Raw genomic sequence first — 57,671 nt, 5'->3', positions numbered from 1 at the left:
TTCAATTCCACTTGGTACGATTAAAAGGTTTAGGATTACCAGTTGATAGAGTTACTTTAAGATTATTTCAATTCCACTTGGTACGATTAAAAGTATAATATATATTTCCATAACTGATAGGAAATTTTTTATTTCAATTCCACTTGGTACGATTAAAAGGTTAGCTGCTTTCCAAGCCCGTCAATTAGCCAAAATATTTCAATTCCACTTGGTACGATTAAAAGGAACTAGCAAAAGAGAATCCATCGTTTTTGTACTGGAATTTCAATTCCACTTGGTACGATTAAAAGATGAAATAGTTAGTGTTACAAAAACATTAGCTAAAGCATTTCAATTCCACTTGGTACGATTAAAAGAGGAGAATAAACCAGTGTCAGATTTGCCAACACAAGAATTTCAATTCCACTTGGTACGATTAAAAGGGTTATACGATACCAGAAGTACCGATAGTAACTTCATTTCAATTCCACTTGGTACGATTAAAAGAGTCAAAGCACAACGCCCAAACGTTTCAGCAAAAATCCATTTCAATTCCACTTGGTACGATTAAAAGCAAAATACCATATTGAGGTATCAAGGGAATATTTAACATTTCAATTCCACTTGGTACGATTAAAAGATGTTGAAATAGAGACGATAGAAAATGCCGTTCCATCATTTCAATTCCACTTGGTACGATTAAAAGATATGGCACTAAGGCTAGAAATACAGTTCTTGAACCATTTCAATTCCACTTGGTACGATTAAAAGGCTTTTTGGGAAAAAGCAGGAGCAAAAGGTTTTGGCTTATTTCAATTCCACTTGGTACGATTAAAAGAGCATATACATAATTTTGCCAAGCTAAACCATTGTAATTTCAATTCCACTTGGTACGATTAAAAGATAGCAATTCCATACGCCAAACTTGCCATCATGCCGTATTTCAATTCCACTTGGTACGATTAAAAGAATAATAAAGTACAAATATCAATTGATGTAGATACGCATTTCAATTCCACTTGGTACGATTAAAAGCAATAAAGCCCATTTGTCACTCGCTTGGTTTAGACTAATTTCAATTCCACTTGGTACGATTAAAAGTTGATACACAATGTAAAATCATTGGTCTAACATCGCAATTTCAATTCCACTTGGTACGATTAAAAGCGTGCGAGATAAATTAGACCTTAGCCAGTTTTGCAATTTCAATTCCACTTGGTACGATTAAAAGAATATCAAAGATATGCGTGAGGCTTTCAATAAAGTAAATTTCAATTCCACTTGGTACGATTAAAAGTTTGAATAGCCTTAGCAGGGCGTAAGGTTAGTTCGTATATTTCAATTCCACTTGGTACGATTAAAAGTTTGAAAATGCAGAAGGTGAGCTAAATTGGGATTTAATATTTCAATTCCACTTGGTACGATTAAAAGGATATGTTTAACCCTAAAACACATCATTCAATTACTTCATTTCAATTCCACTTGGTACGATTAAAAGGAAAACATTGAATCCTCTTTAAATTCACAAATACTATTTCAATTCCACTTGGTACGATTAAAAGGAATAGGCGTTAAAAAAGACTAAAAACAATGGAAAGATTTCAATTCCACTTGGTACGATTAAAAGATGAAAAACATAGATTTGCTAAAGGAAAAATTAAATGCATTTCAATTCCACTTGGTACGATTAAAAGTGAAACAAAAAATATGTATTATCATGGACTTGCTACTTATTTCAATTCCACTTGGTACGATTAAAAGCTGTTGAATCACCACTAACACCCGTCTTTGAATATTTTATTTCAATTCCACTTGGTACGATTAAAAGAAATCCAAATCAAAATAGGTATCACCACTAAAATCTATTTCAATTCCACTTGGTACGATTAAAAGTAGAATTAGCCTCTGTCAAGAAAAAGATAGAACTTAAATTTCAATTCCACTTGGTACGATTAAAAGATTTGGTCGGTAATACCGCCTAACTTGCCTTTTCCATTTCAATTCCACTTGGTACGATTAAAAGGTTACTGCTAGATTTGATATATGTTTAAAAAGGTAATTTCAATTCCACTTGGTACGATTAAAAGGCTTCAAAAAATAGTATATAGCCATAATGGCTATCATATTTCAATTCCACTTGGTACGATTAAAAGGTAAGCTTTTTATTGAGGTTGACGGCAAATATGTTTATTTCAATTCCACTTGGTACGATTAAAAGTAGCACATAAAAAGAATACGCTAATCCATGAAATTTCTATTTCAATTCCACTTGGTACGATTAAAAGCTATCTCTAAAATTATCCGAGCTTGGTGGCCCTATCCAATTTCAATTCCACTTGGTACGATTAAAAGAAGCTACAGTTGTTAATAACTGCATAGGCTCATCAAATTTCAATTCCACTTGGTACGATTAAAAGAAAGCTACAGTTGTTAATAACTGCATAGGCTCATCAAATTTCAATTCCACTTGGTACGATTAAAAGCAAATTAGAAACGTTACAAAAGGCAAAGATTATGCCTATTTCAATTCCACTTGGTACGATTAAAAGAAATGCTCAACGTTTCTGTTTGTGCCGTATTTGTATTTCAATTCCACTTGGTACGATTAAAAGTTTTCGAATCGTGAATGATAAATTATTTGTAGCAATTGATTTCAATTCCACTTGGTACGATTAAAAGCTATTCCAGGCAGGGATTGATTATGTGAAAACGCTATTTCAATTCCACTTGGTACGATTAAAAGTTCGGTAATGATATTATAGGAAGCATTTTATCTATAAAATTTCAATTCCACTTGGTACGATTAAAAGAGTTAAGATTAGCAAAGAAACAAGCACACGATTCATTATTTCAATTCCACTTGGTACGATTAAAAGAAGGAACTGTAGAATATAAGGAAGGTAATTTTAATCAATTTCAATTCCACTTGGTACGATTAAAAGGCAAACAAGGTGAATTATGGTGTCCAATCATAGAAATATTTCAATTCCACTTGGTACGATTAAAAGCAAAAACGGTTCAGATGATTTCTTTCAATACGTAGAAAATTTCAATTCCACTTGGTACGATTAAAAGTTTTTTAAGATAATTTAATACTACTAGTTCAACTTATTTCAATTCCACTTGGTACGATTAAAAGAAGTTATTGGCAATTATACCGAGCAACAAATACAAACATTTCAATTCCACTTGGTACGATTAAAAGATAACTTCTATGGTTACTATGCCGTCATTTGAAGTACATTTCAATTCCACTTGGTACGATTAAAAGTCCTATACAATATCAAAACTGCTTAATGTAAGCAAATTTCAATTCCACTTGGTACGATTAAAAGGGAAATGGCCTTTTAGTTTTGTCAATACTCAAAATGTATTTCAATTCCACTTGGTACGATTAAAAGAGCTAACGCCCGCACAAAAGAAAAGACAAAAAGAACTATTTCAATTCCACTTGGTACGATTAAAAGCTGTAAGAAAGGCAACAATTTTGGGTAGATAACCCATTTCAATTCCACTTGGTACGATTAAAAGTTCTCGCACGCCAGTTTCGTCGATGTCTGGCAGATATTTCAATTCCACTTGGTACGATTAAAAGAGCAAAAAAACTTGGCAAAACCTCATCTGCTGTCTAATTTCAATTCCACTTGGTACGATTAAAAGAAAGTGTAAATATTAAGCCATTGTTTCAGATAATGTTATTTCAATTCCACTTGGTACGATTAAAAGTATTGAAAGAGTAAAAGAAAATAGAATGGAAACAATATTTCAATTCCACTTGGTACGATTAAAAGTTCCGTCTGATTTTGTTCCTAAATCAACATCATTGCCATTTCAATTCCACTTGGTACGATTAAAAGGACCGCTACATACATATTAATGCCCCATGTAGCTACTATTTCAATTCCACTTGGTACGATTAAAAGGAAAGTCGAAATGGAAGAATCCAGATGGTACGTGGATTTCAATTCCACTTGGTACGATTAAAAGATTGATTACAAGCTTTAAACTATTTTCACCTACGATTTCAATTCCACTTGGTACGATTAAAAGTGTTTGGCTGAGGGCAACAGTTGGCGGTGTGGTCCGATTTCAATTCCACTTGGTACGATTAAAAGTTGAAAGAATTAGGCGGAAAATCATTTCTGCAAGCATTTCAATTCCACTTGGTACGATTAAAAGCCAAAGAAACAAATCTTAATGTGATAAAGAAAATTAGATTTCAATTCCACTTGGTACGATTAAAAGCGCTCCAAGTTATCTTTCCATCACCATTTTTGTCAAATTTCAATTCCACTTGGTACGATTAAAAGTTCACCAGAATGTCAACGATACTTTCCGCTACTGCCATTTCAATTCCACTTGGTACGATTAAAAGCCAGCGCTGTCAAGAATGGGTGTTTTTTCCCAGCCATTTCAATTCCACTTGGTACGATTAAAAGATTTGGCACTTGGTATTTAGAGTTCCGCAACCCTAAATTTCAATTCCACTTGGTACGATTAAAAGTAATTATGATTCCCCAGCCATGCTTACAGCCTACGAAAATTTCAATTCCACTTGGTACGATTAAAAGAAGTAGGGGACTTTCGCCCCCTACTGTTTAGATTAAATTTCAATTCCACTTGGTACGATTAAAAGAAGAAAGATGTTGCCTATATGGCAAGGTGGTTTTTGAATTTCAATTCCACTTGGTACGATTAAAAGTCAAATTCTCAAAAGTAACCTGCTTAAATGATACCATATTTCAATTCCACTTGGTACGATTAAAAGTGGTATCGTTCAAAGACTAGTGAGTCTGACTTTGATTATTTCAATTCCACTTGGTACGATTAAAAGGTACAATCAATTCATCTTTGTTTACTTTCACGACCATTTCAATTCCACTTGGTACGATTAAAAGTATGCTGACATCCGTGCTTTTCTTCGAGTACCTGCATTTCAATTCCACTTGGTACGATTAAAAGTTTAAAACTCGTGCTACTGCTACCCTTCTCTGAAATTTCAATTCCACTTGGTACGATTAAAAGAACATTTCATCACATCAACCATCGGAGGGTCTGCTAATTTCAATTCCACTTGGTACGATTAAAAGTAGTTGTAACTCTTGCATTTAATGCGTCTGTAGCTGTATTTCAATTCCACTTGGTACGATTAAAAGCAATTTAGTAGCTGAATTTCTAAAAGGATTAAACTAAATTTCAATTCCACTTGGTACGATTAAAAGCAATAATTTTTCATAACGCATTAATCAAAGCAACAAAATTTCAATTCCACTTGGTACGATTAAAAGAAAGATTTTTAGGATTTTTCAGTAACAAATTGAAATTTCAATTCCACTTGGTACGATTAAAAGGTGTTTATAAATCTTAATAACAAGCAAATCAAAACATTTCAATTCCACTTGGTACGATTAAAAGATTTGCTGATAGAATGGAGCAAATTGTATTGGGCTAATTTCAATTCCACTTGGTACGATTAAAAGTCAAAAGTTAGGGAACTTTGTCAAATGTTAAACTGATTTCAATTCCACTTGGTACGATTAAAAGTTAATCATTTTGGTACTATAAATACACGTACCTATAAATTTCAATTCCACTTGGTACGATTAAAAGTAAAGGCAGAATATCAAAAAGTAAAAGGGCAACTATTTCAATTCCACTTGGTACGATTAAAAGAAAAAACAGAGCGTAATTGTCGAGCATTTAAAGTTAACATTTCAATTCCACTTGGTACGATTAAAAGATCCTGATTCAAATAAAGCCAAATTCCCAAGTTTGATATTTCAATTCCACTTGGTACGATTAAAAGTTTACTAGAGCAATGCCGGCGTATGTTCAGAAAATTATATTTCAATTCCACTTGGTACGATTAAAAGCAATTAAACAGTAGGGGGCATAGATACTATTATCGTTTATTTCAATTCCACTTGGTACGATTAAAAGAAAAAAATACCTTATCTTTTAGAGTTAGCCTACATATTTCAATTCCACTTGGTACGATTAAAAGTGATTATTCAAAATTCATTAATTCATTCCCTAAACTATTTCAATTCCACTTGGTACGATTAAAAGAAAACCAACAAAGATGGGGGCTTGGATGTACATTTATTTCAATTCCACTTGGTACGATTAAAAGCAAAGGGATATTATTAAAAGACATTGTTCATGAAAAATTTCAATTCCACTTGGTACGATTAAAAGGTTTATTTTATCGTCTTATCCTGAAGGAATCCTACAATTTCAATTCCACTTGGTACGATTAAAAGTATGATGCTATTAAGGTTATACAAACGTATGATGCATTTCAATTCCACTTGGTACGATTAAAAGAGGGAAAAAAGAATCTATTAATCGCCCGCTCCTGAAATTTCAATTCCACTTGGTACGATTAAAAGTTCCTCAGCAACTTGCGGACGCTTACGTTTTACTTTGCATTTCAATTCCACTTGGTACGATTAAAAGAGACATTCGAATCAATTGCCCAGTTTCACCTTCACCATTTCAATTCCACTTGGTACGATTAAAAGCCACCCGTATTTATCCGCTAATTTCATTATGTTGATATTTCAATTCCACTTGGTACGATTAAAAGCCGTTGCAAAAACTGCTTATTTGGCTCAATTTAACACTTTTTTTATTCTAAAAAACACTTAAAAATCGTCAACCTAGAATAATATGATTTTAATGGGCTATCGACGACAGTTGATAATCAACAACTTAGCTTATTTTTAGATATTTTTTCGAGTAGAATATGCTTAAAAATATTAAAAAAATTCTTCTTCGACGACGACGTTATCTACAAAAAGTTGTCAATGTTGCTTAATTCCTTCCCTACTATCTGTTTATCTAGCCATTTTTGGTCTCTACTTTTAAACAGAATTAAACTATCAAATTCTTCATTCATTATTTTTTTTGCTCCTATCACTAGCTCTTTTAGCTTTACTTCGGTAATCTCTCCTTCAAAAACAGAATTTTGAATCCAATTTAAATATTTTCGGCAATGTTTCAACATTTTGCCTACTCGTCTTTCACCAATATCGTAAACTAATATTACATACATAATTTTATAATCTAATTGTTAATTAAAAATATTAATGACATATTAAAAGACTAGTGTCTAATAGATCTATGTAATATTTGTACATAAAACTATTAGACACTAGTCTCCTATTTACCAATTCATTTTAAAAGGTTTATACTCTTCTATCCCTAAAATATGTTTGCTCAATTTATAACATTCTAATTTCACAAGATGTTTATAGCTTACTGACCGCCCAAGGTTTCTGTGTTTAAAAGTCTCTTTTAATTTTTCGTCAAAGGCTGCCATAAATGTCTTTCTGGCAGATTCTTTCATCACACAACGATTCAATTCTTGTCTGAAATCGTTTGACTGTATTTGCTTTTTGTTTAGCAAGCTAAAAATAGTTCTATCCACTAATATGGGCTTAAATATTTCCGCTAAATCTAACGCTAATGAATATCTCCTATAGCCTGGTTCATGCAAAAAACTTATTGTAGGATTTAACTGAGTATGATAAATTTGTCCTAAACAAACGGTATAACACATCATATTTCCAAATGAGATTAAGGTATTTATTTCATTATTAGGTGGCTGTTTAGTTCGATTTCCCATCTGAAAATCGTTGATTATTACATCAAATGCTTCATAATAGGTTTGTCGTACATTTCCTTCTAATCCCATTAATTCATCTATTTGAGTAGTCTGAGGAATCTTTTCAATATATCCTTCAATTGCTTTTACTTGTCTTGCTACGTCCTTTTGTCGATTATTATAATAGTTTAGATTTTTCAACATATTCATAGCTCCACCTAACACAAACTTTTGGGCAAGTATGATTCGCTTTTTGTTGGCTAGGTAATATTTTGTTTGCTCTACCTGCATTTTACCAGCCAATAAATACTCTTTTGGCATAAATGAACCTGTGTAATGTTCATAATAATCAAAGAAATGAACAGCTACTTGATTCTTTCCCAGAAAATTATACATGGCAGAATTGGCATCTAAAGAGCCAAAACAATAAAGATTATCTACTGTTTCAATAGGGATAAATCGGGGCTGACCTTCATTACCGTGTTCGTCGATAGGTTGAAATTTTAACGTATTGTCTTGTCTAGACAACCTTCCAGGGTTAAATAAATAATAGGGCTTTTTCATGATTGTAGATTTACTAACGGTAAGCTATATATTTTAATAGTACATCTTTATTCTTCTCCACTCCAACAAAATTCAAAATAAGAGCAATTTTTACATTTACTTTTTGGTAATGGAGGCGGACACATTTCTTGGTTAATAATCTCATCTACCTTTTCTACCCAACGTTCTACATTTCGCATATCATCTTCCAACAATTCAACTTTTTCAGTTTGCCTTAACTTGGGGTATTCAATCAATCCATAATTAGCAGCTATTCCATTCTTTCGCAATAAATATAAATAAAACTGTACCTGTGCAACATGAGCCATCTCTTTAGCACTAGATTTCTTTATTTCATGGACCACGCCAGTTTTGGCATCATAAAAATCTATCTTAGCATTACAGGTTATGCCATTAATCTCTGTAGAAATAGCTACTTCTTGATTTCGTTCAGCTCTTTGCGGATAACTCTCCTCCCCGATTTGCTTTCCCTCTGCTACAATATCAGAAGTATGCTCCATTGTAATACTATTTGCATGGAGCCAAAGTTCTCTTTGGCAAATTTGAAGGATATTGATAAGGGTGGCATTTACTGTCATTATTATTTATAAGATAAAGTTTTCTGATGCATCAAATTTTGACTCTATCAAGCCTTTTTTATAATCATAGCACGACTGATGATGTTCTAAATAATAATAATCCTCAAATTGTTTTTCTGGATTACTAAAAGTTTGTAATTCTCTTTTTATTTTATCTGTTAAAAAGACAGAGAAAGTGAATTTGCTAATTATACCTGTAATTATTTTACGCCCAATTTCTTTCTTAATAAATTCTACTTCTTTATTTTTTATCATTTGAAAGTAAATATCCCAAACACTTACCCCATCAATTTTTCTATCTATTGGCAATACATTGTTTTGTTTTAGAAAAAACAGTTCATCTTCACTGAATATTCTGTCATGATTATCTTTTTCATCTAAAACTACTATTGGTAAACATAAAGGCACAAAAATGGAGAGATTCTGATTTTCAATTATTTGAAAACCCTTGTGTATATTTTCATAATCAAGTCTTTGAATATATGGATAGTAGGTATTGTTAAAATTTTGCATTTCCTTAAACCCATTTTTTTTGTCTATTTCTCCAAGAACTAAATCATACAACTTATCAAAATTTTTAGTTTTGAGTATTTCCTCATGCTCTTCAGTTGAAATATTATCTCTTGTAACAATATACCTTTGGTCATTTTTATAGATTATACCTGCATTATTAATCTGAAAAAGATATACCTTACAAGGTTCTTTTTTAACATTTCTATTTACGCGACCAGCTAATTGCTCATCACTATCTATTAAGGAAAGATTTTTAAAGCCCAAATCCATGTCAATATCAACCCCAGCCTCTACTACTTGTGTGGTTATTAATAATACTTTTTTAGTCCTATTATTTTCATTTTTCAGGAAGTTAATTATCTCTCTTCGGCGAGGCTCAAGGATAGTTCCTGAAAGTACAAATATGCAGTTCTCATCAAAAAAACGATATTTAATTGCTTCTTCAAATTCCGTTGCTGATTTCTTGAAAATAAATTCAATAATAGTAAAAACACCCCCACTTTCACTTCTTAATGAATATTCTTCTGATTTTTCTAAAACTATATCAGCCAAATCGCTGATTTCTAACTTAATATCACGATAATCAAAACAAAAGTTTACTCTATCTGCAAAATTAGCATTAATAAAACATTGATTAGCATTAGGAAGTAAATCTGTAAAAGTGGGTTTATTTACTAATGGTAGGTTCAGTTTATCTATTCTTGGTAAAGTTGCAGACATTAATACAAATTTCATATTGAATATTTCCGCAAAATTTTGAATAAAATAAAGCATCTTATCCCAATGCTGTGGTGGATACGATTGCAATTCATCAATAATCACTATGCTGTTAGCTAATCTATGGAATAAGTAATTAGTTTCTTTCTCATTTGTTTTTAAAATATCAAAAAAACGAATATGTGTTAATAAACAAATTGGATAATGAACAAACAAATTATTAAGATAATTAAGTTTTTCATCACCATATTTCCCATCTTCAGACTCTTCAGTAGCTACATTTTTTTTTGTCTGGAAACCCGCTTTTGAATGTATAAGACTTACTTCGTTTTCAGTAAGGTCTAATGTTTTTAAAATTGCTTTGTGCGTCTGTGTTATAAGTGTTGTAAATGGGAAGACGTAAAACACTTTATTAATTTCAGGACTACTATTCAACAACTCAGCAATAATCAACATTGAAAGATTTGTTTTTCCTCCGCCTGTTGGAGCTTCGAGATAAAACAATCTGTTTTTAGATTGCTTTCTGATATTTCGAAGTACTTCAATCGCCATATTTTGGCGAATAATATTCAGATTATCCCCTGACCTTTCAATTGGGTTAGTTATTTCAAAATTTGAACATGCTAATTGATGAGCCTTTGCATTATAGTTATGAGTAGTCTTAGCGGCAATTACAATTTTTTTTCTTAATGACTCATTAATAAGTCCCAAATTATCTAATTTTAGCTGGTTCATATATTCAGATGTCGCCAAATAATCTGATGAAGTCAACAATGAGAAATTTAATCTGGTTAAAGCATAAAGAGGAAAAACTTGATGCTTTTCAATTTCAATAGAATCTATAATTTCTGCAAAATTATCAAAATATCCTTTAGATAGATTTGTTTGTCGAATAGAATATAAATCGAGATATTTTTTTAGTTTCTCATACTCTTTGATAAATATACTTCTTTCTAATCTCTTTAAAGGCTCGACAATTTTGGGGTTATGATGAAGATTAATAGAATTCACAAGCAGAAAGGCCATAAATGAAAGAAAAACTTTCTGTTGATCAGACAAATTACACTTAGAGTTAATGGCTTCTAAATGATAGACTAAGTAAATAAATGCTCCCAGTTCTGAATGTCCATAAACAGGCTTTATAATAGTACTAACACTTCTAAATAGATTATTTTTCATTCTCTCTGTTTGGAAGTTTTCATTTACTTTTCCAAAATCATGAAAAATAATAGTATCTACAAAAAGCTGTTTAATATATTCTCTCAGAATTTCTTCATTTCCTAAACTTTCATTTACAACTATACTTTCTATTAATCTATCAATAATAAAATTCAACCCATTTTCATCAACATTTCTATCTAAACATTCAAACACCAACTCAAGATGTTCAGATAATGTCTCTACAGTAATGTTATCATTGGGTGGTGGTAGGTGAGCTAAATAACTCCCCGAGTTTTTAAGGATTTCCTTAACTCGGAGAGCATTTTGAATGAGAGATTTAAGTGTCTTCATCAGAACAATTGTATTACTTTATTGTTATATAAATTTTTAATAGTGTATAAATCTTCAAAAGTAGAATCTTGCTTCAAGGTCCAATCAGTAAATGCAAATTCACCTAGTTCATACTGATAAAGTTTTTCATCAAAACCAATTGGTAATCTTTCAAAATACATATAGGATGATTTATTTATGATTGTTCCAAGTGAAGGCGAATATTTGGGCTTTACCTTTTTGTCATGTAAGGGGTATTCTCTAACAAAAATAGAATTAATTTTAAACTCTGATTTTGCAGAAAATAATGAATAATCATATTCTAGAACAGATTCCATATCCCACCAAGCAGAAAATTCATTTTTACCTAAATATGGTAAATAAACAGATTCTCCATTCAACAAATTTTGTCTCAATTTAGCTTGACATTCATCAGTATCATCCAACATTACATAACAGCGATAAGCGGGATTGACCAAAGTCTGTTCAGTAATAATTAGTGTCCCATCAGCATTGGCATAACCAACTGTATTGGTGTATTTAATAATTGTTTTACTAAAATTTCCTTTTTCGTGAAACCCTTCTAGTGGTTCTATTCCAATGGGTAAGTCTTTAAATGCTCGATAATATTCAGGGAATTCTCCTTTTTTATTATAGCCTTTTAACCCAACAATTGCACCTAAAATCCCTAATAAAGCAGGCTTATGTAAGCAATTAAAAGTAAGAATGATACCATCATTTACATCTGGTTTCTTAAAGCAAGCAAAGTTAGCACGAAGGTCAAATGATAATATGTGCTTTGCCATTTTCTATTGGTTAATATCTGTAATAATTGCTCCTGCTGGTATTCCCACAATTGTTGTTGCTGTTTTATCATAAACCAATTCTATCTTTTCTATATGCTCGGCAATGTGGTTACGCCCTAAAATTTCAGCAATAGCACTCAAATCAATACTTTTATCAGCTTTTATTTTTATCAGCTCAACAAAAGAAGGTAACACTATCATTGAGCCTTCTTTCAATTGAACCCAAAGCATCATTTCATTCTCTGAACCAGACTTTGCGGCAGAATCATAAAAAGTAACACCACGAGATAGTCCAGCCTTTAATTTATCAATATCAGTTGATTGCAAAGCTGTTCCATCTGATATTTTTACATGGTCGGTAATATTATGTGGATTAACTGAAAAACCATGCACATAATGTCCTTCACTCAATTTTGATTGTGATCCAAGTGTCGTCATGGTTGAATCTGCATTTTTCTCTCCTGGATTACGAAAAGGAGACATTATCTGTTCAGAATAAATTTGCCCTAGTTTGTATTGGTCAATACCGTGTGTTATCTGAACTGGTCCGTGAATGGACAAATTTGTTTTTCCTGCATAAGTACCTCCAAATAATCTTACATCGAGACAAGTAAGTAAGTTTTTCAACACAACTTTCCTTAATTGACTTTCAGCATCTTTCCCTTTAATCTCTGTATATTTTCCAAAAATTGACTCATAAGTTTCATCCAGCGTACGAGGTTGCATTTCTGTAGATAATGTCTTAAAATAAAATATATTCTCATTACCGAAGGCTTTTCTTAGATAATTTCTCACTGAATATTTTAACGCTTTATCTGTAGCATAAACAGTTCCATCTGGTAAAGTCCGAGGTTGATGAGTAAAATCAGCATTATAATTTGAATTGATAGATTTGATGACTACGCATCCGAATACCCGATTGTTAAATGTAGTTGACATTGTTTTTTGATTTTAGATTTTAAAATATTAAAGTAATTATTCAACAGATGTAGGCTCTGGCTGATTATCATCTTTGCCTTTACCAAATAACTGGTTTTTTGAAAAATATCCCGATAACATTAAAGGCATTAAATCCTTTAAATTACCATCAGTAGTATATGCCATTATTTGTGCAAATGGATTACTGAATCTTGAAGAAAAACGTTCATGTTTGTAAGTATTAAATATTTTTGAAATATTTTGCTTTAAACGTTCTGAGTCTGTCAATTGTAAAAAAGGTTCTAAGCGAGAATATGATTTATCTTCAGATTTACTTTTTGCTAAAATATAATAAATAACCTGACCTGCTGTAAAAGCAAACTCTTCATCTGTCCGAATACTTGTTACGCCCTCGGCTAATTCGTCTATGCTTTGGCGGAGTTCAATAATTTGATTGGCCATAAATTGTGTATTTTGTTTAAATGGTTGAAAACTATGATACAAACTAAAAAGTATATTTAATTTTTGCCTGATATTTAAATCTTCAGAGTGATGATTATGTTCAAACTTGTCTAATCTAATATCATCTAAAATTCCAGTTAGCATAATGTATTTAAAAATTTTCTGAGTAAAACCTGCTCTATTAGATTTATAAATAAAATCGTACAGCACTTTTCGGTAGGTCATTACTAATAGAAAAGTATTTGCTGTTTTGCAATATTGGGCATCTATATCATCAAAATACTTAAAAAGCATAGAGTCTGTTTTAGTCCTAACAATTAATGCATTATTAAAAATGACCGGTAAAATTGTCCGTTCAAATTCAAAAACATTAGTAATTGAATAAGTATATTTTCCTCCAAAAAGGTCTTCAACTTGCCAACTCTCTCCATTCTCATTTTTGAATTCATACTCAAACTTGCTAACAAAATCGAAGTCTTTAATTTCTCCATTCTGATAAAATAATAGATAATAATTCCCCAATTCTTTCTTAAGTTTTCCCTGTAACTCTTCTATTATTTCACGATAACCTCTCCTATTCCCTCCTTCTAACGCATCTTTTTTGAAAAGAGCAATTGACTCTAGCCTTTCGTCTTCATATACGAAAATAGGCAGAGGATTTGGCAAAGACCTTCGCCCAGCAATAGCTTCAAATTCAAATAAAGCCTTTGCATCTTCCGCTGATATACGACCTGTTATATCGAAGGTCGCAGACTGGTGCATTAAGTATGGCTTCTTTGAATTAAATCCATTGAAAAAATTACTTGTTCCATAAGTGAGTCCATCTTGCCCTTCTGCATTATATTCTTCTGTATTAAATAATTTTCCGCCTAAATATTTATTATTGGGAATTTTGTATTTTTCAATTTCAATATCTAGATAAAAAACAATATACTCAGCATCTTTTAATGAATCAAATTCATTAATTTGGTCGAGAAATGAGTTAAGTTTATCTTCATTATTCAAGGAATTCTTAAAAATTATCGCTCTTTGTTTTTCAGCATCTTCCTCTAATAACTCAATAGCTCTATCAAAATAGGCATTTATTCTATCATAAAGTTTAACTTTCGCCTCATTAAACTTTGCACCACCTCTAATTGATTCTCGTTTAAAAGCCAGACAGTAAGGCGAACAAGAATGAATACCTTTAGAAGGTAAATCAAAACATTTATTAGTATTAACCATCCAAGACAGTTGAGCTAATGATGCAACATTCTTCAAAAAGCTCGAGGCGTCTTTATTCTTTTTTGAAAAAAATTCATATTTGCAAGTTTTGGAGATGGATAATACATTTTCTACTTCTTCAAAATTCAATAAAATATGTAGTCCTTCCTTTGGTGTCATTCCAATAGCCTTCAATTCAGAATCTATGGAGTTTGTGAATTGTACTAATTCTCGTAGCATTAGATTATTTGATTTTATTACACAAATATAGTTATAAATAGGAAAAATAAAATAAAAAATGTCAATAGTATTTAATCAGATAATATTTAATTATCTGATTAAATATAAATTATCCAACAATACTTGTTTAAAAAAAAAAAAAATTATTATCTTTGTTTAAACTTGAACAAGGATAAATTTCAGAGAATTTGAAATATAGTCTTTAAACAGACAAGCTTTAATATCTAATAATCGTATCAGAGATTTTCTTGTTCAAGTTTTTATTAAAATATAATTTATGGACAATCTTGATTTTGACCCTGAATTTGATTTTTCAAATTTAGATGCAATTAAACTCAACAAAAGAAAAATATCTTTTACAGAAATTGTGAGTGTTTTTAAAAATGAAAACTCATGCTGGTATAATTTAGATGGATTTCCTTTAAATGAATATTTCATAAAAATTATTGGTTTTAGTAGCAGTTTTCGCTTTCTATTATTAGCTTTGAACTATCAACAAGGAAAAATAATTTTTCATCAAGTTGAAATTGCTAATGAAGAAGACATCAGAAAAGATTACTGTGGTAAATAAAATCACTGGAAAAACTATTTCAGAGATGAGTTGGGATGAAATTCGCAAAATTGCGAAGCCAATACTAAAAGAGGCAGCAATTAAACAAATGAAATCACAAAGCTCCTAAATCACCCATCAACCACCTCACAATAACCAAACCCAGCAGCACTATGCTTGCCTAATCCCCCAAAAAGCCCAACTTTAATAATTTCGGAAGGAGCAGTCAGTTCAAATTGAAAGTTTCTAAAACCTCTGATTTCTGTCGCTGAATCTTTACCTTCTTTGATTGTCACCTTCCTTGACTTCATTTTTGAACTATCTAACAGCTTAAACGCTAGGTTTGTATCATTAAAAGCTGGATTTATAGCCTCTCCTCTTTCTTGCAACACGCTGATGTATTTATCAATAAGTCCATCTAAAAGGTATTTGCCAAAATGTTCGTGAGTAGGTTCTAAATATTGGTCTTTACCATTTACTTTTTCAGCAACTACCATCGCTGAGGATGCTACTAATTTGGTCTGGCTACTAAAGATTAGCTCGGGTAAAGTCTCTACACGTTCTACGATAAACGTTGTATCATAGTCTCGGTTAAAAAGTCGGATTCTTTGGTCTTGAAATAAACCAATAATAAAACTCTCTGCGGTTTTATCTATCAGAAATGAAACCGTCCATTGCACAGTTGGTGAAGCTATCTCAAAACCATCTGAAAACATTTTCCCCATCTTAAAACGGAAATCTGAAAAAGTAAAATGCTTGAAGCTTTTACCGCTTGGCGTATGATAACCTGTATTATGCAAGAAAGAAGCGTAATCGCTATCGGCGTTAGCAATAACGCCATACAACCAAGCGGATAATGGATAAGCATAATTCCACATCAACTTGGGATACTTCGTTTGGGGAGCAAGATGTAGTGTAAAACGCATGAATATATGTTAATTTTAAAACAATGATTAAACTTACATATTTTCTCAATATTGTTTCAAAAAATAATTCAATTTTTATTATACGGTAGTTTAGGAGGATTGTAAGACTGGAGGACTTGAGGACTAAAGGATTTTAAATAGCATCATACCTAAAGTCATCAAGTCTTAAAATCCTAAAGTCCTAAAGTCTTAAAGTCTTGAAGTCCTAAAGTCTTAAAATCCTAAAGTCCTAAAGTCAAAAAAAATCCCCACAGTGTTTAAAACACGATAGGGATTTTTTTAGGAAACATTCTATAAGCCGGATTCTGTCGATTGAATTTTTCTTTGCAGAAATATCCAAAAGTCTTATCATTTATCTCGAATAGCAGTCGCCTACTACCTCTATCAACCTACCCACTGACACGAACGAGCCGTCCTTTACTTTGTTGTTGCCAACGCCGCTTGCCAGCCTATTTGGTCTTTCAACTCATGAGGTTTACCGATGCCTCGTTTGTCACCAACCGAGCGGTAGTCTCTTACGCTACCTTTTCACCCTTACCCTTGCGGGCGGTTATTTTCTGTGGCACTTGCTGTTACGGTTTCGTCTCCAAAAACGTACCTTCCCGTTAGGAAGCATGATGCTCTGTGTTGTCCAGACTTTCCTCCCCTGCTTTCACAAAGGCGATAAGACGAATGCTTTCTGCTACAAAGTTAGCTGTTAGTTTTTACAAACCATCTACTTTTATATCTAACTTTCCACTGGCATTTATTACAGCGATAATTGAATTAGGCGTTAGATATACTTTATCAGGCGTTAGTTCGCTAATGCTTCCATTCAAAGTAACTCCTTTTGCGACTTTATTATTGGTTAAGTTAGCTTGCATTTGCTTTTTCATTTCATCAATTTGCCCACCAATTTTAAAGGTTAAAGCGTCTTTCATGTTTTTAGCAAACTTCCCTTGGAAAAACCAGTTGGCAGTACTAATCAATAAATTCTTAGTTTTTAAGTCGTAGTCAAAGTTTTCTAAATAAACAGATTTTGTAGCAGGGTTATAGGCTGGCACACCCTTGTAATAAATATTCCCATTGATGCTGCCCTTCAAGCCTGCTTTGATAACCATCTTTTCTTGATCACCATAAATATCAACTTCTGTTACCCCTACATTATACTTTCCGTCTTTAAATGAAAAATTTTGCCCAATCAAAGTATCAGCTGTCAATTTAGCGGCTTCGCTCAATGGTATCTCAGCGATGATGCCTACTTTAAAATTATCAGCAATATCATTAACCAGTTTCAAGTCAGGTACAGTATTGACAGGTTGAAAACTTGGTTTTGCCCCTGTAATCGTTTCTGTATAAGCCTGAATACCAATCATCGCTTTTACCTTGTTATTAACTGTCGTAAGCGGACTCATCTGTAAGGCTATCGGCGTTACTTTTAACCATGTACGATATTTTTCAGAAAGCAAATAAGGTTGCATAGCTGTATTCCAAGCCTGAACGATATATTTTTTAATATCTACATTTTTCTTTACTGCATCATCAACCGATTTCAACAAAGTAGCTTGTTGCGAATTTAAAGCTCTTTCTACTAGCGATGTCACAGGGATTTCGTATCCCCCTAAGCGTAGAGTAGGTTTTTTAATCCATTCATAACCCAATGGGAAACTCTGTACAGAGGCCGTCCAGTTGGGAGCAATTGAAAACTTTGTGCCAAATTTCAGGTTAAAATCAAAGGATAATTCCTGTGGAGGAATCGAAATACCCATTACTTTATAACCAGCTTTTACCCAGACTTTCAGAGGCACACTAAACAAAAAGGCTTCGTCTTTGGTCGTTACGGTAATGTTGTCTCTTTTGTTAACTTTACACATGAAGTTATCAAAATTGTTGTCCTCCATGCTAGCATCTTCATAAATCAAGTCTTTGATATTAGCATTTATTTGTCTTTCAACATCCCCCATGGTAATTTCAAAAGGAATGCCAATAGTGGAAAGACTTTTCTCTACTTGTTTTCCATTATACATGTACGATTCTTTTGGAGCTTCTGGATTAGCAGTAGTATTAGTATTCTTTGAACTTGAACAGCCTTGAAATAAGCTTGCAGCTATTAAGGCAATAAGTATTTTTTTCATTTTTGGTTAAAACAATTGTTGAAATGATGATTTTTATAAGCAATTTTTTATTAAAAATTAATTGGGTTAAACACTAAAAATATAAATTTCTCAATCTTTATCCCTAGTTGGAAACTTAGTAAGTACAGATTACACACAAGCAAGTATTATAACAATATTATACTTATCCCTAGTGAGGGACTTAAGTCCCTCGCTAGGGATGTTGTAAGAATTTCGACTTACCTCCCACTCAAAGCTCACAGCTCATAGCCGACAACTACTTGATCTTCACATTAGTTGCCCCATAGCCGAATTTCTCTTTCTGAGCATCTTCAAAGTATTTTACATTTTTATGCCCCGAAAGTTTTTTATGTATCGCATCTCTCAATACACCATTGCCAACACCATGAATAAACGTAATTTCATCCATTCCATTGGCAATGGCCGCTTCAAACTGTTTGTCGAAAGTTGCTAATTGTAACGCTAACATTTCTCGGTTTGACATCGCCCAAGCATCAGCAGATAACTTTTCGATATGTAAATCAACTTCAAGAGCTGGTTTGTTAGGCAAAACTACTACAGGTTCTGGTGTTTGCTTTTCAAACATTTGTTCAATCAGTTTTTCTGTGTTGATTTTTGTAGGAACAGGATTAACAGAATCCTCGGCATCCAACTGAAACAAATGTGCATCCTGATTTAAAATTGGTGCTTTTTGCTTGCTCTTGAAAAAAGTATTTACCCTGAATTTTAGTCGTCTTATCAATGGCTCTGGCAATTTCATAAATGCCAAACGATAGAAAAATGCTTGGAATACAAACGTTCCCCATTCTTCAAAGTCTTTCACCAATACATTTTGAACTTTGATAGATGATTTTGGTTTCAATGTTCCAGATGCCAACCCTTTATGGTGTGGGTCTGAACCAACCGAAAGCATAAATGGCAATTCCCAATCAGTATTGTTGATAAGGTGTTGCGAAAGTTCACGGTCATTCACAGGCACAAAGGCCATGTAAACACCTTTATTTGCCAAAATCTCAGGCGTTGTTGGTTGGCGACGCTCAATACTAGCCTGTGGTTCAAAAGAACGAGAAGGGGCTACAGGCTTAAATGTTTTTTGTTCTAATTCATCTATAATTACGGCATCCGAACGCTTTACGGGTATCGTAAAACCATCTTCAATTTCTATTTCAATAATATTATTTGACAATATCTTGGTAACGATTCCTTCTTCTTTTCCACGTAATAGTCTTACTTTATCTCCTATATTCATTTTCTTAATTGTTAATTTGTCCGCAATTTAGGACTTTGCAAGCGGTTATCGGTTATTTGTAATCTGTTATGTATAAAATTTAACCTTAAAAAGCTCACCGCTCACATCTCAAAGCTTACAGCTATCTAAACGCCACAACATTTTTTATATTTCTTTCCACTTCCACAAATACAAGGGTCATTTCTGTTAATTAGGACTTCGGAAGCAATATTTTTAGGATTGATAATTCCTTTTACATAAACCCATTTACCATTTTCTTTCACAAAAGTAGATTGCTCATGATGAATTGACGTTTGTCCATTAGCATTTTTGAAATAGGCTTTAAAAGTTACTTCACCATTTACATCATTTGCTTGTCCGTTTTTAGTATGAAGTATTGTTAATTTTTGCCATTGATTTTCGCTTGCCCATTCCGCCAAATCTTGCTTGGGAAACTTAGCGCGTTCAGAAGAATGCGTACTGGCGAATAGATAATCAGGCGCAACAGAGGCATAGGCGGAATACCTAGAACGCATTAATGCCTCCGCCGTAGGTGCTTCTTTTTTTCCTAAAATAATTGGTTCACAACATTCACTAAAAGCTAGGTTTGAACCACAATAACATTGAACAGACATCATAAAGTTTGAAATTGTGAATTGCGAGTTAAGTAGTAAATAGTGATTGACAATTAGAACTATAAACTTCTAATTATCAATTATTTACTAAAAACCATCATTTAAATTATGTTCATTACTTATTTATATATTGGCAACACGCAAAATCTTCTCCATCTTTTTTCCTTTTGCCAATTCATCCACTAATTTGTCTAAATATCTTACTTCTTTAGTTAAAGTATTTTCTATTTCTTCTATCCGATAGCCACAAATTACTCCAGTTATGAGTGAAGCATTCAGATTTAGGGTAGCTTTATGAAAAAAAGTTTCAAAAGTCACTTTTTCATCAATTAGTTGTTGTATTTTCTCATCATCAAAGCCAGTTAACCACGATATTACTTGGTGTAATTCCGCTTTTGTCCTGCCTTTACTCTCAACTTTTGCAACATAATGTGGATATACCGATGCAAAAGTCAATTTTGCTATTCGCTCATTGTGTTCTGCTGTTATTTTCATAAGGTATGTTTTAATGGAAAGTCTGTTGCTATTAAATATTTCAATGCTATGTAAAAGAATTAAATCGACTTTATTTTATCCCTCAAAAATAACTATTAAAACTTAGTTGAGTTTGGTTTTAAGCTTGAAAAAGGTAAATCTGTTAACTAATTAAATTTAAAATAAACTTGTTATTAGGTATTAAGAATAAATCATTACTTTAGAAAAAAATCTAAATACCAACACTAGAAAATTACTATAATTAACACTTTCGTATTAATTATAGAGTTGGCAGATATAATATCAAAATAGAATCAAATTTAATATCAAAAAAGAATTGGAAAAAGAAATTAAAATAGGGAAGAAAATTTTTATACGAAGTGCAGGGAAAAACGAATATTGGTTACAAGATATAATTTACGAGAATCCAAAAGTGCTTGGACTTGGAAATTTAGTTCCTGTAAATAAAGAAAAGAAACAATCAAGTGGAGGAAGACTTGACATTTTATTGAAAGACCCTGAACAAAACTCAATGTATGAAGTTGAAATAATGCTTGGAGAAACTGACCCATCACATATAATTCGCTCAATTGAGTATTGGGATAATGAAAAAAGGAAATATCCACAAAGACAACATTTTTGTGTTTTAGTTGCTGAAAGTTTTGACCGCAGATATTTCAACATAATTCAATTAATGAGTTTGAATATACCAATGATTGCTGTTCAAGCAGATTTATTAGAAGTAGACGGCGAGAAAATATTAAATTTCACGAAAATAATTGATATCTATATTGAACCCGAAGAAACTGAAGAGGATATAAAAGTTGTCAACGAAGCAACTTGGACCAATGATGCTCCTTGGGTAAATACAAATGCTCATGAATTAACTGAAATTTTTAAGGAAGAAAACACTAAAATAAGTATTGGATTTACACAAAATTACATAACCTTAAGTATTGACAGGAAAAATGCTTATTGGTTACATAAAAGAATGAAACCAACCTCAACTTTGTGTTTTACAGTTAAAGATGAAGAGAAAACAGAAACTATAAAAAAACTTTTAGAAAGTAAAGGGTTTAGCTATACATTTAATCGTTATAAAGAATTTATGCTCAATATTGACGCAAAAATTATAAAATCAAATACAAGTTTATTAAAAGAAATTCATCATATTAGATTTAAAAAAGTAATAGACGAAGAATAATGTTTACTAACAGTAGTTTGACAAAATGTTCATATTATTCATTAAAAGCAAGAGGTTGATAGAGAAAAATGCTTTCTGAACATTAAAGCATTTTGTTTCCATACTAGTTAACATGCAAACTTGGTGCTTTGGTTTTTTATTAAACTTTTGTAATAAATTGAAACTACATGCTCCGAAACCCGATGGAAATAAAGTCTGAAAATGTTACAAAGCATTTTAACAAATAGATTACATGAAAAAAGAAGGATTACCATACATTGAGAAACCAGAAATCTTGTCTGCAGAACTTAGAAGGTTGTATAAATACAGGATTTCTAAGAAAATAAAAAAGCAACGAAAATACATAAACTCTGATACTAAATATGAGATTTTAAGAAAATCTGGCTTTCAATGCCATATTTGTGGAGAAAAAGTTGATGAAAATAATTTTCAAGCTGACCACATTTCACCGCATTCATTAAGTGGTAATTGTAGTTCAGAAAATTTTATTGCAGCTTGTAATTTTTGCAATAATTATAGGTGGAATTATCTGCCTGAAGAAATTAAATGGATATTAAAAATTGGAGTATGGGTTAAAACACAAATAGAATTTGAAACTGAGATAGGTAAAAACATTTCAAATGAATTTATTGAACACGAAAAAATCAGAGAAAGCAGAAGAAAAATAATGAGAGATAGTTTACAATTAAATCCTGAGGATTATCCAATTAGAGAAAAAATTGATTATTCAAAATTTAAAAAATAGCTCACTTCTAGCTGTTCCTATCTTCATCAACAAAAATCTCTTAGTAAATATAGTAGAGCTTAATAAGCTAAATTTGTTCAACGAATTATTTGTGAAAACACAAATAATGAAAATGAGTAAAATTTCTATAAACCAAAATAATCACATGAAAGAGAATAAAAACCTAACAGAATTAACACTAGAAGAACTACAGGCAAAACAAAAAAAGGCAAAAGGTGCTGTTACAGGACTCGGCATTGTAATGGCAATTGCTTTAGTTACCCTTATTTATCTAGCTACAAAAAGTGAAAATTATGCATTACTTGCTGTTGCTGGTGGTAGTGGTCTCACCCTTTTACCAAGTATTATCGTCCTAAAGCAAATAGAAACTGAAATAAAAGCAAGAAAAGCTAGCTAACCTGTATAAATCCAATAACTCATTAACCAACCCTCGGCAAAGAGATATTCTTTTTTACCGCTAATAATCGGATGCCGACGATGATAAGAATGGTTGATAAATCTATCAACTCATTCGGCAAAGCTAGTTGTTTGAGCAAGAAATAGCACAAACCGCCTACAATACAAGCTGTAGCATAAATTTCTTTTTTGAAAAGAGTCGGTATTTCATTTAATAACGTATCACGAATTACCCCTCCAAAACAAGCTGTAATTGTTCCTAGTATGATACAAGCTGAAATGTCTAAATCAATGGCTAATCCTTCTTGAATGCCTCTTAGCGTGAAGAAACCCAAACCAAGCGAATCAAAAAAAGTGAGTGTTTTATCTAGTTTGTCGATATGATTTTTTAAGAGGATTGTCAGGATAAAAGTACAGGTTATTAATAAAATCACGGAAGAATCTAAAAGCCATCTTACAGGCAAATGACCAATTAAAATATCACGAATAGTTCCTCCACCAATGGATGTAACAAAAGCGATAACCAATAAACCAAAAATATCTAATTGTTTACGTATGCCTGCTAAAGTACCAGAAATGGCAAAAGCAATTGTTCCGCCAATATTAATAATTGTGAAAAATTCCATCTGAATAACTATTTGTAAAAATGACTTGATGATTACGTTTAAAGCAATCATCAAGTCATTTTCAATATTTCCACAAAAATAATCTATTTTACTGGCACTTCATGCAATAACTCTAGACCTACCGAAGAACGTGGAGGAAAACCTGTCCAATTCTTTTCATTTGAATTAGGCTGAACAGAAAGGTATTTCCCAAAATCTTGATGCTTTAGTTGGATTCCTAAAAAGGCTGTTACAAAATGTTGATTGATATTATTAATATGTCGTTCGTTCCAAGCGGGTTCTGAATAATGCGCATAATCTCTGGCACGTTCGGGTTTATAAGATTCGGCTGGTGGCGGATTAGGTGCTACGTTATGACGAGCATTCATATAAGTAAGCAAGTACCGTTCGCTATTAATTGTTCCTTTATAAATGGCTTTGATGCCGTCTTCATAACCTGATATATCATCCTGACTACCTGCTACAAAAAAAGTAGGTACTTTTAATCCTTTTAATCCCTCGGCATCCCACACACCTCTTTGCATTCCCCAAGGAGCAAAAGCTACTACTGCTTTGATACGGCTATCTTGCGAAGCTATAAATTCAGCATTTCCTGACGTTCTCACTTCAATAGCTTTACTGCCACCTGTCATGGTGGTAAATAATGTACCTGCTTGCTGACTATAACCAGCACCTGCTGCATTCAGAACACCATAACCGCCCATTGAATAACCAATTAATGCGGTATTATTAGCATCTGCTAATCCCTCCAGAAAGCTTTTACTTTTGGGTTTAGCCAAGTCAGCTATTTGATTCAATGTAAATAAAATATCTTTAGCACGATTCAACAAGGTGCTTTGAAATGGAGAAGCATCACGATAAGTGGACTCGGTATGGTCAATGGCTACTACAACATACCCTTTTGATGCTAGATTCTCTGTCAAATAGGTCATTAACAGTCGTGAACCTAAATAACCATGCGAAACTACAATCAGCGGAAAAGCACCTACACCCGTTTTAGGTTTGGCATCTCGGGCTGCTCTACCTAAAAACTGAAAGGGAATTAAAGGGCGTTTAGGGTCGTTTGAAACACCAAATACTTGGTCATAAGCTACGATTTCTTTTTCATTATCAGACAAATTAGCAGGATACCAAACTTCTACTTTCAAAGGACGGTCATAAACAGCATCTACCCCATCTTTAGATTTGAGTACATTTATCTGTCCTTTATGAACAAATTCCAATGTACGGACACCCACTTTATATTCTCCCCTTAGTGACAATTCGGGAGCATCGGGCAAGGCATCCCCAAAAATATACTGTTCATTATTTTGGGCTTGTAAATTGGTTTTAAAAGTAAATAAAACCAATAACATTAATATTGCTATTTTTAGCAATGGATAAGGGTTGTTTTTCATAGTTGCTTTGAGATGATTTGTTTTTTAAATATGGCATAAAAAAAATAAATTCAGCCTGCTATAGACTGAATTTATGATAAATTTAATATCCTCCCAAGTATTTCCTCATCACCCATTCTGCTGTGAGGATGGCAAGAATTAAAAAGAAAATCCAGCGAAGATTTATCATTTCTTTTAAATCTTCGGTAGCTTCTATTTTGTCTGGCACTTGGTGACTTAATATCGTCTGTTTCAGTTTTTCAAATTCATTTTTATTGAAAAACTTCCCTCCTGTTTTATTAGCTAATTGCCTTAGTACATCAAAATCAGCGGTAAGGTTAATATTTTCAATTTGTAAATCTTGAATGACAAATTCACCTGTGGCTTGTTCTACTTTACCAAGTATGGTGGAAGTTGCATTGAAACGATACACACCAGCGGGTAATCCACTAATTTCAAATTTTGTATTGTCGGCTGTAGTCGAATATGTATAGTTTCTAGTAAAGCCTTTTTCGTCTTTTATCGTAAGCTTAATTGGCTGATTGTATAGTTTCTCGTAAATACCGTTATAAATTTCAGTCTCAAACACTACTTTTTCTCCTAAAGACAAAGGTGTTTTTAATGGATAAACTCTTAATTTTCTTTTATCATCTTTGGCCGACAGGTATTGTAAAACCTTGGTAATAAAATCATCTACAACTAAATGTTTTTCTGTCAATTGAAATTCTTCTAACCGCCACGTCCAAAGTCCTTCCCCTGCAAAAATAGCAGATTTTTTTGTCCCCATATTCATAGCCAAAAGTGGTTTCTGTGTTTGAACAGTACCTACTTTTTGATACAATAACACTTCCGTATTAGGGAGCAACGTAAAATCGCCAAAAGGAACCGAAAGCTGTGGAAACTTTGCAATAATATCCATTTGTTCGGCATCAAAATTCAATACCTTGAAATTTTTATTATAAATACCCGTCACTTTATCACTTTCTCCTAAATCAGCATTTATTTGCATCACCTGATTCAGTTGATTTAAATAATTCACTCCTGATTGGTTTCCTAACACAAAAAAAGCTGGGATACCTTTGTCAATGAGGGGCTTAAATATACTTGAATAGGTATTATAGCCATCTGGCAATTGATGTAAAATCAGTAAGTCGTAAGGTTTGTTAATCTCTGGATTAGCATTTTCTGTCAGAATCTTTACATCTAATTCATAATTTTCATTTTTCTCAATGATGCTTTTTAATGCTTTTACATCAGGATGTGGTGCTAATGCCAAGAGTAATATTTTCTCTTTCCCGTTGATTACTTCTATATAAACTTCCTGACGATTATTTCTATTTGAAAACTCTCCTGATAGTAAATCTACCTCAACCGTTAAGTGCTGTACGCCTACTTGAGTGGCGGTAGTATTGAAGGTCAGTGTTTTCAAATCGTCTTTTTGATTAAAAACTAGGCTCTGCTTTTCTAATATCTTCCCTCCTTGTTTTAAATAGACATTGGCAGCTTTTCCTTCAAACCCAAAAGCGGTAATATCTGTTTGTACAGGAAACTTGTTACCTAAATAAGCTATCTTGTTGGCATAAACCGTTTTAACGGCAACGTCCTTTTTAGGAATGGTATCTCCTATGCCAATGCTATGAACAGGGAATTTGAAAGATTCGGAAGCGGGAGAAATACCTTCGTTAACGATTCCATCAGAAACTAGGACGACATCTGTTAAATTTTGGTCCTCAAAAGTATTTTTAATCCCCGAAAGTAAATTTGAAAGGTTTGATGTTTTATGATTGAATTGAAGCTTTTCAAGGTTCTGGGTATTCTCTTCATTAAAGCTTACGAAGGCTACTTCATAGTCTTTTTCCAGAAGGCTTTCTTTTATTTCATTCAGGTTCTTTTTCAGTTCTTCTAATACTTTTTGCCCTGATACATTCATTGATTGTGAATTATCTAGCGCAAAAACTACTGTTTTCTTTTGAATGTTCTGGCTTACTTGCCTGATTAAAAAACTCAACAAAAGCATACTTAAAATACTAACAGCCACAAACCTAAAAGCGGCCATTATGTAATTTTGGGCTTTTGTCCAATTTGTATTTTTTTGATACAACACAAAGGCGTATACACCAGCAAGTAAAAAACAGAGTGGAATAAACCAAGGAGAAGATTGAAAGAGAAAATCGAATTTCATCATGGGCTTTGTTTGTTGTCTCTTATCAAAAAAGGAGTAGAAGGATTAGTTGTGAGTGATGAGTTAGTGAATTGTGAGTTAGTGTTATAAAGGAAAATATACTCAAACATTAACTCACAATTCACTAACTCACAACTATTTAAAATCACTAATTCACTCAATCACTAAATAACTAGGTAAGCATTCCACCATCTACTTGCAATACTTGACCAGTGATGTAACGAGACATATCTGATGCAAGGAATACACAAGCATCTGCTACTTCCTCAGGCTGTCCGCCACGTTTCAATGGAATTGATTTTTTCCATTCTTCAGTAGCAGCAGCATTCAATTCTCCAGTCATTTCAGTTTCGATAAAACCCGGAGCAATTGCATTTGAACGGATATTTCTAGAGCCTAATTCTAAAGCAACCGACTTAGTAAAGCCAATAATACCTGCTTTAGAGGCTGCATAATTTGCTTGACCAGCATTTCCACGAATACCTACTACAGAGGTAAGGTTGATGATAGAACCAGCTTTGGCTTTCATCATTGGCTTGGTTGCTGCTTTTGTCAAATTAAAAACAGATTTCAAGTTTACTTGGATAACAGAATCCCATTGCTCTTCAGTCATTCTCATTAATAAGCCGTCTTTGGTAATTCCTGCATTGTTAATCAATACATCTATTTTACCAAAATCAGCAACAACTGAATTCATCAATTCTTCTGCTTGTTTATAGTCAGAAGCATCTGAACGATAGCCAATTGCTTTTATGCCTAAAGCAGACAATTCTGCTTCTAAAGCCTGTCCTTTTTCTACAGATGAAAGATAAGTAAAAGCAACATTTGCTCCTTCTTGAGCCATTTTAAAGGCAATTGCACGGCCGATGCCTCTTGAAGCACCCGTTACTAACACCACCTTGTCTTGTAATAAAGCCATTTATTTTGAATTAATTGTTATTTCCAAAGTTCAAAAATAACATAACGCCCCAAGACCACAAAATTATATGCAGTATCTTTAGTATTAGCGCTGATAATGTATGTTATTATTGCGTTTAAATATCCATCATTTTTTGATTAAATATAATCATCAAAAGGATGATAAATAAAAAGCGGTAACTCTTTTTTAGAATTACCGCTCTTGAATATTGATATTACTTTACTGGGTTTTAACATAACTACCCAACCATTTTATTTCGGAAGCATGCTTAGACATAATCGTTTGGACACTCTCATCTAAGAAATAACCATCAAACTCCATCAAGAACCAGAAATTGAATTGTTCCCCTTCTTTTACAGGACGGCTCTCTATTTTCAACAGGTTAATTCCTTGACTTTCAAATTCCTGTAGAAATCTAACCAACGTACCGGGTTTCCCATCTTCTGGTAATTTTGCGATAATCGTTGTCTTGTCATTTCCGCTTTTTTGATTGATAAAATCTTTACCAATAATAAAGAAACGCGTACGGTTCTGGGCTGAATCCTGAATATTATCAAATAGAATAGGTACATCAAACAACTTAGCCGCGATGTGCGAGCATATCGCCGCAGAATCTGTTTCAGAAGCAGCCAATTTCGCTGCTTTGGAGGTTGAATCTACTTGTACAAAAAAATCATCTTCTTTTCCACCAAAATAATCATTCAAAAATTTCTCGCATTGTCCAAAAGCGATGTCTTTTGAATAAATTCTTTTTATATCTGATAGTTTTTCCGCTTTTGTCGCAAAGGTAAAATGCACGGAAATGATTACTTCTGAAACAATTTTCAAGTCTGTTTCATTAAGCAAATCTATCGTCTCTTTAACAATTCCTTCTAAATTATTTTCGATAGGTACTACGCCAAAGCGTGCACGACCAGTATCAATACTTTCAAATACTGAACGTATATTGGGCAAAGCCAAATAGTCGCTCATCGCTCCGAATCTACTTTCGGCTGCTTGATGGGTAAAACTTCCTTCTGGACCTAAATAGGCAATTCTTTCAGGCAATTCTAAATTACGAGAAACAGCAAAAATCTCTAAATAAATGGCTTCAATCGCCGCTCTATTCAATAATCCATTATTGGCAGCCACCAGACGATCAACGATTTGCTTTTCTCGTTCTGGACGATAAATAACTGTTTGAGTTTGTTTTTTTAACTCGCCGACTTGTTTTACAACATCCATTCGCTTGTTTAGAATTTCAAGCATTTGGTTATCAAGCGAGTCAATTTGATTTCTTAATTCTTCGAGAGACATTTTAACTTTTATTAGAGCGAACTTCGCTGAATTTATGCCGCTAATTCGGCAGGGTCTTTTTCTATGATTAGATTTTCAATGATAAACTTCTGACGGTCAGGCGTGTTTTTGCCCATGAAATAAGTCAGAATCTTGGGTATCGTTGTATCTTTTGTCAAAATCACTGGTTCTAATCGAATATCATCGTTGATAAATTTCCCAAATTCCTCTGGTGAAATCTCCCCTAACCCTTTAAAACGAGTAATTTCTGGCTTCGGACTTAGCTTTTCGATAGCATTCAAACGTTCTTCGTCTGAATAACAGTAAATTGTTTCTTTTTTATTTCTTACTCTAAACAAAGGCGTTTCCAAAATATACAAATGTCCATTTCTTACTAAATCTGGGAAGAATTGTAAGAAGAAAGTCATCATTAACAGACGAATGTGCATACCATCCACATCGGCATCTGTTGCGATAATAATTTTATGGTAACGAAGTCCTTCTAATCCTTCTTCAATATTTAGGGCATGTTGAAGTAAGTTAAACTCTTCATTTTCATACACTATTTTCTTGGTTAAGCCAAAGCAATTCAACGGTTTACCTCTTAAACTAAACACCGCTTGACTTTGCACATTCCTAGATTTAGTGATTGAACCACTGGCAGAATCCCCTTCGGTAATAAAAAGCATCGATTCATATCGGTTATCTGCTTTTTCATCTGTCAGGTGTACTCTACAATCTCTTAGCTTTTTATTATGCAAATTAGCCTTTTTAGCACGCTCATTGGCTAGCTTTTTAATGCCTGCCATGTCTTTACGCTCACGTTCCGACTGCTCAATTCTTTTCTTGATAGCATCAGCAGTTGTAGGATTTTTATGCAGATAATTATCAAGGTTAGTTTTGATAAAATCTCCAATAAAGCTTCTGACAGACTGCGAACTAGCATCTGGCGACATATTGTTTGAACCTAATTTCGTTTTAGTTTGAGATTCAAAAACAGGTTCTTGTACACGAATGGCAATAGCCCCAACGATACTAGCACGAATATCCTCAGGCGCATAATCCTTTTTATAAAACTCACGAACTGCCCGAACGATGGCCTCGCGAAATGCTTGTAAGTGCGTACCTCCTTGTGTTGTGTTTTGTCCGTTTACAAAAGAATAATATTCTTCGCCATACTGATTACCGTGCGTAAGCGCTACTTCAATATCAGCACCTTTCATGTGGATAATCGGATAACGACGCTCTTCTTCAGCTGAATATTTACTCAACAAATCAAATAAACCATTCTGTGAATAATACTTCTGACCGTTGAAATTGATTGTCAATCCAGCGTTCAAATAAGCATAATTCCAAATCAGGTTTTCCAAATATTGAGGGATGTAGTGATAATTTTTGAAAATAGTATTATCAGGCTCAAACATCACTAGCGTACCATTTCTGGCATTAGATTCTGTTCCATCTGGCGATTCAGCAATCAATTCACCTTGTTTAAACTCAGCCCATTTGGTTTTACCATCACGGAACGATTGTACTTTGAAATACGACGAAAGTGCATTGGTAGCTTTGGTACCAACACCATTTAGTCCTACCGATTTTTGAAAAGCACCAGAATCGTATTTACCCCCTGTGTTAATTTTAGAGACGCAATCTATTACTTTCCCCAGAGGAATACCACGACCATAATCTCGAACTTCTACCCGATGGTCGCTAATTTTAATCTCAATGGTTTTTCCATTTCCCATCATGTGCTCATCGATTGAGTTATCCATGATTTCTTTCACTAAGACATAAATACCATCATCAATAGAAGAACCGTCTCCTAATTTCCCGATATACATACCTGGACGAAGGCGAATATGCTCTTTCCAGTCAAGAGAGCGTATATTATCTTCTGTATATTGTACTGAAGTAGGGTTTGTTGACATATTCAAGCAAGGATTTAGTACTATTATAGCATTTATTTCAATATAAACGCTATCCAACAACAATTAAAAACCAATATTTACGACAAAAATGATTCAATACAAAATTGTACGTTTTCACTATTCCGTTTATCAGAGAAACAAAGCTACAAAAACATTAAGAATTTATAAAATTAGCATAATTTAATCTTATGAGACATAATTAATATTGACACTGGGCGTTAGAAATTACTAAAAGTTGTTTTACTTTGCATTTTGTTTAGAATTATCAAACATTGTCAATAAGATTAAATTGATAGCACAAAGAATCCTTTTAAACCCACAGGCAACAATTTATATGTTTAAAATCATGCAAGCAAACGATTGCCCAAATCAGGTAGGCGTACGATTTATTTCTTCACACATCTGTAAATTTATCGTTTCTATTCTTTTTCTATGTCTCTCCTTTCTATCAAATCGTAGTAATGGTCAAACCTTTAACCTCGGAGATCTTCAAAATCTAGCCTTGCCTATGCAAGGGGCTAAAATTCAAACATCAGCAACTAAATTGCCAAATGCAGACCCAAGAAAGGTAAACTCATCAGGTAGTAATAAAGTATCAAGTGATAGTTTGAAGACAAAATTAGCAGACAAAGCTTTATCAAGTGCAGATTCTGCTAGTGCGGCCTATCGTAAAAAAATATTTGGTATCGATATTTTCAATAATCCAAACATTACTTTTGAAAGTTCACTGAATATCCCAACGCCTAAAAATTACATATTAGGGGCTGGTGACGAATTAGTGATTGATATTAATGGATATTCTGAAGAGCATTACACGCTTCCAGTTACTCCGGATGGATATATTAAAATTGCTAAAGTTGGGAATGTTTTTGTAAGTGGTATTACCATTGAAGAAGCTAAAAGAAGAATTGTTGATAGATTATCAAAAATCTACATTGGTCTTAAGCCATATGGTGGTGCGCCTGCCAACACTACGGCCACAGTATCACTTGGTAGCATCAAAACTATCAGAGTTTCGATATTAGGAAATGTAGTTGCCCCAGGAACCTATTCTATTTCGTCTTTATCAAGAGTAATGAATGCACTTTATCTAGCTGGTGGACCTAACGAAAATGGTACATTCCGTGAGATTAAAGTAATAAGAGATAAAAAACTGATTGCCCAAGTAGATTTATATGATTTATTGACGACAGGAAACTTACGCCAAAACATTGGGCTACAAGACCAAGACCTTATTCAGGTAGGTGCTTATAAATCAAGAGTTGAGATTATAGGAGAAGTTAAAAAGCCAGCTGTCTTTGAGGTTCTTCCAAACGAAAATTTAGAAAGAATCATCAATGAATATGGAAGTGGCTTTACAGCGATGGCTTATAAAAGTCTCTTGAAAGTTCAACGCATCACTGAAAAGGAAAGTAAATTAATCGATTTGAGCAATGATTTAATTTCATCGTTTTATCCAAAACCGGGCGATATTATTACAGTCGAAAAAGTTTTAACAAACAGAGTAGAAAATGCTGTAACGTTAGAAGGTGCGGTATTCAGACCAGGAAAGTTTTCGGTTAACGATAGTCCAACGCTAACAAAATTAATCAAGCGAGGAGAAGGTTTCAGAGAAGATGCTTTTCTTGGAAGAATAACCATTACCAGACTTCGTGATGATTTAACCAAAGAAAATATTTCAATCAATTATAATGACCTTACCTCAGGAAAAATACCTGATATAGCCCTTCGTCGTGAAGATATTGTGACTATTTATTCAGTAGTTGAATTAATGGAAAAATATACTGTCAGAATTCAGGGAGAAATCAATTTGAAAGAAACAGCCCCTTTAACGAGTGCTACCGATAAAGGCTCAACTGGTGTATCAGAGACACCAAGCGAAAGCCCTAACAACGACTCTCCTATTGGAACTTTTCCGTTTATCCATAATATGACTGTAGAGGATTTAATTGAAAAGGCGGGTGGTTTGAAAGAGTCGGCGGCTACAGGTAGAATTGAAGTAATCAGAAGAAAGAAAAATATTGGTAAAGATGACCCAGCGCAAATCAATTCAACGATTGGAGAACGCTTTAATTTTTCTATCAATAACAATTTGTCACTTGACCCAAATGCATCTAAATTTATTTTAGAGCCATTTGATGAAGTGTTTGTTCGTTCGTCTCCAAACTACGAAAAACAACAATTTGTCTCTATTGAAGGGCAAATTACGTTCCCAGGTGTATATGGGCTAGAAAGAAAGAATGAACGTATTTCAGACGTAATCTCAAGAGCAGGTGGATTAAATGCACAAGCTTATCCAAAAGGAGCTACATTGGTACGTAAATTTAAAATAAGCAAACAAGAAGCTGACAGAAAAAGCGAACAGTTTAGCGAGCTTTCAGATAATACGCAAGAAGCATCTGTAAAAGTGAAAGCCGTTAAAGAAGAAACTTCTGAATCAGTAGGTATTGATTTAGTAGAGGCCTTAGATAACCCAGATTCTCCAGCCAATATGTTGTTGCAAGATGGCGACATCATTAAAATCCCGAAAGAGCCACAAACTGTAAGAATGCAAGGGGAAGTATTGTACCCTACTTCAACTAGATATATTGATGGCTTGCCATTTAAACACTATATCTCTGAAGCAGGTGGTTTCACAGAATTATCGTCACGTAAACGTTCTTATATCATTTATGCCAATGGTTCTGTTGATAGAACGAGAAAATTCTTAGGGTTGATTAATATATATCCTAAAGTTTACCCTGGTTCAGAAATCATTGTTCCAAGTTTGAATATTAGACAAGGTGCTACGCAACAGGTTTTACAAACAATTCAAACAATATCAATAGGCATAACAAGTCTAGGGACTGTTTTTGCACTTATCAGAGCTTTCAAGTAATATTATAATTTAGGATTTAAAATGTCAGCAAAACAACATACCACATTACCTGAAGATCAGTTTTCTCTGGAAGATATTGCTTTAAAAGTAGTAAAGCTAAAAAAACTGATAGCTCAAAACTGGAAGGTAATACTTATCTCTACTATCGTTGGTACTTCTTGTGGACTAGCATGGGAGTTAATCACTAGGAAACCGCCCGTTTATACTGCGACTATATTATTTAATATGGAAAATAGTAACAGTTCAGGTGGAGGAGGTTTATCTGATTTAGCAAGTGCTTTTGGGGTAAATACCGGAGCAGCTCCTTCTTCTAATTTATTTGCTGGAGAGAACTTTAACGAGCTTATTAGAACCAAAAACCTTTATAACAGGGCACTTCTTACTAAAGTAAAAATAAAAGGTAAAGAAGAAATTTTTGCTAATTATTTCTTGAGAAAAAGTGGGATACGTGAAATTGAGATGGATGATGATGAGGTGATTCAAACCTTTACATTTAAACATGATGCTTTTGAGAAGTGTACGGTTAAAGAAAAAGCTCATCTTAGAATTATTCAGAATTTTTTGATGCCACTGACCAACTTGGTGAACGAAAGTAAAAAAGCTTCTTTTGTAACATTGCATGTTATTACAAGAAATGATACGCTTTCAGACCTTTGGGCTCATCTTTACTTGAAGACGATTACTAATTTTTATATTGAGACTAAGACTAAAAAGACTAAAGACCTACTTAATTTAGTAGAAAGACGAGTAGACTCTTTAAGAAAAGAACTATATTATACCCAAGGTGCTGCGGCAAGATTTGCTGACCAAAACCAACAGGTAATCGTTCAACAAGGCTTAATCCAACAACAACGACTATCTACCAATAGCTCTCAATTACAAAGTTTGTATTTTGAAGCCGTAAGAAGCTTAGACAATATGAAGTTTTCAATGGTAAAGGAATCTCCGCTATTTACAATTATAGATGATGCGGAATTGCCTTATCCAAAAGAAATAGATAGAATTACAAAAGGAACAATTATTGGAACTGTTCTGGGGCTATTTCTTTCAATCTTATATATTGTATTTTCAAAAACTTTTGGAAAAATAGCACAAAAGACAGAAGAATAATTTCAAAAATATTATGCACGAAACAGTAATAGAGTCAGGACGGTCAGAAAAGTACTATTGGCAAGACTTATGGAGATTCAGAGAATTACTTTATATTTTAGCAATTAGAGATATTACCGTAAAGTATAAACAAACATTTGTGGGAGTAGCTTGGGCTATTTTTAGACCCGTACTTACTGTATTAGTTTTTGTTTTTGCCTTTGATAAAGTAGCAAAAATTGAAAGTCATTCTGCAATACCTTTACAAATTATTATTTTTACAGGAGTTATTTTTTGGAACTTCTTTGCGATGTCATTCCAACAAGTAAGCAATAGTATTACTGGTAATGCCAACTTAGTTTCAAAAGTATATTTCCCAAGGTTATTAATGCCGTTAAGTGCTGTAGCTGTTCCTTTACTTGACTTCATCGTTGGCTTTGTTGTAATGATTCCTTTTCTTATTTATAAAGGATATCCACCTACGGTAAATATTTTATTTGTACCAGTTTTTTTATTTTTAGCCTTTTTTGCTTCGTTTAGTTTGGGAGTAATTTTCGCATCTTTAAATGTGCAATTCAGAGACTTTCAACAAATAGTTCCCTTAGTAGTTCAATACGGCTTTTTTGTTTGTCCTGTGGCATATCCGCTGGCTTCGCTCAAAAGCTTTCCTTGGTATCCAATTTATCAGTGGGTTAACCCATTAGCAGGCATCATAGAAGGGTTTAGGTGGTGCTTAATTCCAAATTATCAAGATTTTGAATGGAATTCGTTTATCCCAACTATTATTTTTGTAACGATTACAACTACACTAGCAATTATTTTTTTCCGTAAAAAAGAAAACTCTTTTGTGGATTACATTTAACATTATTCGTAATTGAAAAATAATGTAAAAAAACCCCTTGAAAATGACGGTAATTGAAGCTGAAAATATAAGTAAAAAATACATTATCGACCACATCAAAAGCAATGCGAAAGCTGATACGCTCAGAGAGGTAGTCACAGATAAATTAAAAAACATATTCTCAAAGAAAACTGAAGAACAAATAAGTCACGAAGAATTCTGGGCTTTGAAGGATGTTAGTTTTCAAATTAATCAAGGTGATAGGGTTGGTATTATTGGCTCTAATGGTGCTGGTAAATCAACAATGCTTAAAATCTTGAGTAGGATTACAGAACCTTCACAAGGGAAAATCAAGATAAAAGGAAGGGTAGCCAGTTTATTAGAAGTTGGAACGGGGTTTCATCCCGAATTATCAGGAAGAGAAAATATTTTCTTAAATGGTTCTATTTTAGGAATGAAGCGACAGGAAATCAAAAAGCATTTTGATGCTATTGTTGATTTTGCTGGCGTTGAAAAATTTTTAGATACTCCCGTAAAACGATATTCATCAGGGATGTACGTACGTCTGGGTTTTGCTATCTCTGCCCATCTAGAACCCGAAATCTTAATCGTTGATGAAGTATTAGCCGTAGGTGATGCTGAGTTTCAACGAAAATGTTTGGGTAAAATGAAAGATGCTTCTACTTCGGGAAGAACTATTCTTTTTGTAAGCCATAACCTTACGGCTGTGCAAGGGCTTTGTAATAAGTCAATGTACATGCAAAAAGGCAAATTACTGGAAATGGGCGAGACCAATCAGGTATTGGCGACTTACCTGAGCCATGTACAAAAAACAGCCTTAGAATCAAGCTGGTCGATTCATAGCGAAGCCCCTGGTAATGATAGCATTAGATTAAAGAAAGTAAAACTTACACCTGATTATCACGATAACCTAAAACATATTGATGTAAGAACTTCTTTCAAAATTCAAATTGAATTTTGGAGTATGGTTGAAGGCATTGATACTAATATTAGTCTTCATCTTAATTCTTTGACGGGAGAATGTATTTTTAACATTGGTACGCCATCTTTGAACCTAAGAAAAGGTGTAATTTATGCAGAATGCGAGATTCCTGCTGATTTTATGAATGATGGGTCTTACTCAATTTCATTGATGGTTGTCAAAGATAAGTCTAGTGTAATATATAATTTCGGAGAGGTATTGATTTTTGAGATTGAAGATTATCGCGAGGGTAGTGAATGGTATGGAAAATGGCCGGGCTATATCCGACCAAAAATCAACTTCCCTATTACTCAACTTGAACTAGAAAATGTTATTTAGGAACAAGTATATTCTATTTTTTTTACTTATTCTAGCATAACATCAACAAATGATAAACGTTACAAAAACATACCTACCTCCGATTGAAGAATTCCAGCAATATGTAGAAGGTATCTGGCAGAGAAACCAATTAACTAATAATGGGCCTTTAGTTCAGGAATTAGAAAGAAAACTCAAAGAATACCTAGGCGTAAAACATTGTTTTTATGTAAGTAACGGAACTATTGCCTTACAAATAGCCCTGAAAGTACTTAATATTACAAAAGAAGTAATTACTACTCCATTTTCATATTGTGCTACTTCCCATTCAATCGTGTGGGAAAACTGTACGCCTATTTTTGCAGACATTTCTCCAGATGATTTTTGTATAGACCCTTCAAAAGTTGAAGCATTAATTACTGAAAATACACAAGCTATTTTGGCTACTCACGTATATGGTAATCCTTGCGAAGTAGAAAAATTGGCTGAGATTGCCCAAAAGCATAACATCAAATTAATTTATGATGCAGCACATGCTTTTGGGGTAAAAGTAGATGGAACATCTTTATTTAATTTTGGAGATATAAGCACTTGTAGTTTTCACTCGACCAAAGTGTTTCATACTACAGAAGGCGGTGCTATTTTCACAAACGATGATGATTTAGCTTATCTGATTGATAGTTATAGAAGTTTCGGACATAAGAGTGATACTTATTATACGATTGGTATAAATGGTAAAAACTCTGAATTCCATGCAGCAATGGGGCTATGTGTTTTGCCCAAGGTTACTGAAATTGTAGAAGCCCGTAAAAAGATTTTTGAATTATACGACCGACTATTGAATTGGGATAAATTAGTCAAGCCTGTCGTAAAAGTACCTATAGTAAGTAACCATGCTTACTATCCTATTTTTCTGGAATCAGAAGAAGTATTATTACAAGTAAAAGCGGCGCTTGAAGCTGAGAACATTGTTCCAAGAAGATACTTCTACCCTTCTTTAAGTACCTTAAAGTTTGTTACCGAACAAAGTAATTGTCCAATTTCAGATGACTTTGCTCCTAGAGCTTTGGCATTACCTCTTTACTATGATTTAGCACATACCGATGTTGAAAGAATTAGTACGATAATCAATAACACTATTTCATAAACGATATGACTTTCTTGTATCCTATCATATTTGCCATTTTCATTGGCTTTGTATTTAGAGTATCGGCACGAGTTTGTCAAAAATCATTAATTGACATTATTATTATTGCTTATGTTGTTTTCTGTGGAAGTGTTATTCTAACAGGTTTTACCCTATCAGAAATCAACAAAATGAATGATAGAAGGTTTTGGGCTGTTGGTGTATTTATTCCTGCGTATATTTTCTATATTCAATTCAACAATTTCTTCGGGAAAGATAGGAACGAAAACTTTACTATTTTTCAAATAATTGGGAGCAGAATCCAAGCCGTTTGGAATTGGTTTGGTAACCTATCAGTATTCTTAAAATTTATCTTCGGTGGTCTTTTCATTACGCTAGCGATTATTGAAATTACCAACTTTATCCTAATCTGCTATACTCCTCCTAATGAATGGGACAGCATGACTGGTCATTTAAACCGCTTGTTGTACTATCTTCAACATGGAACGATGGCTCATTTTGGCGGAACAAACTGGAACATAGACACTTACCCTAGAAGTGCTTGTACTATCCAACTCTATAATTACCTAATGTCTGGCAAGGTTGAAAACTGGTTCAAAGCCATTCACCATACTGCTTATTGGATGATAGGATTCAGCGTTTTTGGTATTGCAAGAAGTATCAGTAAAAATCTTACTGCAAGTTTTTTTTGTGGCTTAGTTGTTTTGATGTTACCTGATGTGTTAAAACAAGCCATTACAACTGAATCTGATGTTGTGCTTGCTTCCTATTTGGGGTGTCTGGTATATTTTCTATTTAGCTTTAATGAAAAGAAGAGAAGAAGATACATTTACTTGGCAGGATTAACTTTTGGCATCGCTTTAGGACATAAAATAACCTTTGTGTTTTCGCTCCCTCCTGTATTTTTGATATTGCTTTATACAGTTTTTAAAGACGACGAAAAGAGCAATTTTCTTCATATAACATTTGCTCATTTTAAACACCTATTTGTAGCCTTTGTGCTTGGTTTTGTGTTGTTTACACTTCCAGCGGGTTACATTCCTAATATTCAGGAATATCATCATCCGATTGGTCCTCCTACTGCTTTAAAACACCAGTCTATTGACAGAGCAGGTACAAAGGCAAATCTTATCAAACAGGGGTCTCGTAATGTCCTCAGGTATAGTATCGATTTAATCAATTTAGATGGCTTCAGAAATTGGGATGAAGGAGAAAAAGTGAACCGAGCCATGAAAAAACCAATCATGTGGTTTGAAAGAAATGTGCTCAAAATTCGTTTAGAAGCTGAAACTGATTTTACGATTGTTCCCTTTACGTATAATAAACGATTCGAGTTTTATAATATGAGTCCCTACTGGGGTATTTTCGGATTTGCGTTAATTATTCCATTGATTATCCTTGTATTAATTGGTGTCATCCGAAACAAGGCTGTTTATTATTATTTGGGTCTCGCATTTGTTTTACATTTTATAGCCTTATCCTATACCGCTGCCTACGACCCTTGGAAAGGTAGGTACATGATAAGTACGGCGATTTTTGCTGTTCCTTTTCTGACATTACTTTTCACAGGAAAATATTCTATCGAAAAGCCTAATCATCTGGTCTTAAAAACCTATGTGGGTTTTGTAGTAGCTATTGGTATTGTTTCGGGGCTGTTAGCAACATTTTTAAACTATAGATGTTTACCAATAAGTGCCTATGGAAGAAAGTCGGCTTTTGATATGACGAGGATGGAAATATTAACAGAAGCCAGACCAGATATTACTAAGGCTTATGAAAATTTCAATAAACTTGTTCCACAAAATGCAACAGTGGCATTAGCTACAATAAATGATGATTATGAATATCCGCTTTGGGGAGATAAATTAACTAGAAAGTTAATCGTTATTAACCCATTTGAACAAGGGCTAAGACCTATTCCAAAAGAAGCTGATTATTTATTCTTTGCTAAAAGTGTAATTAAACCACAAATAGGCGATATTCGCTTAGGAACTGATACAACGATGGTTAATGTAATTGTAAAAGGTGAAGATTATTACCTCCGAAAATTACGCTAGTTATCCTTAAAGACTGATTATGAAAATTGCCATTATGCAACCCTATATATTCCCATACATTGGGTATTTTCAATTAATTAATGCTGTTGATAAATTTATAATTTATGATGATGTTAATTATATCAATAAGGGCTGGATTAATCGTAACAGGATATTAGTCAATGGAAACGATAGCTTATTTACCATTCCATTGAAAGAAGCAAGTCAGAATAAATTGATTAACACAATAGACGTTAATTGGGACGCTGCTTGGAAAAGTAAATTTCTAAAAACTATAGCATTAAGTTATAAAAAAGCGCCGTTTTATGCAGATGTTCTGCCATTAATTGAAAAGACGATTAATACAGAACAGACAAATATATCAGCAGTTATTACGAATAACCTAACAATTATTGCAGCATACCTAGGCATTACTACTGAAATAGTATCAAGTTCAAGTATATACGTCAACACACATTTAAAGGCACAAGAAAGAATCATTGACATTTGTTTGCAAGAAAAAGCTGATACATATATCAATCCGATTGGCGGACTTGAATTATATGATAAATCTGCTTTTAGCGAGAGAGAGATGGAACTGTTTTTTATCAAAAGTAAGCCATGTATATATCCACAGTTCAAAAATGAATTTGTGCCTTGGCTTTCAATCATTGATGTATTGATGTTTAACTCAAAAGCAACGATTAAAGAGTTCTTAGATAACTTTGAGTTAGTGTAGATGATATTAAAAGAAATGGTTTTCATACTTAATAAATACCTTATAGCATGGCAAAAGTAGTAGTTTTCGGAACGGAATTAGTGGCAGAATTAGCGCACTATTATTTAACACACGACTCTGAGCACGAAATTGTTGCTTTTACAGTCAATCAGGCATATATCAAAGAACCTACTTTTTGCGGACTTCCAGTGGTTCCATTTGAGGAGGTGACTACGCTTTATCCTACGACTGAATATAAGTTTTTTGCTCCTCTTTCTGAACGCAAAATGAATCAGGTGAGGGCAAAAGTGTATCAAGAAGCAAAGGATAAAGGATATGAATTTATTTCATACATCAGCTCTAAAGCAACAGTATTGACTGATAAAATCGGTGAAAACTGTTTTATTTTAGAAGATAACACCATTCAACCTTTTGTAACGATTGGGAATGACGTAGTACTTTGGTCGGGTAACCACATTGGGCATCATAGTGTGATTAAAGACCATGTTTATTTCACTTCTCACATCGTGCTTTCTGGTCGTTGTGTTGTTGAGCCTTATTGTTTTTTGGGTGTAAATGCTACTATCAGAGATGGAGTACATTTAGCCGAAGGTACACTGATAGCTATGGGAACGAATTTCACTGGTAAAAAGACTGATGAATGGAGTATTTATAAAGGTAATCCAGCGGAAAAAGCAAAAGTTTCAAGTAAAGACATTAATCTATGATTTGGGAGAAAAAAGGGTTGATATATAAGCCTGATGGCAAATTTGGCTGGAATCAAACACATGCTCATGTGGTTTGTGCAGACACTAGTTTTGAAGATAAAGTAAGAATTTATTATTCTGCACGCGACCAAAAGGGAAGATGCGTGGCATCATTTCTGGATTTGAATCCTAGCAATTTAGCAGAAGTAATTTATGTGCATGATAAACCTATTCTTGAATTAGGAACAGCAGGTACATTTGATGACTGTGGTATTATGCCCACGTGGTTATTGCATCATCCTAATGGCGAAAAGTGGCTCTATTACATCGGTTGGACAGTTAGAAATACGATTCCATACCATAATTCAATCGGGATTGCCAAAAGTACGGATGGATTAAACTTCACCAAGCTATTTGAAGGGCCTGTCATTCATACCATTGCTACAGAACCTCTTTTTAATGGAAGTTGCTGTGTTTTATTCGACAAAGGGATTTTTAAAGTATGGTATCTCAATTGTACACATTGGTATGGTGCTCCTGATGGAAAATTAGAACCTTGTTATAATATTAAATATGCGGAGTCTGAAGACGGTATCAACTGGGTCCGCCAAGGAAAAATTGCCATAGATTATAAAGATGCCGTAGAAGGAGGAATTTCTAGACCATCCGTTTTAATAGAAGACGGTATCTATAAAATGTGGTATTCTTACAGAGCCATCGATGATTATAGAAACAATGTAGCAAGAAGCTACAGAATTGGCTATGCAGAATCAGATAATGGGATAGATTGGACAAGATTAGACGACCAAGTGGGGATTGATGTATCCGAAAGCGGTTGGGATGCTCAAATGATAGAATATCCTTTGGTGATAAACCACCTTGATAAGAAAATAATGTTTTATAACGGGAACGGTTTTGGTGCTAGTGGTTTTGGTTATGCTGAAGCTAAGCTTTAATGTTATTATTTTCTACACTACCTTATTTTCAATTAATTAATAATTATAACGCGTCTGATAATGTCTGAAATAATCAAACCTGAAGTAAGCATTCTTGTTACTGTTTATAATCACGAACATTTTCTTAGAGAGTGCTTAGATAGTCTAGTAAATCAAGTTACTAATTTCAAATTTGAAATTGTCGTTGGTGAAGATTGTTCCCCTGATACCTCAAGAGCCATTCTCATTGAATATGCCATCAAATATCCAGATATTATTGTACCCCTTTTGTATGAAGTAAATCAGGGTTCTAAAAAATGCCCTGGTAAAGGCAATTTTGTTAATACTTTTTATCAATGTAAAGGTAGATACATCGTACATATTGAAGGAGATGATTATTTAATCAACAATCATAAACTTCAAATGGAATATGATTTTCTTGAGCAAAACCCAGAGGCATCTGCTTGCTTTCATAATGCCATTATGGCATATGAGGATGGCTCAGGGAGACCTAATGAAAATATTAATCCGCCTGACCAAAAAGACAAAATATATCCTGAGGACTTACTGACTAAAAAGGAAGTGTGGTTTATGGCAACAGCCAGTGTAATGTTTAGGAGACATTTGATTGGTGAGAAATTCCCAGATTGGTTTTTATTATCTAAAAGCGGAGATATTCCCCTTTACCTACTCTTATCAAGTAAAGGCTATATCGGTTATTTACCAGAAGTAATGTGCGTTTACAGAAGACACTTAGGCGGTATGAGTTATACTGATAGTAACCTTGATGAGGTTTTTATTAAGAATAGGATGTTTATGTACTCAAATGTTGATAAAGAATTAGGCTATAAATATACCCATTTGATTAAACCCATTCTTGGTGAATATTATTTATTGTTGACGAATGTTTTTAAAATAAGAAATCAATATTTTCAAAGTATTTATTTTGCTTTTATTTCTTTGTATTTATCAAGACCCAATTCAAGCAAGCACTTAAAAGATGTTTTACAGACGTTTATCATTCCTAGTGGACTGATGAAAGTTTATGCTAATGTAAAATGGAAAATAGAAACGCTATTTGGCAAAAAAGGCTCTCAATAATTTGAGAGCCTTTTTTATGGACCAGACAGACAATATTTTATGCCGATTAAGTCTTTTGCTTTTTCTTCTTCGCAGCAGGGAAAAGTACATTATTGAGAATCAATCGATAACCTGGTGAGTTGGGATGTAAATTCAAATCGGTTGGTTCTTCATTCACATAATGTCTATAATCCTCAGGGTCGTGTCCGCCATAAAACGTCCAGAAGCCTTTCAGAAAAGTGCCGTGAATATACCTAGCTTCATTCAAAGAACGATTCTCGCCTAATACCACTACTTCAGGTTTTATCAATTCTTTTTTATAAGAAGTAGTTTGCCCCATGAATCCATGAATCGTTGTTTCATGATTTTGTGTCAACATCGTTGGAATAGGATCCCATTTAGCAGAAAACTGAAATAGGTTAAAAAAATCATTCTCCTCTCCTACTGGTCTCGATTCGTTGGAATAGGCTTCAATATTTGAAAATTCTATTACCTGTGGCAGAAAAATTAAATTAAAGTTCTGAAAAGCAAAAGTTTTAGCAAAGTCAAGCTTTCCATTGGCATTTTTATCATAACCATCGCCATCATAAAACGCATCGACAATATCAATTCCTTCGGCCGCTAATGCGATATCGTAAGTATCTGTAGCCGTACACATGGCAAACATATATCCTCCGCCTGCTACAAATTCTTGAATCTTTTTAGCTACGCCTAGTTTTAATTGGGATACTTTATCAAAGCCAAATTTTTGAGCGTTCTTTTTATCCTCCCTCAATTGTGCCTGATACCACGGTTGCCCGCTTTGGTTTAAAAACTTACCCATTTGTCCTGTAAAATCTTCGTGATGTAGGTGTAGCCAGTCGTATTCAGGCAACTTTCCATTCATTACCTCATCATCAAAAATCAAATCATAGGGTATTTCGGCGTAAGTCATCGCCAAGGTAACGGCATCATCCCAAGGTTGGGCCGTTTTAGGAGAATAAACAGCTACTCTGGGCGGTTTTTGCAATTTGACGACATCCATATTTACATCAGGACTAGTTACTTCTACCCTAATTTGCGAAGCTTGTCCTTCCGAAATCACTTCGTAACTTACCCCTCGGATAATCAACTCATTCTCGAATTGCTGTGCTTGTGGGAACATAAAAGCCCCTCCTCTATAATTCAAAAGCCACTCTACTTCTGTATCATGCGTTTTAAGAATCCAATAGGCAATTCCGTAAGATTTTAAATGGTTTTTTTGAGTGTCATCCATCGGAATCAAGATCTGAGAAGCCCATAAACGGCTTGTAAGCGTCAAGAATATGATAAACGGAAATAATAGCCTTTTCATTGGTGAAGTTATTTAAGTTCTCTGAACTAAATTTGTTATTCATAAACGATAAACGAATTTAGTATATTATTAGTGCTAATCACAATCCAGATTAGGATTAAACATACATTCGTCATAATTTATGTTGGTTTCAAATCGAATCCATTTCAATATCCACAACTATGAATTTATTAGAAAATATTCGTGAGGGCTTACGCTCTATCAAAGCAAATATGCTTAGAACCACCCTCACTGCCCTAATCATTGCCATTGGTGTAACTGCCTTGGTTGGTAGCCTAACCGTAATTGATGGTATTCAAAGTTCTGTAAACAACAGTTTTGCAGGCCTAGGTGCTAATGCCTTCGACCTTAGAAACAGAGATATTTTCAAAATCAGAAAAGATGGCGAGAAAGAAAAAAATTATCCCCAAATTGATTATCGTGAAGCAAAACTATACAAAGAAAAGTTTGGTCACTCAGCCATTATTGGTCTAAAAATTAATGTTAGTTTTTCAGTAGAAGTAAAATATGAATCGAAAAAAACCAATCCCAATTCAAGGATAATGGGTACTGATGATAATTTTATGGATATAAAAGGCTATAAAATTTTGAAAGGCAGGACATTCTCGGCAAATGATTTACAGTATGCCGTCAATGTTTGTATCATTGGTGTCGATATTGTGGATCAACTCTTTGGTAAAAACATTAATCCTCTTGATAAAGAAATCAATATTCTTGGACAAAAATTTAAAGTAATAGGCTTATTAGAGAAAAAAGGTAGTTTGATGGGCGGTGGTGACGACAGAGTAATCTTTATGCCTTTAGAAACAGGAAGAAAGATGGCTCAGGGCAAGACCCTCACTTATGATATTGTTACGTCTGTCCCTAACATTACAGATATTGATAATGTAATAGAAGAAGCTAGAGGGGTGATGAGAGTTATCAGACAAGACCAAATCGGTCAACCAGATTCATTTTCAATAGAACGTTCGGATTCTTTGGCTAAACAGTCTGAAAGTATTACAGATATTCTAAGAATAGCTGGCTTTGGCGTAGGTTTTATTACCCTGCTGGGTGCTGCTATTGCTTTAATGAATATTATGTTGGTTTCGGTTACTGAACGGACGCAAGAGATAGGTATTCGAAAATCATTAGGAGCTACCCCCTATCTAATTCGTTTACAATTCCTGATTGAAGCCATTGTAATTTGTATCTTAGGAGGTTTAGGTGGTATCATTTTAGCCATTATTATTGGTAACATCTTTGCTCAATTATTAATGAGCGGTACTTCAAGCTTTATTATTCCTTGGCTATGGATGTCAGTTGGAATTGGAGTTTGTGTAGTGGTAGGCTTATTTTCTGGAATTTACCCAGCTTATAAGGCCTCAAAGCTTGATCCGATAGAATCGTTGAGATATGAATAATTTTTTTCAAATTTATTCAATCAACAATCAAGCTAGTAATCAGAAACTTACAAGAACACTTACAAAAAAGTTTCAGATTAATTAAATGTTAAGGTTGTGTAGTAAAAAAGTATCACTTATCTTTGCATCAAGTTTGAGAAATCAAATGCCCAGATGGCGGAATTGGTAGACGCGCTGGTCTCAAACACCAGTGTCTTCACTGGCATGCCGGTTCGACTCCGGCTCTGGGTACTTGTCACAAGCCTGATTACATTATGTAATCAGGCTTTTTTTGATTTATATTCTTATAAATTTTATTCTATTTAAGAAATTCTATAATTTAAAATTAATCAATTCATGAAAAACATTACCATACTTGTTTTATCTCTTTTAATTTCAATGTATGTAAAAGGTCAAGTTGTTATTGATAGTACAAGAGATTCAAATAATAAAATGGTTCTTTCATCAATAATTCAATCAAAAGAATCCACTCTCTCAAAAGATAAAATTTATGAAAGCGTTAAAATGGCTATTGCAAAACGTTTTGGAAATTCTAAAAATGCTAGTATATACTATGAAAGTAAAGAAGAAGGAGTTATAAACTTTAAAGCTCAAACCAAAAAATTAATTTATGTTAATTCTACTTTAATAGGCAAAGAAAATAGAAATGGAGGACATTTTAATTATGATTGCAAAGTATTGTGTAAGGCTGGAAAATCAAAGATTATCATTAGTGATATAACCCATGAAGGTGGTCAATATATCATGATGAGAAAAGGCTCAGACTTTGGAGACTCTTTTCCTTCAAAGTGGGGTACTCTTGCAAAAAAGCAAACAATAGAACAATGGCCACTTATAAAAGAACAAGCTTTTGAAGAATTTAAGTCAATTATACAAGATTTTTTACAATCAATTCTTTCAAAAGAAAAAGAAGGTGAATTCTAGTATTTACATTTAAGTCATTATAAATAAATTAATTATTTAAATATTGATTAAAGTCCTAATTGCTAAAAACAATTAGGACTTTATTGTTTCTACTACATTTTATTCCTAAAATATGTAATTAAAAATATCTTATCTTTTAAATAATTTCACCATTAGATAAAAATTAAACTTTCAAAAAGTTTTGAAAGTTTAATTTTTGTTCATACATTTGATTATGGAATTAGCAGAAGGAAAACAAAAGTTTATTGAATCATGGGGAAAGCTTGGTTCTGAGTGGGGCATTAACCGTACAATGGCTCAAGTACACGCCTTGCTCCTTATCTCACCTGAACCTATTACAACCGAAGAAATCATGGAAAGTTTAAGTATTTCTAGGGGCAATGCTAATATGACGCTCAGGGATTTGATTAGTTGGGGATTGATTGAAAAACAACATAAAGCTGGCGAGAGAAAAGAATATTTTTATGCTGATAAAGATGCATGGAATATTGCAAAACAAGTAGCAAAAGAGAGAAGAAAAAGGGAATTAGACCCTGTTGTCAAAATTTTGGATGAACTTTCTAAAGTTAATGGAGATTTAAAAAATCCTGAATTTGCAACTTTTCATAAATCAGTAACCGATATAAACAAATTTGCCAAAAATGTAGACAAAACCATTGAAACCATGCTCCATGCAGAAGAAAATTGGTTTTGGGGATCTATTCTTAAAATGTTCAAATGAGCATTTTTTTCGATACAAACTTTCAATATTTACTGAAAATTCAATATATACAAAATGAAAACTTTACAAGATAATCTCATCTTATTTGACGCTGAATGTCCGATGTGTCAGTTATATACAAAGGCATTTGTCAGCACTGGGTTATTAGAAAAGAATGGAAGAACTGCTTACCAAGAATATCCTGCACAAGCATGCCCGACACTTGACTGGCAAAAAGCGGTTAATGAAATAGCCCTTATAAATCAGAAAACTGGTGAAGTATCTTATGGCATCGAAAGTCTCCTCAGGATTTGTAGCGTTGCAATGCCAGCTTTTAAACCTCTTTTCCAGTTTAAATCTTTTATTTGGCTAATGGCAAAACTATACGCTTTTGTTTCATACAATCGAAGAGTAATTATTCCAGCACCGCTAGTCAGTCAAAGTTTTCAGTTTCAACCAAGTTTTAAAAAACATTACCGTATTGCTTATCTTATTTTTAGCTGGTTGATAACGGCGTTTGTACTTTCTGCTTATGGAAAACAAATGATTGAAATATTACCGAAAGGTCACATTTATAGAGAATATATCATATGCGGAGGTCAGATTATATTTCAAGCTTTCAACATGTTCTTCTACAAAAGGGAAAAGTTATGGGATTATCTGGGGAATTTAATGACTGTTTCTCTTGCAGGAGCACTGCTACTATTACCCATTTTAATCATAGGAAACTGGATAAATTTTGGTTCATATTTTTATCTAATCTGGTTTTTAATAGTAGTATCTCTTATGTTTTTTGAACATTTCCGCAGAGCAAAGCTCTTACAACTAGGGTATCTAGTAACATTCACTTGGGTATTATATAGAATCATTGTCCTCATCTTCATTTTTAAAAACTGATTATGAAATATAAGAAAATAGTGCTTGCAGGGGGTAATGGTTATCTCGGAGGCGTGCTTGCTGAATATTATAGACCTTTTACCGAAGAGATAATTATTCTGAGCCGAAGTAAGGCGAGTCGAGTGGGGAACATAAAAACAATTCATTGGGATGCAAAAACATCTGGTGAATGGGAAGGGTATTTAGAGGAGGCCGACATGCTGATTAATCTTTGTGGTAAAAATGTAAACTGTAGATATACTCTCAAAAATAGAAAAGAAATTATTGATTCAAGAGTTATTCCGACACAACTTTTGGGTAAAGCAATTGAAAAACTGGCGGTTCCACCAAAACTTTGGATTAATGTAACTTCAGCAACCATCTATCGACATGCAGAAGACTATCCTCAGGACGAAGAAACGGGTGAAATTGGCTATGGTTTTTCAGTTGATGTTTGTAGGAAATGGGAAGATACCTTCTTTCAGACTGATACACCCTTAACTAGAAAAGTAGCATTACGTATGGGAATTGTTTTGGGAAGTACGGATGGCGTTTTTCCTCGTTTACTAAACCTTGTAAAATTTGGTCTCGGTGGCAAGCAAGGAGATGGTCAACAATACATTTCTTGGATTCACGAACAGGATGCAGCAAAGTGTACGGAATGGCTAATGAGCAATCAGGAAATCAATGGCATTATTAACTGCACTGCCCCCGAACCTGTTAAAAATACAGATTTGATGGCTTCATTACGAAAATATTATGGAATTTCTTTTGGGCTAGCCTCACCTACTTGGCTACTGGAAATAGGGGCTCTCATGATAGGTACTGAAACTGAATTGATATTGAAAAGTCGTTGGGTAATACCAACACGACTTCTAGCACATCAATATAAGTTCATATTCCCAACGCTAGAATATGCTATGAAAGACATTTTAAGTGTTAAGGTCTAATCATTACAATTGTTTTATACCTATATTTTTATATCCAAAAGATGATTCTATTTTTATTGATTTAGTTTATTTTTGTTCAAAACAAATGACGTCTTCACATCTAAAAATTTTCTAATATGGCTTTTGATGTTTATTTAGCCCACGAATTTAATCACCAACATGAATCTAAGATATTCGATGATTTAGTTATCATTTTAGCGAAACAGTATGAAAGCGACCCATATAAAAAAGTAGTTTTAATTGGAAATGTACATTGTGAGAATAAAGAGTTTGATGCACTTCTAATTAAAAATGATGCTATAACAGTAATAGAATTTAAAAGCTATGGCGGTGAAATACACTTTAATGAGAATGGAACATGGTATGCAGACAGTCAGCCAATAAGAGGAGGGGCAGGAGGTAAAAATCCTTATGAACAATTAAGGGAGAATAGACAATCTCTAATAAATTTCATAGAAAAAATCAATGAATACTTCACAAAGATTGATTTGGGTCATGTCTCAACATTGCTAATTTTCGATAAGAAAATTACTTTTTTCCCTGACTTAATGTCTCATAAAATAGTAAAGTGGTTTAATGTCGAAGATATCTATAACGTTTCAAAAAGAATAGATTTTATTAAATCTCCAGAAATCAGATTAAAGGACAAAGAGATAGAATTAATCGTTCAAAAATTAAATCTTAATGATAGAAAATATAAACACTACAAAAAAATAACGAATAATACTCAAACTTTTGAAGTTAAAGAAAATATAACAAATAAAATGGCTAAAGAGAATAAAAGCAAAAACATTGAAAACATTGAAGAGTTAGCAAGTTGGGCTTATCTAATTGTTAAAGAGTACTATGATGGTAAAAAGGGATTATCAAAAAAAACTATACGAGAAGAAGGTCAAGAAATTTTGCAACAACATGGTTGGTCTGAAAGTGAATCAAGACATATATTTCAACCTATTAATAAACTAATTGAAGGCAAGGGATTTACACTCTTCGGCTCTCCTAAAAAAGTCATTATTTTAGAACATATTATTACTCATATCTTAAATGATTACAAGGAGGATGGTCTAAAGAATGTAATTACTTCATTAGAAGAAACGATTAAATCTGGGCATGGTAGTGAAGCCATGAAAGAATTATTGAAGAAGTTAAAATAACTTTTTAACAAAATAAACCCCCTCTCAACAAAACGTCAAGAGAGGATTCTTTTTTTATCGCATACATGGGTCATCTCGAATTTTTTAAATTCAAAAAATCGGTCGAAAAACTAATTTCGACCAATTTTTATGATTGATGGACAACGAATTCCTACTGTTTGAGCGATAGCGAGTTTAGGAATTCTTGATTTTCTTTTGTTACTTTTCTTTCATCAAGGAAAGAAAAGTAAGGACTAGACAATAATATGTAGAAATCCTCTCAAATTGGCACTTAAACGCACTGTTTTGTGAGAAAATTCGGTATAACTAATGTCTAATCATAATTCAACACTGGTGCTAACCATCTTTCCGTATCTTCCAAACTCATGTTTTTACGGTTGGCATAATCTATTACTTGGTCTTTAGCTATTTTACCTAACCCAAAATATTTACTATCAGGATGCGAGAAATACCAACCACTTACTGAACTAGCTGGATACATCGCAAAACTTTCTGTCAGGATAATGCCCAATTTTTCCTCCGCTTGTAATAAAGCAAATAAGGCTGCTTTTTCGGTATGGTCTGGACAGGCTGGATACCCTGGTGCTGGACGGATACCATCGTATTTTTCAGCAATTAAATCTTCCGTACTTAAGTTTCCTTCATTTGAATAACCCCAGAATTCTTTACGTGTACGTTCGTGCATCAATTCAGCAAATGCTTCTGCCAAACGGTCGGCAAGGGCTTTTACCATGATTGAGTTGTAATCATCATGATCACGGTCATACTTTTCAATCAAAGGCTCAATACCTATACCAGCAGTTACCGCAAAAGCACCTATATAATCTTGTTCACCTGTTTCAACTGGCGCAATAAAGTCACTTAAACAAAGGTTTGGCAAATGCGATGCCTTTTGTCCTTGTTGGCGTAAATTATGCAAAATCGTTGGCGTTTCGTCATTTTTTACCACCCGATATTCTTTGTGCGTATGCACACCATGTTTTTCACAAGGAATCTCACGGATTACTTCTTCAAAATCTGATAAAATAATATCATCTTCATTTGAATTGGCTGGATAGAAACCAACAACGGCACGGGCTGTTAATAATTTATTATCGATAATTTCTTTTAATAAAGCCTGCGCATCGTTGAATAATTTTCGTGCCTCTGCTCCTACTATTTCATTATCAAAAATCTTAGGGTATTTCCCTGATAACTGCCAAGTAGAAAAGAAAGGAGTCCAGTCGATATATTTAGCGATTTCGGCTAAATCATAATTATCAAAATAACGATTACCCAGAAATGTTGGTTTCTTAGCTTTGAAATTTGTCCAATCGATTTTGTCTTTATTTAACCTAGCTTTTTCAATCGGCACATAGTTTTTATCTTTTTGGCGACTAGCATGGTCGATTCTCATCTGCGCATACTGTCCTTTGATTTCATCAAAAATCTCTTGATTGGTCTGCTCACTCTGCATTAACCTACCCGCCACAGGTACACTTTTAGAAGCATCCAATACGTGAATTACTGGTCCAGCATAATGAGGGTCAATCTTCACTGCGGTATGGATTCTGGAAGTAGTAGCACCACCAATCAACAAAGGCATTTTAAAGCCTTGACGCTCCATTTCCTTGGCAACCCCAACCATTTCATCCAACGAAGGCGTAATCAAACCCGAAAGTCCGATGATATCAACATTATGTTTTCTGGCTTCATCCAAAATTTTGGCAGTTGGTACCATTACCCCCAAATCAATGATTTCGTAATTATTACAGCCCAACACTACCCCTACAATATTTTTACCAATATCATGTACATCGCCTTTTACAGTGGCTAATAAAATTTTACCTGCTGAAGAACTTTCGCCATCTTGCTTTTCTGCTTCAATAAACGGCAATAAGTAGGCTACGGCTTTTTTCATTACACGAGCTGACTTTACAACTTGTGGTAAGAACATTTTCCCTTCTCCAAACAAATCTCCTACTACGTTCATGCCATCCATCAATGGCCCTTCAATTACATGCAAAGGCTTTTCTACAGACTGTCGAGCTTCTTCTACATCTACGTCAATAAATTCTGTAAGACCTTTAATTAAGGCGTGTTCTAAACGTTTTGATACAGGTAAATCTCTCCAAGCATTGTCTATTACTTGTTCTTTCCCTTTTGATTTTACCGTTTCTGCAAAGGTTACCAAGCGTTCGGTAGCATCATCTCTGCGGTTCAACAATACGTCTTCACAAAGCTCCAGCATATCTTTTGGAATGTCGTCATAAACACCCAACTGACCTGCATTTACGATACCCATATCCATACCAGCCTTAATAGCATAGTACAAAAAGACAGTATGCATGGCCTCACGAACAGGCTCATTCCCACGGAATGAGAAAGAGATATTGGATACTCCACCCGATACTTTAGCGAAGGGTAGGTTTTCTTTTATCCATCGTGTAGCATTAATAAAGTCGACAGCATAGTTATTATGTTCTTCTAAACCAGTTGCTACTGTCAGGATATTTGGGTCAAAAATAATGTCTTCTGGAGGAAAACCTACTTCATCTACCAAAATATCATAAGCACGTTTACAAATTTCTATACGTCTTTCATAAGAATCTGCCTGACCTTGTTCATCAAAAGCCATTACTACTGCCGAAGCGCCATAACGTTTAACTTTCTCGGCCGATTCTCTGAATTTACTCTCTCCTTCTTTTAAGGAAATAGAGTTTACGATAGATTTCCCTTGCACACATTTCAGCCCTGCTTCGATTACCTCCCATTTAGAGGAGTCAATCATAATCGGCAATTTAGCAATGTCTGGTTCGGCCATCAATAAATTCAAGAATGTTTTCATGGCTTCTACCCCATCAATCATTCCTTCATCCAAGTTTACGTCGATTACCTGTGCTCCACCATCTACTTGTTCGCGTGCTACCGCAATGGCATCATCATATTTTCCTTCACGTACCAAACGAGCAAATTTCTTTGACCCTGTTACGTTACAACGCTCGCCAATATTCACGAACATGGTATCTTCTTTGATAATCAAAGGCTCTAAACCAGAGATAATCTGATGATTATGTACTTCAGGTAATTGTCGTGGAGGATATTTAGCAGCTACCTCTGCAATGGCTTTTATATGCGCAGGGGTTGTTCCGCAACATCCACCGATGATATTCATAAAGCCATGTTGAAGGAAATCTTCAACGATGACTGCCATTTCCTCTGGCGACTGGTCGTATTCACCCATTTCATTGGGTAAACCAGCGTTAGGATGGGCAGAAACCATAAACGGTGCTTTATCAGCCAAAATCTGTACGTAAGGACGCATTAAATCGGCTCCTAAAGCACAGTTTAATCCTACTGAAAGTAAATCAATATGTGAAACAGAAGCCAAGAAAGCCTCAGTAGTTTGTCCAGATAACGTTCTTCCCGAAGCATCCGTAATTGTTCCAGAAACCATGACAGGTATTTTGGTATCTGGATGAGCCAATACGGCTTTAGGATTATTTTGTTTGGGAATAGAAGTACTTTTTAAAGGACGAATCGTTCCGTTCTTTTTATCATTCTGAAATAAATCTATCGCATATAAAGCCGCCTTAGCATTTAAAGTATCGAAGATTGTTTCTACTAATAATACATCCGCACCGCCATCTACTAAGCCTTGTATTTGTTCGTAATATGCATCTACTAATTCATCAAAAGTAACTGCTCTGTAACCAGGGTCGTTTACATCAGGCGAAAGCGAAAGCGTACGGTTTGTAGGACCAATAGACCCTGCTACAAAACGAGGTTTGTTAGGGTTTTTAGCTGTGTACAAATCTGCTACTTCACGCGCAATTTTAGCTGATTCGTAGTTTAATTCATACACGTATTCTTCCATGTGGTAATCAGCCATAGCAATAGAAGTACCTGAAAAGGTATTTGTTTCCGCAATGTCAGCACCAGCTTCAAAATACTTGGCGTGAATCTCTTTGATTACTTCTGGCTTTGTAATAGAAAGCATATCGTTGTTTCCCTTTACTTCATGCGGGAAATTGCGAAACTTTTCACCACGGTAATCAGCATCACTTAATTTATATTCTTGAATCAATGAACCCATCGCACCGTCAAGCACTAGGATTCTGTTTTTCAAGATTTCTCTTATATTGGGATTGTTCATATCTTTTATGAGCTATAAGCCATAGCCTTATAACTTTATTTACTTATTTATCTTTCCGTGGCACAATATTATACACTTACATATAGATGAATATTCGGCAAAAACACTGAATAAATCGATGATTTCGTTTATAATAAAATACAAAAATACTTGTGTTCTTCCAAATAACATAAATTAGGCACAAAGTTATCCCAAAAAGATAATTCATTTGCTTTGTTGAATCAAATTGGATATTATTTCTACTTTTAAATAGTGAATAGGATAAAATTCATTAAATTTAAAGCCTAATTTAAAAATTTAAGGATAAATTATCTTAGTAAATACTTAAACCACCCAAACACATCAAAATGAAACTAGACTCAACAGACAGAGAAATCTTAAAGCATTTGCAAGAAGATGCTCATCTGACTACCAAAGAATTGTCGGGCAGACTGAATTTATCCCCCACCCCAGTTTATGAACGTGTAAGAAGACTTGAAAAAGAAGGGGTAATAAAGGGCTATGTTGCGTTGGTAAATCGTGAAAAAATTGAGAAAGATTTAATGGTTTTTTGTAGCATTCGCCTAAAGGAACATGCGCAAGAAGCAGGGGCAAAATTTGTCAAAGAAATTGTTCAGCTTGATGAAGTACAGGAATGTTATAATATCTCTGGAGATTACGATTTTATGTTAAAAATTATCGTCCACGATATGCGTGAATACCAAGGTTTTCTGATGAACAAATTAGCATCTTTGGAAAACATTGGCAGTACTCATAGTATTTTCGTAATGTCAGAAATTAAGGCGGAGACTAAATTGAAGGTGTAATTTTGTTATTATGTTTTACAGAGTAGGCACCTTTTTACAGATTAGTCAACTTTTAAAAAGTTGACTAATCTAAATTCTCTCCTTATACTACATAAGTAGACACTCTTTTTTCTTTTGGCTATTAGTATAATCTACAACTAGAAGGATATTCAAATCAAACCACGAATTTTTTGAGTCAGTTCTTCCGCTTTATTTAAAGTCATTAAATGCCCTCCTCCGTTTACGATTATATCACTTTTCACAAAGTAAAAAGGCAAAATTTTATCCGCTGTTCCATGAATATGTACTAAATTTTTGTGAATAGTTTCGTTTTTCCAATTCACTATTTTATCAATTGCCCAAACTAAAAATTTTGGATCTGTATCTACCATAATACTTGCTAATATAGCCTTATCTTCGCTATTATCCGTTCCAAAAAGCCAATTACTAAATATATTTGGTGTTTTCAAAACCGCTGCGGGAACAAGCCTATGTAGTTTTAACAGTCCTGCAAGGCGATAATAAAATGGAATTTCTTGGTATGTTTTAGCAGAAGCAATGATAATTATTTTTTCGACGTCTATCAACTTTGCCACTTCTGTAGCCATCATTCCTCCAAATGAAAGTCCTATCAAAATTGGGCGATTGCTCTTAATTTGTTCGGTCAGCCGACGTGCATAATGTGCTATGGTTTCATTTTTGTTGGGTGCTATCCACCGAATAAAAGTAATTTCATAACCCGAAAAGTCTAGCTTCTTAAAAACTCTTTCATCCGCTCCTAGCCCACTAAAAATATAGATACTTTTCATTGAATTAAGTGATTGGTTTTAGGGATAAATCATTTCAAACTAGGTCGTGTCTTTAATAAATACAATTTATGAAAACTTGGAGAATTGAGTTTGAATAGTGTAATTTGCAAACACTTCAAGTTGTATATACTATGTAAAGTAACCTATCAAAAAATATGATAAAAACACGAATCACTTTATTGGATAGCTTTAGGGCATTGGCAATATTATCAG

43 protein-coding genes, 1 tRNA gene, 1 other RNA gene and 1 CRISPR repeat array (2 of these 46 cut by a window edge) are annotated in these 57,671 nt (G+C 33.7%); of the genes, 23 read left to right on the top strand and 22 right to left on the bottom strand.

Annotated features, from left to right (window positions below):
• A CRISPR array of direct repeats spans positions 1–6,568; the repeat unit is 29 nt; unit sequence ATTTCAATTCCACTTGGTACGATTAAAAG (it extends 16,462 nt beyond the left edge of the window).
• 204 nt (positions 6,569–6,772) lie between these two features.
• From cas2 to VB264_RS03650, 7 genes are all read right to left on the bottom strand, one after another.
• The gene (gene cas2, locus VB264_RS03680; protein WP_323246861.1) at positions 6,773–7,036 is read right to left on the bottom strand and encodes a CRISPR-associated endonuclease Cas2; all 264 of its coding nucleotides are present in this window, start codon (positions 7,034–7,036) and stop codon (positions 6,773–6,775) included.
• 111 nt (positions 7,037–7,147) lie between these two features.
• Positions 7,148–8,152: a type I-B CRISPR-associated endonuclease Cas1b gene (gene cas1b / locus VB264_RS03675; RefSeq protein WP_323246859.1), complete on the bottom strand. Its 1,005-nt coding sequence runs from the start codon at positions 8,150–8,152 to the stop codon at positions 7,148–7,150.
• Positions 8,153–8,199: 47 nt separating this feature from the next.
• Positions 8,200–8,730, bottom strand: coding sequence for a CRISPR-associated protein Cas4 (gene cas4 / locus VB264_RS03670; RefSeq protein ID WP_323246857.1), 531 nt, complete (start codon positions 8,728–8,730; stop codon positions 8,200–8,202).
• A 6-nt stretch (positions 8,731–8,736) separates the two neighbouring features.
• Entirely contained in the window at positions 8,737–11,472 is a 2,736-nt protein-coding gene (cas3, locus tag VB264_RS03665; protein ID WP_323246855.1) for a CRISPR-associated helicase Cas3', read from the bottom strand.
• Complete coding sequence (gene cas5b, locus VB264_RS03660) at positions 11,472–12,257, bottom strand: type I-B CRISPR-associated protein Cas5b (RefSeq protein WP_323246853.1); 786 nt, start codon at positions 12,255–12,257, stop codon at positions 11,472–11,474. The genes cas3 and cas5b overlap by 1 nt, the downstream gene beginning before the upstream one ends.
• A gap of 3 nt (positions 12,258–12,260) precedes the next feature.
• Positions 12,261–13,196 carry a type I CRISPR-associated protein Cas7 gene (locus tag VB264_RS03655; protein WP_323246851.1) on the bottom strand — a complete coding sequence of 312 codons (936 nt, stop codon included), beginning with the start codon at positions 13,194–13,196 and terminating at the stop codon, positions 12,261–12,263.
• Positions 13,197–13,232: 36 nt separating this feature from the next.
• Complete coding sequence (locus VB264_RS03650; RefSeq protein ID WP_323246849.1) at positions 13,233–15,080, bottom strand: hypothetical protein; 1,848 nt, start codon at positions 15,078–15,080, stop codon at positions 13,233–13,235.
• Between the two features lie 277 nt (positions 15,081–15,357).
• Between VB264_RS03650 and VB264_RS03645 the strand changes: the two genes are divergently transcribed.
• Positions 15,358–15,651 (top strand): hypothetical protein, encoded by a 294-nt coding sequence (locus VB264_RS03645; RefSeq protein WP_323246848.1) that lies wholly within the window; start codon positions 15,358–15,360, stop codon positions 15,649–15,651.
• A gap of 110 nt (positions 15,652–15,761) precedes the next feature.
• Here VB264_RS03645 and cas6 read toward each other — a convergent pair whose 3' ends face one another.
• From cas6 to VB264_RS03615, 6 genes are all read right to left on the bottom strand, one after another.
• On the bottom strand, positions 15,762–16,556 hold the full coding sequence (cas6, locus tag VB264_RS03640) for a CRISPR-associated endoribonuclease Cas6 (RefSeq protein WP_323246846.1): 795 nt from the start codon (positions 16,554–16,556) through the stop codon (positions 15,762–15,764).
• A gap of 278 nt (positions 16,557–16,834) precedes the next feature.
• Positions 16,835–17,236, bottom strand: an RNA gene (rnpB, locus tag VB264_RS03635) — RNase P RNA component class A.
• Positions 17,237–17,260: 24 nt separating this feature from the next.
• Complete coding sequence (locus VB264_RS03630) at positions 17,261–18,670, bottom strand: DUF4403 family protein (protein WP_309915964.1); 1,410 nt, start codon at positions 18,668–18,670, stop codon at positions 17,261–17,263.
• Positions 18,671–18,926: 256 nt separating this feature from the next.
• On the bottom strand, positions 18,927–19,919 hold the full coding sequence (locus tag VB264_RS03625; protein ID WP_323246842.1) for a Smr/MutS family protein: 993 nt from the start codon (positions 19,917–19,919) through the stop codon (positions 18,927–18,929).
• Positions 19,920–20,044: 125 nt separating this feature from the next.
• Positions 20,045–20,536, bottom strand: a complete 492-nt coding sequence (locus VB264_RS03620; protein WP_323246840.1) for a YchJ family protein — start codon at positions 20,534–20,536, stop codon at positions 20,045–20,047.
• Positions 20,537–20,656: 120 nt separating this feature from the next.
• A complete protein-coding gene (locus tag VB264_RS03615) occupies positions 20,657–21,028 on the bottom strand; it encodes a DUF2200 domain-containing protein (protein WP_323246839.1) in 372 nt (123 codons plus the stop codon).
• A gap of 316 nt (positions 21,029–21,344) precedes the next feature.
• Between VB264_RS03615 and VB264_RS03610 the strand changes: the two genes are divergently transcribed.
• From VB264_RS03610 to VB264_RS03600, 3 genes are all read left to right on the top strand, one after another.
• Positions 21,345–22,211, top strand: a complete 867-nt coding sequence (locus VB264_RS03610; RefSeq protein WP_323246837.1) for a hypothetical protein — start codon at positions 21,345–21,347, stop codon at positions 22,209–22,211.
• Between the two features lie 232 nt (positions 22,212–22,443).
• A complete protein-coding gene (locus tag VB264_RS03605) occupies positions 22,444–22,956 on the top strand; it encodes an HNH endonuclease (RefSeq protein ID WP_323246835.1) in 513 nt (170 codons plus the stop codon).
• A gap of 145 nt (positions 22,957–23,101) precedes the next feature.
• Positions 23,102–23,353 carry a hypothetical protein gene (locus VB264_RS03600; RefSeq protein WP_323246833.1) on the top strand — a complete coding sequence of 84 codons (252 nt, stop codon included), beginning with the start codon at positions 23,102–23,104 and terminating at the stop codon, positions 23,351–23,353.
• A 22-nt stretch (positions 23,354–23,375) separates the two neighbouring features.
• Here VB264_RS03600 and VB264_RS03595 read toward each other — a convergent pair whose 3' ends face one another.
• The 6 genes from VB264_RS03595 to VB264_RS03570 form a co-directional block, all read right to left on the bottom strand.
• A complete protein-coding gene (locus VB264_RS03595) occupies positions 23,376–23,978 on the bottom strand; it encodes a trimeric intracellular cation channel family protein (RefSeq protein ID WP_323246831.1) in 603 nt (200 codons plus the stop codon).
• Positions 23,979–24,061: 83 nt separating this feature from the next.
• On the bottom strand, positions 24,062–25,375 hold the full coding sequence (locus VB264_RS03590; RefSeq protein ID WP_323246829.1) for an alpha/beta hydrolase family protein: 1,314 nt from the start codon (positions 25,373–25,375) through the stop codon (positions 24,062–24,064).
• An 82-nt stretch (positions 25,376–25,457) separates the two neighbouring features.
• Entirely contained in the window at positions 25,458–27,539 is a 2,082-nt protein-coding gene (locus VB264_RS03585) for a vWA domain-containing protein (RefSeq protein ID WP_323246828.1), read from the bottom strand.
• Between the two features lie 169 nt (positions 27,540–27,708).
• Complete coding sequence (fabG, locus tag VB264_RS03580; RefSeq protein WP_323246826.1) at positions 27,709–28,455, bottom strand: 3-oxoacyl-[acyl-carrier-protein] reductase; 747 nt, start codon at positions 28,453–28,455, stop codon at positions 27,709–27,711.
• Between the two features lie 219 nt (positions 28,456–28,674).
• Entirely contained in the window at positions 28,675–29,751 is a 1,077-nt protein-coding gene (gene pheA, locus VB264_RS03575; RefSeq protein WP_309919743.1) for a prephenate dehydratase, read from the bottom strand.
• A 32-nt stretch (positions 29,752–29,783) separates the two neighbouring features.
• The gene (locus VB264_RS03570) at positions 29,784–31,658 is read right to left on the bottom strand and encodes a DNA topoisomerase IV subunit B (RefSeq protein WP_323246825.1); all 1,875 of its coding nucleotides are present in this window, start codon (positions 31,656–31,658) and stop codon (positions 29,784–29,786) included.
• A 346-nt stretch (positions 31,659–32,004) separates the two neighbouring features.
• Here VB264_RS03570 and VB264_RS03565 point away from each other — a divergent pair, with 346 nt between their 5' ends.
• From VB264_RS03565 to VB264_RS03520, 10 genes are read left to right on the top strand one after another with little or no spacing between them, the layout of a single operon-like run.
• The gene (locus tag VB264_RS03565; protein ID WP_323246822.1) at positions 32,005–34,536 is read left to right on the top strand and encodes a polysaccharide biosynthesis/export family protein; all 2,532 of its coding nucleotides are present in this window, start codon (positions 32,005–32,007) and stop codon (positions 34,534–34,536) included.
• Positions 34,537–34,557: 21 nt separating this feature from the next.
• The gene (locus tag VB264_RS03560) at positions 34,558–35,646 is read left to right on the top strand and encodes a GumC domain-containing protein (RefSeq protein WP_323246820.1); all 1,089 of its coding nucleotides are present in this window, start codon (positions 34,558–34,560) and stop codon (positions 35,644–35,646) included.
• Between the two features lie 13 nt (positions 35,647–35,659).
• The gene (locus VB264_RS03555; RefSeq protein WP_323246818.1) at positions 35,660–36,487 is read left to right on the top strand and encodes an ABC transporter permease; all 828 of its coding nucleotides are present in this window, start codon (positions 35,660–35,662) and stop codon (positions 36,485–36,487) included.
• Positions 36,488–36,530: 43 nt separating this feature from the next.
• Entirely contained in the window at positions 36,531–37,787 is a 1,257-nt protein-coding gene (locus VB264_RS03550) for an ABC transporter ATP-binding protein (RefSeq protein ID WP_323246816.1), read from the top strand.
• Between the two features lie 49 nt (positions 37,788–37,836).
• Positions 37,837–38,913: a DegT/DnrJ/EryC1/StrS family aminotransferase gene (locus tag VB264_RS03545; RefSeq protein ID WP_323246815.1), complete on the top strand. Its 1,077-nt coding sequence runs from the start codon at positions 37,837–37,839 to the stop codon at positions 38,911–38,913.
• Between the two features lie 5 nt (positions 38,914–38,918).
• Positions 38,919–40,970 (top strand): glycosyltransferase family 39 protein, encoded by a 2,052-nt coding sequence (locus tag VB264_RS03540; protein WP_323246814.1) that lies wholly within the window; start codon positions 38,919–38,921, stop codon positions 40,968–40,970.
• 19 nt (positions 40,971–40,989) lie between these two features.
• Positions 40,990–41,688 carry a WbqC family protein gene (locus VB264_RS03535; protein ID WP_323246812.1) on the top strand — a complete coding sequence of 233 codons (699 nt, stop codon included), beginning with the start codon at positions 40,990–40,992 and terminating at the stop codon, positions 41,686–41,688.
• Between the two features lie 47 nt (positions 41,689–41,735).
• Positions 41,736–42,395, top strand: coding sequence for an acetyltransferase (locus VB264_RS03530; RefSeq protein WP_323246810.1), 660 nt, complete (start codon positions 41,736–41,738; stop codon positions 42,393–42,395).
• Complete coding sequence (locus VB264_RS03525; RefSeq protein ID WP_323246808.1) at positions 42,392–43,330, top strand: glycoside hydrolase family protein; 939 nt, start codon at positions 42,392–42,394, stop codon at positions 43,328–43,330. The genes VB264_RS03530 and VB264_RS03525 overlap by 4 nt, the downstream gene beginning before the upstream one ends.
• Before the next feature lie 60 nt (positions 43,331–43,390).
• Entirely contained in the window at positions 43,391–44,410 is a 1,020-nt protein-coding gene (locus VB264_RS03520; protein WP_323246806.1) for a glycosyltransferase family 2 protein, read from the top strand.
• A gap of 46 nt (positions 44,411–44,456) precedes the next feature.
• Here VB264_RS03520 and VB264_RS03515 read toward each other — a convergent pair whose 3' ends face one another.
• Positions 44,457–45,722 (bottom strand): asparagine synthetase B, encoded by a 1,266-nt coding sequence (locus VB264_RS03515; protein WP_323246804.1) that lies wholly within the window; start codon positions 45,720–45,722, stop codon positions 44,457–44,459.
• A 161-nt stretch (positions 45,723–45,883) separates the two neighbouring features.
• Here VB264_RS03515 and VB264_RS03510 point away from each other — a divergent pair, with 161 nt between their 5' ends.
• From VB264_RS03510 to VB264_RS03480, 7 genes are all read left to right on the top strand, one after another.
• The gene (locus tag VB264_RS03510; protein ID WP_323246802.1) at positions 45,884–47,125 is read left to right on the top strand and encodes an ABC transporter permease; all 1,242 of its coding nucleotides are present in this window, start codon (positions 45,884–45,886) and stop codon (positions 47,123–47,125) included.
• Between the two features lie 147 nt (positions 47,126–47,272).
• Positions 47,273–47,356, top strand: a tRNA-Leu gene (locus tag VB264_RS03505).
• Between the two features lie 105 nt (positions 47,357–47,461).
• Complete coding sequence (locus tag VB264_RS03500; RefSeq protein ID WP_323246800.1) at positions 47,462–48,049, top strand: DUF4468 domain-containing protein; 588 nt, start codon at positions 47,462–47,464, stop codon at positions 48,047–48,049.
• Positions 48,050–48,263: 214 nt separating this feature from the next.
• A complete protein-coding gene (locus tag VB264_RS03495; protein WP_323246798.1) occupies positions 48,264–48,770 on the top strand; it encodes a GbsR/MarR family transcriptional regulator in 507 nt (168 codons plus the stop codon).
• 54 nt (positions 48,771–48,824) lie between these two features.
• On the top strand, positions 48,825–49,646 hold the full coding sequence (locus tag VB264_RS03490) for a thiol-disulfide oxidoreductase DCC family protein (protein ID WP_323246797.1): 822 nt from the start codon (positions 48,825–48,827) through the stop codon (positions 49,644–49,646).
• Between the two features lie 2 nt (positions 49,647–49,648).
• The gene (locus VB264_RS03485) at positions 49,649–50,575 is read left to right on the top strand and encodes a TIGR01777 family oxidoreductase (protein ID WP_323246795.1); all 927 of its coding nucleotides are present in this window, start codon (positions 49,649–49,651) and stop codon (positions 50,573–50,575) included.
• 116 nt (positions 50,576–50,691) lie between these two features.
• Positions 50,692–51,729 (top strand): nuclease-related domain-containing protein, encoded by a 1,038-nt coding sequence (locus tag VB264_RS03480; RefSeq protein WP_323246793.1) that lies wholly within the window; start codon positions 50,692–50,694, stop codon positions 51,727–51,729.
• A gap of 313 nt (positions 51,730–52,042) precedes the next feature.
• Here VB264_RS03480 and metH read toward each other — a convergent pair whose 3' ends face one another.
• Positions 52,043–55,864: a methionine synthase gene (gene metH, locus VB264_RS03475; RefSeq protein ID WP_323246791.1), complete on the bottom strand. Its 3,822-nt coding sequence runs from the start codon at positions 55,862–55,864 to the stop codon at positions 52,043–52,045.
• A gap of 347 nt (positions 55,865–56,211) precedes the next feature.
• On the opposite strand from metH, the gene VB264_RS03470 reads away from it, so the two are divergent.
• Positions 56,212–56,670: an Lrp/AsnC family transcriptional regulator gene (locus tag VB264_RS03470; protein WP_309919803.1), complete on the top strand. Its 459-nt coding sequence runs from the start codon at positions 56,212–56,214 to the stop codon at positions 56,668–56,670.
• A gap of 149 nt (positions 56,671–56,819) precedes the next feature.
• Here the strand turns inward: VB264_RS03470 and VB264_RS03465 are convergent, their stop codons facing one another.
• Positions 56,820–57,458, bottom strand: a complete 639-nt coding sequence (locus tag VB264_RS03465) for an alpha/beta hydrolase (RefSeq protein ID WP_323246789.1) — start codon at positions 57,456–57,458, stop codon at positions 56,820–56,822.
• Between the two features lie 155 nt (positions 57,459–57,613).
• On the opposite strand from VB264_RS03465, the gene VB264_RS03460 reads away from it, so the two are divergent.
• Positions 57,614–57,671, top strand: the 5' portion of a protein-coding gene (locus VB264_RS03460) for an acyltransferase family protein (RefSeq protein ID WP_323246788.1). The gene runs 1,076 nt beyond the window's last position; 58 of the gene's 1,134 nt are visible here — the first part of the coding sequence; its start codon is at positions 57,614–57,616; its stop codon lies off the right edge, out of view.

Source organism: Arcicella aquatica (assembly GCF_034928825.1).
GTDB lineage: Bacteria > Bacteroidota > Bacteroidia > Cytophagales > Spirosomataceae > Arcicella > Arcicella aquatica.
Note: the sequence above shows the minus strand (reverse complement) of the source record. Positions and strands in the feature narration are given on the sequence as shown.

What these genes read in the sequence shown, in the direction of transcription:
- VB264_RS03550 (WP_323246816.1), top strand. Translation starts at nt 36,531, where the DNA reads ATGACGGTAATTGAAGCTGAAAATATAAGTAAAAAATACATTATCGAC.
- VB264_RS03605 (WP_323246835.1), top strand. Translation starts at nt 22,444, where the DNA reads ATGAAAAAAGAAGGATTACCATACATTGAGAAACCAGAAATCTTGTCT.
- cas4 (WP_323246857.1), bottom strand. Translation starts at nt 8,730, where the DNA reads ATGACAGTAAATGCCACCCTTATCAATATCCTTCAAATTTGCCAAAGA.
- VB264_RS03465 (WP_323246789.1), bottom strand. Translation starts at nt 57,458, where the DNA reads ATGAAAAGTATCTATATTTTTAGTGGGCTAGGAGCGGATGAAAGAGTT.
- VB264_RS03520 (WP_323246806.1), top strand. Translation starts at nt 43,391, where the DNA reads ATGTCTGAAATAATCAAACCTGAAGTAAGCATTCTTGTTACTGTTTAT.
- cas2 (WP_323246861.1), bottom strand. Translation starts at nt 7,036, where the DNA reads ATGTATGTAATATTAGTTTACGATATTGGTGAAAGACGAGTAGGCAAA.
- VB264_RS03620 (WP_323246840.1), bottom strand. Translation starts at nt 20,536, where the DNA reads ATGATGTCTGTTCAATGTTATTGTGGTTCAAACCTAGCTTTTAGTGAA.
- VB264_RS03555 (WP_323246818.1), top strand. Translation starts at nt 35,660, where the DNA reads ATGCACGAAACAGTAATAGAGTCAGGACGGTCAGAAAAGTACTATTGG.
- VB264_RS03615 (WP_323246839.1), bottom strand. Translation starts at nt 21,028, where the DNA reads ATGAAAATAACAGCAGAACACAATGAGCGAATAGCAAAATTGACTTTT.
- cas1b (WP_323246859.1), bottom strand. Translation starts at nt 8,152, where the DNA reads ATGAAAAAGCCCTATTATTTATTTAACCCTGGAAGGTTGTCTAGACAA.
- cas6 (WP_323246846.1), bottom strand. Translation starts at nt 16,556, where the DNA reads ATGCGTTTTACACTACATCTTGCTCCCCAAACGAAGTATCCCAAGTTG.
- VB264_RS03535 (WP_323246812.1), top strand. Translation starts at nt 40,990, where the DNA reads ATGAAAATTGCCATTATGCAACCCTATATATTCCCATACATTGGGTAT.
- fabG (WP_323246826.1), bottom strand. Translation starts at nt 28,455, where the DNA reads ATGGCTTTATTACAAGACAAGGTGGTGTTAGTAACGGGTGCTTCAAGA.
- VB264_RS03630 (WP_309915964.1), bottom strand. Translation starts at nt 18,670, where the DNA reads ATGAAAAAAATACTTATTGCCTTAATAGCTGCAAGCTTATTTCAAGGC.
- VB264_RS03585 (WP_323246828.1), bottom strand. Translation starts at nt 27,539, where the DNA reads ATGATGAAATTCGATTTTCTCTTTCAATCTTCTCCTTGGTTTATTCCA.
- VB264_RS03500 (WP_323246800.1), top strand. Translation starts at nt 47,462, where the DNA reads ATGAAAAACATTACCATACTTGTTTTATCTCTTTTAATTTCAATGTAT.
- VB264_RS03515 (WP_323246804.1), bottom strand. Translation starts at nt 45,722, where the DNA reads ATGAAAAGGCTATTATTTCCGTTTATCATATTCTTGACGCTTACAAGC.
- VB264_RS03570 (WP_323246825.1), bottom strand. Translation starts at nt 31,658, where the DNA reads ATGTCAACAAACCCTACTTCAGTACAATATACAGAAGATAATATACGC.
- metH (WP_323246791.1), bottom strand. Translation starts at nt 55,864, where the DNA reads ATGAACAATCCCAATATAAGAGAAATCTTGAAAAACAGAATCCTAGTG.
- cas3 (WP_323246855.1), bottom strand. Translation starts at nt 11,472, where the DNA reads ATGAAGACACTTAAATCTCTCATTCAAAATGCTCTCCGAGTTAAGGAA.
- VB264_RS03485 (WP_323246795.1), top strand. Translation starts at nt 49,649, where the DNA reads ATGAAATATAAGAAAATAGTGCTTGCAGGGGGTAATGGTTATCTCGGA.
- VB264_RS03470 (WP_309919803.1), top strand. Translation starts at nt 56,212, where the DNA reads ATGAAACTAGACTCAACAGACAGAGAAATCTTAAAGCATTTGCAAGAA.
- VB264_RS03490 (WP_323246797.1), top strand. Translation starts at nt 48,825, where the DNA reads ATGAAAACTTTACAAGATAATCTCATCTTATTTGACGCTGAATGTCCG.
- VB264_RS03565 (WP_323246822.1), top strand. Translation starts at nt 32,005, where the DNA reads ATGCAAGCAAACGATTGCCCAAATCAGGTAGGCGTACGATTTATTTCT.
- VB264_RS03595 (WP_323246831.1), bottom strand. Translation starts at nt 23,978, where the DNA reads ATGGAATTTTTCACAATTATTAATATTGGCGGAACAATTGCTTTTGCC.
- VB264_RS03560 (WP_323246820.1), top strand. Translation starts at nt 34,558, where the DNA reads ATGTCAGCAAAACAACATACCACATTACCTGAAGATCAGTTTTCTCTG.
- VB264_RS03525 (WP_323246808.1), top strand. Translation starts at nt 42,392, where the DNA reads ATGATTTGGGAGAAAAAAGGGTTGATATATAAGCCTGATGGCAAATTT.
- cas5b (WP_323246853.1), bottom strand. Translation starts at nt 12,257, where the DNA reads ATGGCAAAGCACATATTATCATTTGACCTTCGTGCTAACTTTGCTTGC.
- VB264_RS03480 (WP_323246793.1), top strand. Translation starts at nt 50,692, where the DNA reads ATGGCTTTTGATGTTTATTTAGCCCACGAATTTAATCACCAACATGAA.
- VB264_RS03530 (WP_323246810.1), top strand. Translation starts at nt 41,736, where the DNA reads ATGGCAAAAGTAGTAGTTTTCGGAACGGAATTAGTGGCAGAATTAGCG.
- VB264_RS03510 (WP_323246802.1), top strand. Translation starts at nt 45,884, where the DNA reads ATGAATTTATTAGAAAATATTCGTGAGGGCTTACGCTCTATCAAAGCA.
- VB264_RS03495 (WP_323246798.1), top strand. Translation starts at nt 48,264, where the DNA reads ATGGAATTAGCAGAAGGAAAACAAAAGTTTATTGAATCATGGGGAAAG.
- VB264_RS03650 (WP_323246849.1), bottom strand. Translation starts at nt 15,080, where the DNA reads ATGCTACGAGAATTAGTACAATTCACAAACTCCATAGATTCTGAATTG.
- pheA (WP_309919743.1), bottom strand. Translation starts at nt 29,751, where the DNA reads ATGTCTCTCGAAGAATTAAGAAATCAAATTGACTCGCTTGATAACCAA.
- VB264_RS03655 (WP_323246851.1), bottom strand. Translation starts at nt 13,196, where the DNA reads ATGTCAACTACATTTAACAATCGGGTATTCGGATGCGTAGTCATCAAA.
- VB264_RS03545 (WP_323246815.1), top strand. Translation starts at nt 37,837, where the DNA reads ATGATAAACGTTACAAAAACATACCTACCTCCGATTGAAGAATTCCAG.
- VB264_RS03625 (WP_323246842.1), bottom strand. Translation starts at nt 19,919, where the DNA reads ATGAATATAGGAGATAAAGTAAGACTATTACGTGGAAAAGAAGAAGGA.
- VB264_RS03600 (WP_323246833.1), top strand. Translation starts at nt 23,102, where the DNA reads ATGAAAGAGAATAAAAACCTAACAGAATTAACACTAGAAGAACTACAG.
- VB264_RS03590 (WP_323246829.1), bottom strand. Translation starts at nt 25,375, where the DNA reads ATGAAAAACAACCCTTATCCATTGCTAAAAATAGCAATATTAATGTTA.
- VB264_RS03540 (WP_323246814.1), top strand. Translation starts at nt 38,919, where the DNA reads ATGACTTTCTTGTATCCTATCATATTTGCCATTTTCATTGGCTTTGTA.
- VB264_RS03645 (WP_323246848.1), top strand. Translation starts at nt 15,358, where the DNA reads ATGGACAATCTTGATTTTGACCCTGAATTTGATTTTTCAAATTTAGAT.